The organism is Streptomyces sp. NPDC052396, from assembly GCF_044593195.1.
Classification (GTDB): Bacteria; Actinomycetota; Actinomycetes; order Streptomycetales; family Streptomycetaceae; genus Streptomyces.
Genome location: NZ_JBIUAW010000026.1, coordinates 1 through 47,944 on the forward strand (window position 1 = coordinate 1; position 47,944 = coordinate 47,944).

Below are 47,944 nucleotides of genomic sequence, written 5' to 3' on the forward strand. Positions count from 1 at the left end.
CGACACCCTCCCCGTACGACAACGTCGGCCTTCAAGACCACAACCAGGTCTTGAAGGCCGACGTCACGCCGGAGCCGGATTAACCAACAGCGTCCGGCGGAACGCACCCGGCCCTTCCGTATTCCTGTAACGCGTTCTACCGTGTGCGCCGTTGTCGCCGGGACGAACCCTGGAGGGCCAAGTGCACCTCGACCACACCCCCGAGCAACAGCGGCTGCGCACCGAGCTGCGGGCGTACTTCGCCGGCCTGGTGCCCGACAACGCCTATGCCCGGCACACCGACCCCGCCGAGCAGAAGCGCTTCTACCGCCGCACCATCCGCCGCATGGGCGCGGACGGCCGGCTGGGCATGGGCTGGCCCCGGGAGTACGGGGGCGGCGGGTTGACCCCGATGGAACAGTTCATCTTCTTCGACGAGGCCGCCCAGGCCGGGGTGCCGCTGCCGCTGATGGCGCTGAACACGGTCGGCCCCACCCTGATGCGCTTCGGCACCGAGGAACAGAAGGCGTACTTCCTGCCCAGGATCCTCAGCGGGGAGATCGATGTCGCCATCGGCTACAGCGAGCCGGGCGCGGGCACCGACCTGGCCTCGCTGACCACCCGCGCGGAACGCCAGGGCGACCACTACCTGGTCAACGGGCAGAAGATCTGGACCACCAACGGGGACACCGCCGACTGGATCTGGCTGGCCGTGCGCACCGATCCCGCGGCGCCCCCGCACAGGGGCATCAGCATCCTGCTGGTGCCCACCACCGCCCCCGGCTACTCCTGCACCCCGATCCGCACCCTCGCCTCGCATGACACCACGGCCGGCTACTACCAGGACGTCCGGGTCCCGGTGACCCATCGGGTCGGCGCCGAGAACGAGGGCTGGCGGCTGATCACCACCCAGCTCAACCATGAACGGGTCACCCTGGCCGCGCATGGCGCCGGGGCGATCCGGGCGCTGCGCGAGGTACGGGCCTGGGCGGCGGCCACCAAGACCGCCGACGGCCGCCGGGTGATCGACCTGGGCTGGGTACGTGGCCTGCTGGCCCGTACCCATCTGCGGCTGGAGGCCATGAAGCTGCTCAACTGGCGCATGGTGGACGCCCTGCAGCGCGGCGCGCTCACCCCGCAGGACGCCTCGGCCGTCAAGGTCTACGGCTCCGAGGCCCGGCGCGACGCCTACGGCCGGCTGCTGGAGGTGCTGGCCGCGGCCGGCCCGCTGAAGGAGGGCTCGGCCGGGGCGGTGCTGCACGGTGAACTGGAGCGCGGCTACCGCAGCGCGGTGATCTTCACCTTCGGGGGCGGCAACAACGAGATCCAGCGGGAGATCGTCTCCTGGATCGGGCTGGGGATGCCCCGGGTGCGGCGCTGAGTTCGCGGGGCCGTCGGAGCGGGGACGTGCGACGCTGGTAGATACCCGGCACAGGTGCGACGCGGGTGAGGTGAGCCGTGATGGACACGCTGACCGGACGGTGGAGATGGCGTAGCAGTCCGCTCCTGCGGCCCTCGGACATCGCCGAGCGGTGGATCCGGGTGGCCACCGTGCTGCTGATGGCCGTGCTCGCGCCGGTCGCGGGCACCATGGCCGCCCATGGTGTCGAGACCGGGATGAGCCGCGAGGGACGCGACTGGCACCCCGCCACCGCGACCCTGGTGACGGACGCGGCCCCCGTGGTCGCCGACCGGACCCCCGGCGCGGAGACCGTGACCACCCAGGCCCCGGTGCGCTGGGACGCCCCCGGTCACACCACCCGCTCGGCGGTGGTCCAGGTACCCCAGGGCGCCAAGGCCGGCTCCACGGTCCGGGTCTGGGTCGATGCCCGCGGCCTGCCGCACCACCGGCCGCCCAGTGCCTCCCAGACGGACACCGAGGGCGGCGTGACCGGGGCCGGGGTGGCCGGCGGGATCTGCCTGCTGCTGCTCGGCGCCCGGCTGGTGACCGTCAGAGTGACCCTCGACCGGTGGCGGGACCGCGCCTGGGAGCGTGAGTGGTCCCAGGTGGAGCCGCTGTGGAGCCACCGCATCGCCTGATCCGCCGGCCCGCGCCGGACGCCGTCAGACGGCCCAGGCGTACTGGGGCGGTATGGTCGCCCGGTCGCCCAGTTCGGCGGCGGCGCGCCGCGCCCAGAAGGGGTCGCGCAGCAGCTCGCGGCCCAGCAGTACCGCGTCCGCCTGGCCATTGGCCACGATCTTCTCGGCCTGCCGGGCCTCGGTGATCAGGCCGACCGCGGCGGTCGGCAGGCCCGTCTCCTCTCTGACCCGCTGGGCGAAGGTCACCTGGTAGCCGGGGCCGACGGGGATGGCCGCCCGGGGAGCGTTGCCCCCGGTGGAGACGTCCAGCAGGTCCACCCCATGGGCGCGCAGCTCGCGGGCCAGGCGCACGGTGTCGTCAGCGGTCCAGCCCTGGCGTCCGTCCTCGGGGTTCTCGGTCAGCCAGTCGGTGGCCGAGAGACGGAAGAACACCGGCAGCTCCTCGGGCCACTCGGCGCGCACCGCGTCCACCACCTCCAGGGCGAGGCGGATACGGCCCTCGAAGGAACCGCCATAGGCGTCGGTCCGGTGGTTGCTGTGCGGAGAGAGGAACTCGTTGATCAGGTAGCCATGGGCGCCGTGCACCTCGATCACTTCAAAGCCCGCCGCCCGGGCCCGCCGCGCCGCGGCCGCGAACTGCCCTACCACGTCCTGGATTTGAGCCGTGCTCAGCTGGTGGGGGAGGGGGTGGCCGTCGTCGAAGGGCAGCGGGCTGGGCGCGAGGGTCTGCCAGCTCTCCGCGGGCGCCAGCGGCTGCCCGCCCTGCCAGGGCCGCTCGGTGGAGGCCTTGCGGCCGGCGTGGGCTATCTGGATGCCGGGCACGGTGCCCTGCTCCTTGAGGAACGCGGCGATACGGCCCAGGGCCGCGGCCTGGTCGTCGTTCCAGATCCCCAGGTCCCCCGGGCTGATCCGGCCCTCGGGGCTGACCGCGGTGGCCTCCAGGAGGATCAGGCCGGTGCCGCCGGTGGCCCGCGCGGCATAGTGCGCGAAGTGCCAGTCGGTGGCCACACCGGTGGCCGGGCCGGCGGTCCCCGCCGAGTACTGGCACATCGGCGCCATCCAGACGCGGTTGGGGATGGTCAGCGAGCGCAGGGTGTACGGCTCGAACAAGGTGCTCACGGCAGGCTCCGTTCGGAACGAGTTCCCGTTGGTTCGTCAGGCAGCGTACTACGACGATTGGCGAACTACGACAGCCTTCGTAGAATGAAGGGGATGTTCCGTACGTCACCCATCACTCACCGCCCATCGCGCACCGAGGAGCAGTCGTGAAGACGCAGCCGTCGACGCCGGGTCGGCCCCTGGAGCACCCCTCCCGTGGCGAGATCCGCCTGGAGGAGGTGCTGCACGCCCTCGCTGATCCGCAGCGGCTGAGGATCGTGCACACCCTGGCCGAGCCCCCCGCCGAGCGGTCCTGTTCCGACTTCGGCCTCCCGGTCAGCAAGTCCACCACCACCCACCACTTCCGGGTGCTGCGGGAGAGCGGAGTGATCAGCCAGGTGTACCGGGGGACCGCCAAGATGAGCTCACTGCGCCGGGACGATCTGGACGCACTCTTCCCGGGGCTGCTGGACAGCGTGCTGTCGGCTTGTGATCGTCACCTTCTCCCCTAGGGAGTCAGGGAGGCTGGGTGGAACCTCAGTGGATCCGCCGCTCCTGGCCCGCCCAGTAGGGCTCTCTGAGCACACTCTTGCGGACCTTGCCGTTGCTGGTGCGCGGCAGGGGCGAGTCCAGGAAGGCCACCGAGGTGGGCGCCTTGTAACGGGCCAAGTGTGCCTTGCAGTGGGCGATGACCTCCTCCTCGGAGACGGCGGCTCCGGCGGCCGGCACCACCAAGGCCTTGACGGTCTCGCCCCACCGTTCGTCCGGCACCCCGATGACGGCCACCTCCTCGATCGCCGGGTGGCTCAGCAGGCAGTCCTCCACCTCCAGTGAGGACACGCTCTCCCCGCCGGTGACGATGACGTCCTTGACCCGGTCGAACAGGGTCAGCCTCCCCTCCCCGTCAAAGGCGCCCACATCGCCGGTGTGGAACCAACCATCCTCCAGGGCCGAGGAGTTGGCCTGTTCGTCCCGCCAGTAGCCGTCCAGCACCATATTGGAGCGGGCCAGCACCTCGCCCTGCCGGCCGGTGCGCAGCCGCACCCCCAGGGCGGGGGCGCCCGCCCGGGTCAGCCCGCTCCGGGGGGTGCCGGGCAGCCGGCGGTTGAAGGTCAGCAGGGTGGTCTCGGTCAGGCCGTAGACCTGGAGGAACTCCCAGCCCAGTTCGTCCTCCAGCCGCTCCACCAGCTCCTCGCGCACCGGCGCCCCCGCGCAGACCACACGCATCCGCCCGCGCCCGGGGATCTCGCCCGGCCACCGCCGGGCCGCCTGAAGCACCGAGTCCCATACGGCGGGCGCGCCAAAGGCCAGGGTCACCCCGTGCTCCCGCACCCGGTGCAGGATCTCGGTGCCGTCGATCCGGCGCTGCACCACCTGCTTGGCGCCCAGCCCGGCGAGGAGGAAGGGCGCCCCCCAGCCATTGCAGTGGAAGGCGGGCAGCGTGTGCAGATACACGTCGCCCTCCCAGATCCGGGCGTGCACACCGAAGGTCATCGCGTTGAGCCAGATGGCACGGTGGGTCAGGGCGACGCCCTTGGGGCGGGCCGAGGTGCCGGAGGTGTAGTTGAGGGTGGCCACCGCGTTCTCGTCCGGCCGCGACCAGGGGCGGGGGGCGGTGTCAAAGCTCATCACCTGGGTCTCGGTCTGCTCGCCGAGCACAAACCGCTTGGGGCCGTCCAACGAGCCCAGTGCCGCCTCCACTTCGGGATCGGTGAACACCACCGAGGCATCGCACTGGCGCAGGATGTGGCCGATCTCCTCCGGGGTGAGCCGGTAGTTCACCGGTACACAGATCCGGCCGGCGGCCGGGACCGCGTACAGCAGTTCCAGCAGCCGGGCCGAGTTGGGGCTGACCACGGCGACCCGTTCGCCCTCACCTATCCCCAGCGCGTCCAGTCCGGCCTGCCAGGCCCGTATGCGCCGGAGCAACTCCCCGTAGGTGGTGGTGGCCAGCCCGCCCGGCTCGTCGACAATCGCCGTACGGTCGGCGGCGGTTGCCTCGGCGCGGTCGAGGAAGTCGGCCATGGTGAGCGGAACGAGCATGCTGAGCCCTCCGACTGGAGTACCGGGAGAGGGGGCGAACCGACCGGCGTGCCGCCGTGGCCCCGGCCCATCCTGTCACCCCCGATCGGCATCCAGAAGCCTCGTCCTCCCGCCGCCAAGTCGCGTCCAAGAAACCGCCAAGAGCGGCCAGCGACGATGCGACCGCACGTGCACGGGCCCATGGACGACGGGCCGGGACGAGGCGAGGGACGAGGTCGGGAGAGACGATGCGAGACACGGAGGCGGGCGGGGTGACCACCTGGGCCGCCCGGGGATGGGCCCAGGAGGACGGCACCGGCGCCGAGGAGACCGGCATCGGCGGCGCCACCCTGCGCCGGCTGGTGGACGCCTGGCCACGCCGGGCGGCGGTCACCTCCAGGGCCGAAATGGTGCAGGACCGGGCCGAGTTCGACCCCGCGGTGCCGGACTACCCCCTGGAGATCGTGCCCTTCGCCGAGCACCCCCGCTTCCTCGCGGCCGCCCCCGAGCAGCGGCAGCGAGTGCTGACGGGCCTGTGGATCGGTTACAACGAGCGCGTCATCGCCACCGAACAGCTCATCGCCGAGCCCGCCTTCGACCTGGTGATGCGCGGGGTGTTCCCGGGCAGCGACGACCTGCTGGTGCGACAGAGCGTCCAACAGGCCGTGGTCGACGAGGGGTTCCACACCTATATGCATATGCTGGCCATCGACCGGGCCCGCGAACTGCGCCAGGTACACAGCCGCCCCGCACAGCCCGAACTGGTCACCTACCGCCGGCTGCGCCGGACCCTGGCGGAGATGCCCGAGCGGTGGGAACGGGACGTCGCCGTGCTGGTCTGGGGAGCGGTGGCCGAGACCTGTATCAACGCCCTGCTGGCCCTGCTGGCCCGGGACACCACCATCCAGCCCATGCACTCCCTGATCACCACCCTGCACCTGAGGGATGAGACGGCACATGGCTCGGTGGTGGTCGAGGTGGTCCGGCAGCTGTATGCCCGGATGAACGACGCACAGCGCCGGACCGTGATCCGCTGCCTGCCGCCGGCCCTGGAGGCATTCGCCGAACAGGACCTGTCCACGCTGCACTTGGAGCTGGTCACCGCGGGCGTCGAGGGCGCGGACGAGATCGTGGACGACCTGCGGGCCACGTCCTCGGGGCGACGGCTGGTACGTGACTTCTCCGGCGCCCAGCGGATGCTCCAGCAACTGGGACTGACCCATGAGGTCGACTTCGACTTTCCCGAGCGGCCCGAGTGGTCGCCCGCGGCCGGAGCACTCCGATGAGCCGGAACACCGGATGAGCCGGAACACCAGATGAGCCGGAACGCCGGATGAGCCGGAACACCAGATGAGCCGGAACGCCGGATGAGCCAGCACACCCGATGAGCCGCAACACCCATTGAGAACGGCGGCCGTGGTGCCCGACGGGCCCAAGCCGACCTGACTCCAAGCCGATCAGCCGCAGAAAGGTGCCTGATGATCGTCGCCCGCTTCCGCCCCGATGTGCTGATCGATGAGCAGAGCCGGCTGGCCGCCGGCTGGCGGCACCGGGGGCACCGGTCGTTCCGCTGCCGGGTCGGCCACCGCACCCTGGTCACCTTCCCCGACCTCGCCGCGGCCTCGCCGGAGGGCGAGCGGTTCCTCACCGTGCTGCGCGCCACCCGGGCCGTCGAGTCGGTCGTCGACAGCGCCGAGTCACCGCCACTGGGCAGCCTGGCGGCCGTCGGCGAGCCCACCGCCGTCCAGGTGTCCGAGGACTGGACCGTGGGCGGTGGACGCTTCACCTGGATCGCCGGCCCCTGTGCCGTGGAGAGCCAGGCCCAACTGACGGCCGTGGCCGGGGAGGTACGCGCCCACGGCGCCCAGCTGCTGCGGGGCGGCGCCTTCAAACCCCGCACCTCGCCCTATGCCTTCCAGGGGCTGGGGCAGGAGGGGCTGCGGCTGCTGGCGGAGGCATCCGCCGCCACCGGGCTGCCGGTGGTCACCGAGGTCGTGGACTCGGCCCAGGTGGAGGCGGTGGCCGAAGTGGCCCAGGTGCTGCAGATCGGCGCCCGTAACGCACAGAACTTCGCCCTGCTGCGCGAGGTGGCGCTGACCGGCCGTCCGGTCCTGCTCAAGCGGGGCTTCGGCTGCACCGTCCAGGAGTGGCTGCACAGCGCCGAGTATCTGCTGGCGGCCGGCAACTCCCAGGTGCTGCTCTGCGAGCGCGGCGTGCGGACCTTTGAGAGCGCCACCCGGTTCACCCTGGACATCAGCGCGGTGTCCCTGGTGAAACGGCTCAGCCACCTGCCGGTGCTGGTCGACCCCAGCCATGCCTGCGGGCGCGCCGACCTGGTGGCCCCGCTGGCCGCGGCCGCCGCGGTGGCCGGAGCCGACGGGGTGATGGTCGACGTCCACCAGGACGCGCACGGCGCGCTGTGCGACGGCCAACAGGCCATCACCCCCGAGGAGTTCGGCGCACTGGTGACCCGGACCAGCCGGATCCTGCACAGCATCGACCCCACCGAGCCGGTCGCGGACCATGCGATGGCCGGCCGATGAAGGACACCGCGAAAGACGCCGGGAAAGACACCGAGAAGGACACCGAGATGGAGCTCAACCAGGCACGCGACCGGGCGCTGCGAGGGCGGCTGGCGGCCGCCACGGAGACCGAACGGCACCGTCTGCTGCTGGATCTGATCCGCACCGAGGCCGCCGCCCTGGACCCGTCCGGCCGGCCGCCGCTCGACCCCGGCCGGGCCTTCGGCGAGCAGGGCGTGCGCGGGCGGGCCGCCGGACGGCTGCGGGAGCGGCTGGGCGAGGCCACCGGCATCACCCTGCCCACCACCGTGGTCTTCGACTACCCCACGCCCCAGGCCCTGGCCGGGCACCTGAGCGCACTGCTGCTGGGCGGGCCGGGGGAGCGGGCGGCGGAACCGGCGGAACCGGCCGAGGAACCCATCGCCATCGTGGGCATGGGCTGCCGGCTGCCCGGAGATGTCCGTTCCCCGGACGACCTGTGGCAACTGGTGCACACCGAGACGGACGCCATCTCCGAGTTCCCCCGGGACCGCGGCTGGACGGTCGAACACCATCCGGACCCCGACCATGTGGGCACCACCGTCACCCGGCACGCCGGCTTCCTCTATGACGCCGCCGACTTCGACGCCGACTTCTTCGCCATCAGCCCCGGCGAGGCGGTGACCATCGACCCCCAGCACCGGCTGCTGCTGGAGACCACCTGGGAGACGGTCGAGGGAGCCAGGATCGACCCGGCCTCGCTGCGCGGCAGCCGCACCGGAGTGTTCGTCGGCCTGATGTACAGCGAGTACGGCGCCCGCATCCGGCAGGTGCCGCCCAGCGCCGAGGGCTACCGGGTGGTGGGCAGCATGCCCAGCGTGGCCTCCGGCCGCCTGGCCTACGCCTTCGGCTTCGAGGGCCCCGCCGTCACCGTGGACACCGCCTGCTCCTCCTCCCTGGTGGCCATGCACCTGGCCGCCCAGTCGCTGCGCAAGGGCGAGTGCACCCTGGCCGTGGCCGGCGGCGCCACCGTGATGGCCACCCCCTGGGGCTATATCGAGTTCAGCCGGCAGCGTGGACTCGCCCCGGACGGGCGGTGCCGGTCCTTCTCCGCGGACGCGGCCGGCAGCAGCTGGTCGGAGGGGGTGGGCGTGCTGCTGCTGGAGCGGCTGTCCGACGCGCGGCGCCACGGCCACCGGGTACTGGCCGTGCTCCGGGGCTCGGCGGTCAACCAGGACGGGGCCTCCAACGGCCTGACCGCGCCCAATGGACCGGCCCAGCAGCGGGTGATCCGGCAGGCCCTCCGGCACGCCGGACTGACCACGGCGGATGTGGACTGTGTGGACGCCCATGGCGCCGGGACCCGGCTGGGCGACCCCATCGAGGCCCAGGCCCTGCTGGCCACCTACGGCCAGGACCGGCCCGCCGGACGACCGCTGTGGCTGGGCTCGCTGAAGTCCAACATCGGCCACACCCAGGCCGCGGCCGGCGCGGCCGGCGTGATCAAGATGGTGATGGCGATGCGGCACCGGACGCTGCCGCGCAGCCTGCACATCACCGAGCCCACCCCGCATGTGGACTGGTCCTCCGGCGCGGTGGAGCTGCTCACCGAGGCCAGGCCCTGGCCGGCGGACGGCCGGCCGCGCCGGGCGGCGGTCTCCTCCTTCGGCGTGGGCGGCACCAACGCCCACATCATCCTGGAGCAGGCCCCGCCGGAACCCGACCGTCCGCGCGCGGTACCGGCGGCGGGCGAAGACGGCGACCACCGTGAGGACCGGCCGCTGCCCTGGCTGGTGTCCGGCCACGGTGCGGCCGGCCTGCGGGCCCAGGCCCGACGGCTGGCCGACCACCTGCGCACCAACCCCGGCATCCCGGACGCCGACCTGGCCCACTCGCTGGCCGGAACCCGGGCCCGGCTGGCCGACCGGGCCGTGGTGGTGGCCGCCGACCGCACCGAGGCCATCGCCGGCCTTACGGCCCTCGCCGAGGGCGAACAGGGGCCGCGGACGGCCCGGGCGGTGGCCGCGGCCCGCGACCGCCTGGTCTTTGTCTTCCCCGGCCAGGGACCCCAATGGCCGGGCATGGCCGCCGAGTTGATGCGCACCTCCCCGGTGTTCCGGAAGTCCATCGAGGACTGCGCCCAGAGCCTGGCCCCGCATATGGACTGGTCGCTGACCAAGGTGCTGCGCGGCGAGTCCGGCGCCCCCACCCTGGACCGTGTCGATGTGGTGCAGCCCGCCCTGTTCGCGGTGATGGTCTCGCTGGCCGCCCTGTGGCGGTCCTTCGGCGTGGAGCCGTCCGCGGTCGTCGGACACTCCCAGGGCGAGATCGCGGCGGCCCAGGTGGCGGGCGCCCTCACCCTGGACGACGCGGCCCGGGTGGTGGCCCTGCGCAGCCGGGCCCTGCGGGCGCTGTCCGGGCGGGGCGGCATGGTCTCCGTCGCCGCGCCCGCCGAGCGAGTGCTGCGCACCCTGGAGCCCTGGGGCGGCGCGGTGTCCGTCGCGGCGGTCAACGGACCGCGCTCGGTGGTCATTTCCGGCGATCCCGGGGCGCTTGAGCAGGCCATGGCCGCCTTCGAGGCCGAAGGGGTGCGCGCCCGGCGCATACCGGTGGACTACGCCTCGCACTCGCCCCAGGTGGAGGAGATACGCGCGACCATAGCGGCGGAGCTGTCCGGCATCCGGCCCCGCCCGGCCACCGTGCCGTTCTACTCCACGGTCGGCGGCGAACCCCTGGACACCACGGCCCTGGACGCCGGGTACTGGGTGCGGAACCTGCGGGACACCGTCCAGTTCGACCGCACCGTCCGCCGGCTGCTGGCCGACGGCCACCCCACCTTCCTGGAGATGAGCCCGCACCCCGTGCTCACCGTCGGCATCCAGGAGACCGCCGAAGAGGCCGGCGCCGATGACGTACTGACCGTGGAGTCCCTGCGGCGCAACGAGGGCGGCCCCGCCCGGCTGCTGGCCGCACTCGCCGAGGCCCATGTGCACGGCGTCGCCGTCGACTGGTCGCCGGCCTTCGCCCACGCCGATCCCCGTCCGGCGGACCTGCCCACCTATGCCTTCCAACGGCGCCGCTTCTGGCTGGAGGACGCCGCCGAACCCGCCGCGGATGTCACCGCGGCCGGCCTGGACGGCCTGGACCACCCCCTGCTGGGCGCCGCCGTCCCGCTGGCGGACGGCACCGGCACCACGCTCTTCACCGGAACGCTCTCCGCACGGACCCACCCCTGGCTGGCCGACCACGCCGTCGCCGACGTCCTGGTCGTCCCCGGCACCGCGCTGGTGGAAATGGCCCTCCAGGCCGGCGAGCGGACGGGCTGCACCCTGCTGGAGGAACTCGTCCTGGAGGCCCCGCTGATCCTGCCCGAACAGGGCGGTGTCCGGCTCCAGTTGAGCCTGGGCGGACCGGACGGGACCGGGCGGCGCGCCCTCGCCCTGTACTCCCGCCCCGGTGACGCCGGCGCCGACGAGCCCTGGACCCGGCACGCCGGCGGCACCCTGGCACCCGGCGGCCACCCGCCCCAGGACGAGCCGGGGCCCTGGCCGCCCATCGGCGCCCAGGAGATGGAACTCCAGGACTGCTACCGGCAGTTGGCCAAGACCGGACTGCACTACGGCGCCGCCTTCCAGGGCCTGCGGCGCTGCTGGCGCCTGGCCGACCAACTCCACCTGGAGGCCGAACTCCCCGAAGACGCCGGCCGGTCCGCCGGCTACGGCCTGCACCCTGCCCTGTTCGACGCCGCCCTGCACGCCGCGGCCCTGGCCCAACTGCCCGGCCCGGACGCCGTGGAGCCCGCCACCCGGCTGCCGTTCTCCTTCAGCGGTGTCCAGCTGCACACCACCGGCGCCACCCGGCTCAGGGCCACCCTGACCCTCACCGGACCACGGTCGCTCTCGCTCACCGCCACCGACCCCCAGGGCCGCCCGGTCGTCTCCATCGGCACCCTGGGCATGCGCCCGGTCACCGCCGAGGCCCTGCACCGGGCCGCCGCCTCGGCCGGCACCACGCTGCTCCGTCTGGAATGGCGGCCGGCCCGGCACGACCCGGCAGCCGGGCCCGCCCTGGAGCGCTGGGCCTGGATCGGCGCCGAGGCGCCGTCGGACGGCGTGCGTTACCCCGATCCGGCAGCCCTGTGCGCCGAGTTGGACGCCGGTGGTGCCGCCCCCGACATCATCGTGCTGGCCCAGCCGGCCATGGACGGCGACGCCGACCCGCTCACCGCCGCCCACCGGGCCGTGCACCGGACCCTGGCCGCCGTCCAGAGCTGGGCCACCGACGAACGGCTGGCCGGATCCCGCCTGGTGGTGCTCACCCGGGGCGCGGTTGCCGCCACCCCCGGCGCCCTGCCCGATCCCGCCCTGGCGGCGGTATGGGGCCTGGTGCGGTCGGCCCAGTCGGAATACCCGGACCGCATCACCCTGGTGGACACCGACGACGCCGACCGGTCCCGGTCCGCCCTGGCCGCCGCGGTGGCCGACGGCCGGGCCCAGCTCGCGGTGCGCGACGGCGCCCTGCTGGAACCCCGCCTCACCCGGGTGGCCGGCCCGGCCGCGTCCGGCGAAACGGCCTGGCGCACCGACGGCACGGTCCTGGTCACCGGTGGCCTGGGCACCCTGGGCCGGCTGGTGGTGCGGCACCTGGTGGCCGCACAGGGGATCCGGCGGCTGGTGATCCTGTCCCGGTCCGGCGAGCAGGGTCCCGAAGCAGCCGCGTTCCTCGGGGAGTTGCGCGCCCAGGGCGCCGAGATCCAGGTAACGCAGGCCGATGCCGCGGACCGCGACGCGCTGGAACGGACCCTGGCGGCCATCCCCGGGGAGCATCCGCTGACGGCCGTGGTCCACCTGGCCGGCGTGCTGGAGGACGGAGTGCTGACCTCTCAGACTCCCCAGCGCCTGGACCGGGTGCTGCGCCCCAAGGCGGACGCCGCCTGGCACCTGCACCGGCTGACGGCCGGCACCCGGGTCCCGCTGGTGGTCTTCTCCTCGGCGGCCGGCGTCCTGGGGACGGCCGGGCAGGCCGGTTACGCGGCGGCCAACGCCTTTGTGGACGCGCTGCTGGAACAGCGCCGGGGCGCCGGCCTGCCGGGAGTGTCCCTGGGCTGGGGGCTGTGGGCCACCCGGTCCGCCCTGACCGGCGGCCTCAACGAGACCGACACCCGGCGGATCGCCCGCTCCGGCATCCGGCCGCTCGCCGACGAACAGGGACTCGCCCTGTTCGACCTCGCCCTGGCCGGCGACCACCCGGTGGTCTATCCGCTGAGCCTGGACACCGCCGTACTCGGCGGCGCCGGCAGCGAGGACGTCCCGGCCCTGCTGCGCGGACTGGTGGCCCGTACCCCCGTCCGCCGCGCCACCCCCACCACCACCGAGGCCGAGCCCGGCGGTGACTCGCTGGCCGCCCGCCTGGCCGGGGTGCCGGAGGCCGAACGCGAGGACCTGCTGCTCGGCGTGGTCCGCACCCATGTGGCGGCCGTGCTGGGCTATGACGACCCGCGGACCGTGGGCGAGCGGCGCCCCTTCGCCGACATCGGATTCGACTCACTGCGCGCCCTGCAACTGCGCAACCGGCTCAACGGCGCCACCGGCCTGCGCCTGCCCGCCACCCTGGTCTTCGACCACCCCAACCCCGCCGCGCTCGGCCGGCACCTGCGCACCCTGCTCTTGCCGGACCCGGCCCCCGGCGCACCGGCCCGGCCGGACACCGCCGCGGGAGACCAGGTCATCGAACAGCTCCACTCGGCCTCCCTGGAGGAAGTCCTGGACTTCATCGACCACCAGCTCGGCGAGTCAGACGAGTAAGGGACAGCGGGTAAGGGCCGGCGAGTAAACGGATAAGGACGCCCCGATGAGCGTGCTGCTGATCGACAACTACGACTCCTACACCTACAACCTGTTCCAGCTGCTGGCCCAGGTGTACGGCAAGGAACCCACGGTGCTGGTCAATGACGACCCGTCCTGGCCGGACCTGGACCCGGCGCTGTTCGACGGCGTGGTGATCTCACCCGGCCCGGGCCGCCCCCAGCGCCCGGCCGACCTCGGCTGGTGCCGGCAGGTCCTGGAAGGCTGGCAGGAAGTCCCCATCCTCGGGGTGTGCCTGGGCCACCAGGCCATCGCCCACCACCACGGCGCGCGGGTGGAACGCGGAACGCCCCGGCACGGCCACCTCACCCGGGTCCGCCACAACGGCCAGGACCTCTTCGACGGCCTGCCACGGAACTTCACCGCGGTGCGCTACCACTCGCTGCGGGTCAGCGAACCCTTGCCGGAGGAGCTCCAGGCCACCGCCTGGGCCGAGGACGGCACCGTGATGGCCCTGCGGCACCGCCGACTGCCGCGCTGGGGACTGCAGTTCCACCCGGAGTCCATCGCCAGCGAATGGGGCGCCCAGCTGATCCGCAACTTCGCGGAACTCACCGGACGCCACTACGCCGCCGCGCCCCCGGAACCCGCCCGCTGGGCGCCGCGCGAGCACACCCCCGGCACCGGCCCCGAACTCCGGCCGGTGGTCGAGGTCATCGACCGCGCGGTGGACACCACGGCCCTGTTCACCACCCTGTTCGGCGACCGCGACCACGCCTTCTGGCTGGACAGCGGCACCGCGGCCACCGGCCGGGGCAGGTTCTCCTTCCTCGGCGACGACTCCGGCCCCTTCGCCGAAACCCTCACCTACCGCACCGGGGAACACACCGTGGCGGTCCGCGACCGGGCCGGCGAACACCGCGAGGACGGCACCGTGTTCGAGGTGCTTCAGGAGCGGCTGCGCGGCCGCCGGCTCACCTCCCCGGAGCTGCCCTTCGACCTCAACGGCGGCTATGTCGGCTACTTCGGCTATGAGCTCAAGGCCGAATGCGGCAGCCCCAATGTCCACCGGGCCCAAACCCCGGACGCGGTATGGATGTTCGCCGACCGCCTGGTGGTGGTGGACCACCAGGAGGCCCGGACCTATGTGCTGGCCCTGAGCACCACCGGAGCAGCCGAGACCGAACAGGCCCGCGCCTGGGTGGCGGAGACCGCCCGGCGCGCCCGCGCCCTGCCCGGCCCCGCCCCGGCCCGCCCGCCCGCCCAGGCCGCCCAGGCGCTTGCCCGGCAGGAGACCCTGGACCGGGCCCGCGCCGAGTACGGCCGGGACATCGAGGACTGCCTGGAGGAACTGCGCAACGGCGAGAGCTATGAGATCTGCCTGACCAACCGAATACGCCTGCCCGCCCTGCACGACCCGCTCGCCTTCCACCTGCTGCTGCGCGAGCTCAACCCCGCGCCCTACGCCGCCTTTCTGCGCCTGGGCGAGACGGCCGTGGTGTGCTCCTCCCCGGAACGCTTTCTGCGCATCGACCAGGACGGCACCGTGGAGAGCAAACCCATCAAGGGCACCGCGCCCCGGGGCGAGGACCCGGCCACCGACCGGGCCCTGCGCGACTCCCTGACCGCCTCGGCCAAGACCCGGGCCGAGAACCTGATGATCGTCGACCTGCTCCGCAATGACCTCGGCCGGGTCTGCGAGGTGGGATCCGTCGAGGTGCCCGCCTATATGGTCACCGAGTCCTATGCCACCGTGCACCAGCTGGTCACCACCGTCCGGGGCCGGCTGCGCCGCGATGTGGACCCGGTCGCCTGTGTACGGGCCTGCTTTCCCGGCGGCTCCATGACCGGCGCCCCCAAGCTGCGGACCATGGCCATCATCGACCGCCTGGAGCAGGACGCCCGCGGCATCTACTCGGGCACCATCGGCTACTTCGGACTCTGCGGCGGCACCGACCTCAACATCGTCATCCGCACCGCGGTGACCACCCCCGCCGGCACCGTCATCGGCGCCGGCGGCGCCATCGTCCTGGACTCCGACCCGGACGACGAATTCGACGAAGTGGTCCTCAAGGGACGGGCGTTGCTGCGGGCCCACACCCTGCTGGCCACCGCCGGCGAATCCGCCGGTCCCAGTCGGGTCCAAGAAGGCGCCAAGTCCCACTGATCACAATGCGGTGCGGCAGCACGGCACACCGCACCCAGGAAGCGAAGGACCGCGAATGTCTACCGCCATACAGAGCCAGTCCCCTTGGCAGGACCTGCCGTTTCTGGACATCATCTCGCCCGGGTTCGCCTGGGACGCACCCGAGGTGGCCGAGGCCAGGGAGAAGTCCTGGATCGCCCAAACCCCCATGGGACTCCTGGTGCTGAGGTACGCCGAGGCCCACAGCCTCTCCCGGGACCCCCGGCTGGTCTCCGGCTTCCGCGATGTGGTGGACCTGGTCGGGCCGCCCAGCGGAATCGTCCGCGAGTTCATGCGCGACTTTATGCAGAGCCTGGAGGGCCCCGACCACCGCCGGCTGCGCGGGCTGGTCACCCATGCGTTCACCTCCCGCCGGATCACCGCGCTGCGCCCGTTCATCCGGGCCACCGCCGAGCAACTGGCCGACCGGCTGGCCGCCGCCGGCGACTGCGACTTCGTGGCCGCCTTCGCCGACCCGCTGCCCGCGGCCGTGGTGTGCGAACTGCTGGGCTTCCCACAGCAGGACCAGGACACCGTCGGCCACTGGTGCAAGGAGACCAACCTGGTGGCGGCGCTGGGCGACCTCAGCCTGGTTTCCCGGGTGGAAGAGGCGCTGTCCGGGATGTACGCCTACTTCGAGACCGTCTTCCCCAAGCTGCGCGCCAACCCCGGTGACGACCTGCTCTCCGACATCCTGCGCGCCCAGGAACGGGACGACGCCCTGGACGAGGAGGAACTGCGCACCCTGGTCGCCACCCTGCTGGTCGCCGGATTCCAGACCACCAGCCACCAACTCGGCCACGCCATGGTGGCGTTCGCCGCCCACCCCGAGCAGTGGACCCTGCTGAGGGAACAACCCGAGCTGGCCCCGCAGGCGGTGGAGGAGGTACTGCGCTGGGCCCCCACCACCACCGTGGTGGCCACCAAGTCCGCCGCCGAGGACTTCGAGATGAACGGCCTGCACATCCCGGCCGGCACCCCGGTGTGGCTGTGCGCGCACTCCGCGCAGCGCGACCCCAGGGTGTTCGCCGACGGTGACGCCTTTGACATCACCGTCAAACGCGAGGCCGGCACCCTGGCCTTCGGCGGCGGCGCCCACTTCTGCCTGGGCGCGGCACTGGCCCGGGTGGAGATCGCCGAAGCCCTGCAGGTGCTGACCGCCCGGCTGGACCCGCCGCGGATCACCGGTCCGATCAGCTGGCGCCCCGAGACCGGCGTCTCCGGCCCGGACATCCTGCCGCTGCGCTTCGGCGGCGCGGCCACCGCCTGACCCGCCGGCTCCCGACGGTGCACCGCTGAGGATCCCGACCTAGCCGGCGGCAGCTCGACCAGTCCCTCGATCTCCGTGTGAAGGGCAGCACGTTCGACATGAGCAAGGACGACAAGACGCTCGACTACCTCAAGCGGCTCACCGCCGAGCTGGTCCAGACCCGTGAGCGCCTGCGGACCGCCGAGACGGCGAGCCGGGAGCCGGTCGCGCTGGTGTCGATGGCCTGTCGCTTCCCCGGCGGAGTGTCCTCGCCGGAGGAACTGTGGCGGCTGGTCGCCGCCGGCTCGGACGGGATCACCCCGATCCCCGAGGACCGGGGCTGGGACGCGGAGGGACTCTACGACCCGGACCCCGACCGGGTGGGCAAGTCCTATGCCCGGGAAGGCGGGTTCCTCGACGACATCGCCTCCTTCGACGCCGAGCTGTTCGGCATCAGCCCTCGGGAAGCCCTGGTGATGGACCCCCAGCAGCGGCTGCTGCTGGAGGTCTCCCGGGAGGCCCTGGAAGGGGCCGGCCTGGCCCCGTCCGCACTGGCCGGCAGCCGCACCGGGGTCTTCACCGGGCTGATGGGCAGCGACTACACCCCCCGACTGCCCGGCATCCTCACGGAGTTCGAGGGACAGCTGGAGATCGGACGGGCCGCCGGTGTCGCCTCCGGCCGGGTGGCCTACACCTTCGGCCTTCAGGGCCCGGCGGTCACCCTGGACACCGCCTGCTCCTCCTCCCTGGTGGCCCTGCACCTCGCCGTGCAGGCGCTGCGCAACCGGGAGTGCGACCTCGCCCTGGCCGGCGGGGCCACCCTGATGTCCAGCCCGGCCGCGCTGCTGGAGTTCAGCCGGCAGCGCGCGCTGTCCCCCGACGGCCGGTGCAAGGCATTCGCCGGGCAGGCGGACGGCACCGGGCTCGCCGAGGGCGTGGGCGTGGTCCTGCTGGAGCGCCTCTCCGACGCCCGCCGGCTGGGCCACCCGGTGCTCGCGGTGGTCACCGGCAGCGCCGTCAACCAGGACGGCGCCTCCAATGGGCTCACCGCCCCCAATGGCCCCGCCCAACAGCGGGTCATCCGGGCCGCGTTGGCCAACGCCGGACTCACCGGGGCCGAGGTGGACACCGTGGAGGCCCATGGCACCGGCACCACCCTGGGCGACCCCATCGAGGCCCAGGCCCTGCTGGCCACCTACGGCCAGGACCGGCCCGCCGAACACCCGCTGTGGCTGGGCTCGTTGAAGTCCAACATCGGCCACACCCAGGCCGCCGCCGGCATCGCGGGCGTGATCAAGACGGTGCTGGCGCTGCGCCATGGCACCCTGCCCCCGACCCTGCATGTGGACACCCCCACCCCGCATGTCGACTGGTCCGCCGGCACCGTACGGCTGCTGACCGAACCCCGGCCCTGGCCGGAGACCGGCCGCCCCCGGCGGGCCGGCGTGTCCTCCTTCGGGATCAGCGGCACCAACGCCCATGTGATCCTGGAGCAGGCCGAGGACCTTCCGGAAACCGGAGACCGGGAGCCGGACGCGGCACCCGGCCCGGTCCCCTGGGTACTCTCCGCCCAGACCCCCGGGGCCCTGCGGGCCCAGGCGGCCCGGCTGTGCGAACACCTGGCGGCCCACCCCGGCGAGCACCCGGCCGATGTCGCCCTCTCGCTGGCCACCACCCGGGACGCGCTGCGGCACCGGGCCGTGGTGGTGGGCAGCCGGTCCGCGGAACTGCTGCGCGGGGTGGCCGCGCTGGCCGCCGGGGAGCCCGCCGCCGGCCTGGCCGAGGGCACCGCCCGGGAAGCGGGCCGCACGGTCTTCGTCTTCCCCGGCCAGGGCTCCCAATGGGCCGGCATGGCCGCGGAGTTGTGGCAGTCCTCCGCCGTCTTCCGGGAGCGGATGGAAGCCTGTGCCGACGCCCTCGCCCCGTATGCCGACTGGTCACTGCGGGAGATGGTGTCCGCCCCCGCCGAGGACACCCGCTGGGAGCGGGTGGAGGTGGTCCAGCCGGTGCTGTGGGCGGTGATGGTGTCCCTGGCCGCCCTGTGGCGCTCGCACGGGGTGGAACCCGCAGCCGTGGTGGGCCACTCCCAGGGCGAGATCGCCGCGGCCTGTGTGGCCGGGGCGCTGTCCCTGGAGGACGGCGCCCGGGTCGTGGCCCTGCGCTCCCGTCTGGTCGCCGAACGGCTGGCCGGAGCGGGCGGCATGGTCTCGGTGGCGGCCCCCGTCGCCGAGGTCCGCGACCGTCTGGCCCGCCGGCCCGGCCGGCTGGCCGTGGCCGCCGTCAACGGCCCGTCGTCCGTGGTGGTTTCGGGCGACCCGGCGGCACTGGACGAACTGCTGGCCGACTGCGCCCGGGACGAGGTGCGCGCCCGGCGCGTGGCGGTGGACTACGCCTCCCACTCCCCGCAGGTGGAGGCCCTCCACCAGGACCTGCTGGCCGCCCTGGCCGGCATCCGCCCCCGCGCCGGGGACATCCCGCTGTACTCGACGGTCACCGGCGACGTCCTGCCGGGCGGCGAGCTGACCGGCGAGTACTGGTACCGCAACCTGCGGCAGACCGTCCGGCTCGCGGAGACCGTCGAGTGCCTGGCCATAGCCGGGCACGGCACCTTTGTGGAGTGCAGCCCGCACCCGGTGCTGACCCCCGGCCTCACCGAGACCCTCACCGCACTGGGCGAGGACGCGCTGGTGACCGGCACCCTGCGCAGGGACGACGGCGGCCCGGACCGCTTTCTGCGCTCCCTGGGCGAGCTCTACGCCCAGGGACGGTCCCCCGACTGGGAACGGGTCTTCGCCGGCACCGGCGCCCGCCGCATCCCGCTGCCCACCTATGCCTTCGACCGGCGCCGCCACTGGCTGGACGCCCCACGGCCGACGAGCGACGTCGGGGCGGCCGGGCTCACCCCGCTCACCCACCCCTGGTGGGCCGCCACCGCCGAACTCCCCGACTCGGGCGGCCTGTTGCTCACCGGGCGGCTGTCCCTGGAGACCCATCCCTGGCTGGCCGGCCACGCCGTGGACGGGACCGTCCTGCTGCCCGGCACCGCCTTCCTGGAGCTGGCGCTCCGGGCGGCCGAGCGGGCGGGCTGCGAGGGCGTGGCCGAACTGACCCTGGAGGCACCGCTGGTGCTGCCCGCCCGGGGCGCAATCCAGCTGTGCGCCATGATCGGCGCCGCCGATGACACCGGAGCCCGTCACCTCACCCTCCACACCCGGCCCGAGGACACCCCGGACGCGCCCTGGACCCGGCAGTCCGGCGGAACCCTCACCCGTATCGCCCGCCCCGCCGGCACCCCGCTGGAGGAATGGCCCCCGCCCGGCGCCGACCCCCTGCCGGTGGACCGGGTCTACCAGGACCTGGCGGAGCGTGCACTGGAGTACGGCCCCGCCTTCCGCGGCCTGCGGGCCGCCTGGCGCCGGGGCGAGGAGATCTTCGCCGAGGTCGCCCTCGACGAGGAGTACGACGGCGAGCACCACGGTGATGGCTTCGCCGTCCATCCGGCGCTGCTGGACGCCGCCTTGCACGCGGTGGCCGCCGATGACACCCGGACCGCCGGCCCCCGGCTGCCGTTCTCCTGGTCGGGCGTGGCCGTGCACGCCACCGGTGCCACCCGGCTGCGGGTACGCCTCACCCCGGCGGGCCCCGACGCGGTGACCCTGGAGGCGGCCGACGCCACCGGCGCCCCCGTCGCCTCGGTGGACTCGCTGGCCGTCCGCCCGGTGACGCCCGGCATGCTGAAGTCCGCCGAACCCGGGCCGGGCGCCCCCCTGTTCGCCGTGGACTGGATCCCGGCCCCCGCCCCGGCCTCCGGCCGGTCACGGACCTGGGCCGTGCTGGACGGCGCCGGGGAACTGGCCCCGGCCCTGGAGGCCGCCGGCCTGCGGGTGCGGCGACAGCCGGACCTCGCGGCGGTGGCCGCCGCACCCGAGACACCGGATGTGGTGCTGGCGACACTGGAGCCCTGCCCGGGCGAACTGCCCATGGCCACCCGCGAGATCACCGGCCGCGCGCTGGCCCTGGCCCAGCGGTGGACCGGCGACGACCGGCTGTCCGCCGCCCGCCTGGTCCTGCTGACCCGGGGCGCCGTCGCGACAGACGAGCGGGAGACGGCCGACCCCGCCCTGGCCGCCGCCTGGGGCCTGCTGCGCTCGGCCCAGGCGGAGCACCCGGACCGGCTGGTCCTGGTGGACTGGGACGGACAGCAGCCCTCGGCCGCCCTGCTGCCCACCGCGGCCGACGGCGAGGAGCCCCAACTCGCCCTGCGCGACGGGCAGCCGCTCGCCCCCAGGCTGCGCCGCCTGCCGCCGCCCGGCCCCGCACCGAGGGTGTTCGACGGCGAGGGCACCGTCCTGGTGGCCGGGGCGTCGGGCGTACTCGGCCGGGTCGTGACCCGCCACCTGGCCGCCACCCATGGCGCGCGCCGGCTGCTGCTGCTGGGACGGCGCGGCGCCGACGCACCCGGGGCCGCCGAACTCACCGGCGAGCTCACCGAGTTGGGCGCCTCGGTGCACTGGGCGGCCTGCGATGTGGCGGACCGCGCCGCACTGGCGGAGGTCCTGGCCCGCATCCCGGCGGAACACCCGCTGCGCGCCGTGGTGTACGCCGGCGGCCTGCTGGACGACGGCATGCTGTCCGCGCTGTCCCCGGACCGGCTGGATACCGTGTTCCGGCCGAAGACCGACGCGGTGGTGAACCTCCATGAGCTCACCCGCACCGCCGAGTTGACGGCCTTTGTGATGTTCTCCTCCGCCGCCGGCACCTTCGGCAGCGCGGGTCAGGCCGGCTATGCCGCGGCCAATGCCTTCCTGGACGCCTTCGCCGGTCTCCGGCGCTCGCTGGGGCTGCCCGCGCTCTCCCTGGCCTGGGGGCTATGGGCCCGGACCAGCGCGCTGACCGCCGGCATGTCGGACACCGACCGGGACCGGATGCGCCGCTCGGGAGTCACCGGCCTGTCCGGCGCGGAAGGCGTCGCCCTCTTCGACGCCGCCCTGGCCGCCGGACCGCCCGTGGCGGTGCCCACCCGCCTGGACCTGACGGCCGTCCGGGCCCGGGCCGCCACCGAGGGCGTACCCGCCCTGCTGCGCGCCCTGGTCCGGCCCCCGGCCCGGCGCGCCGGGGCCGGCACCGAGGGCACCTCCGCCCTGGGCCGCGAACTCGCCGCCCGCTCGCCCCAGGACCGTGCCGCGGCCGTCCTGGAGGCCGTCCGCTCCCAGGTCGCCGCGGTGCTCGGCCACGCGGGGGCGGCGGAGGTGGAACCCGGGCGCGCCTTCAAGGAGCTGGGCTTCGACTCGCTCACCGCCGTCGAACTGCGCAACCGCCTGGCCCGGGTCACCGGCCTGCGGCTGCCCGCCACCCTGGTCTTCGACCAGCCGACGCCACAGGCGCTCGCCGAGCACCTGCACGGCCGGCTCACCGGCGAGCGGCGGGAACGGCGGCCGGCGCTCCGTGGCCCGGTGCGCACCGATGAGCCGATCGCCATCGTGGGCATGGCCTGCCGCTTCCCCGGCGGTGTCGGCTCACCGGAGGACCTCTGGCGGCTGGTGGACGGGGGCGCCGACGCCATCTCCGCCTTCCCCACCGACCGCGGCTGGGACCTCGACCCCGGCACGTACACGGCGGAAGGCGGATTCCTGCGGGACGCCGCCCACTTCGACCCCGAGTTCTTCGGCATCAGCCCACGCGAGGCGGTGGCCATGGACCCCCAGCAGCGCCTGCTGCTGGAGATCTCCTGGGAGGCACTGGAACGGGCCGGCCTCGACCCCACGGCCCTGCGCGGCAGCCGCACCGGGGTGTTCGCCGGCCTGATGTACCACGACTACACCATGCGGCACGCCGCCGCCCCGGGCGAGGCGGCCGGCTATCTGGGCACCGGCGGCTCCGGCAGCGTCGCCTCCGGCCGGATCTCCTACACCTTCGGCTTCGAGGGCCCGGCCGTCACGGTGGACACCGCCTGCTCCTCCTCGCTGGTGGCCCTGCACCTGGCCGCCCAGGCGCTGCGCGGCGGGGACTGCGACCTGGCACTGGCCGGCGGGGTCACCGTGATGTGCACCCCCAGCGCCTTCACCGAGTTCAGCCGGCAGGGCGCCCTGGCCGCCGACGCGCGCTGCAAGCCCTTCGCCGCGGCCGCCGACGGCACCGTGTGGGGCGAGGGCGCCGGAGTGCTCCTGGTCGAACGCCTCGGTGACGCACGGCGCAACGGGCACCGGGTGCTGGCCGTGCTGCGCGGCTCCGCCGTCAACCAGGACGGCGCCAGCAACGGTCTGACCGCCCCCAACGGCCCCGCCCAGGAACGGGTGATCCGCCAGGCCCTGGCCGGCGCCCGGCTCCGGGCCTCGGATGTGGACGCGGTGGAGGCCCATGGCACCGGCACCACCCTGGGCGACCCCATCGAGGCCCAGGCCCTGCTGGCCACCTATGGCCAGGACCGGCCCGCCGAACGGCCGTTGTGGCTGGGCTCCGTCAAGTCCAACCTGGGGCACCCCCAGGCGGCGGCGGGTGTCGCCGGGGTCATCAAGATGGTGCTGGCCATGCGGCAGGGCATGCTGCCCCGCACCCTGCATGTGGACGCGCCCACCCCGCATGTCGACTGGTCCCAGGGCGCGGTGGAGTTGCTCACCGAGGCCCGTCCCTGGCCGGAGACCGGGCGGCCGCGCCGGGGCGCCGTCTCCTCCTTCGGCATCAGCGGCACCAATGCGCACATCATCCTGGAACAGGCACCGCCGGCGCCCGATGACGGCCCGCGCGCGCCCGTCCCCGACGGCCCGCTGCCCCTGGTCCTGTCGGCCAGGAGCGAACCGGCCCTGCGCGCCCAGGCCGCCCGGCTGCACGAGCACCTCACCGCCCGTCCGGAGCAGCAACTCCCCGAGGTGGCCGGCTCGTTGCTGACCACCCGGGCCGTGCTGGACCACCGTGCGGTGGTCCTGGCCGGCGGCCGGGAGGAGTCGCTGGCCGCCCTGGCCGCGCTGGCGGCGGGGCACGAGGACCCCGCCGTCGTCCGGGGGACGGCCGGCGACCCCGGAAAGACCGTGTTCGTCTTCCCCGGCCAGGGCGCCCAATGGGCGGGCATGGCAGCCGAGTTGTGGGATGCCGCACCGGCCTTCCGGGAACGCCTGACCGAGTGCGCCGAGGCCCTGGCCCCCCATGTGGACTGGGACCTGCTGGAGGTGGTCCGGGGCACCGCCGCCGAAACCTGCCTGGACCGGGTGGACGTGGTCCAGCCGGCCCTGTGGGCGGTGATGGTCTCCCTGGCCCACCTGTGGCGCTCCCATGGGGTGGAACCCGCCGCCGTGGTGGGCCACTCCCAGGGCGAGATCGCCGCGGCCTGTGTCGCGGGCGGACTCTCCCTGGCCGACGGCGCCCGGGTGGTCGCCCTGCGCAGCCGTGCCCTGACCGCCATCGCCGGACGCGGCGGCATGCTCTCGCTGGCCATCACCCCGGCGGAGGCCGAGAAGCTGGTGGCGGACCAGGACGGGCGGCTGTCCCTGGCGGCGGTCAACGGACCGGCGTCGGTGGTGGTTTCGGGCGATGCGGCCGCACTGGACGAGGTGCTGGCCCACTGCGAGCGGACCGGGGTCTGGGCCCGCCGGATCCCGGTGGACTACGCCTCGCACTCACCCCATGTCGAGGAGGTGCGGGAGCGTATCTCCCGCGACCTGGCGGAGATACGGCCGCGCACCGGCCAAGTCGCCTTCTTCTCCACGGTGACCGGCGCCTTCCAGGACACCGCCGGGCTCAACGCCGGCTACTGGTACCGCAATCTGCGCGAGCCGGTCCGCTTTGAGCCTGCCGTCCGGGAACTGGCCGGCCTGGGCTATGGCGCCTTTGTGGAGGCCAGCCCGCATCCGGTGCTCACCACCGCCGTCGGCGAGGTCCTGGCGGACCACCCCGGACGGCCCGGGGTGACGGTGGGGTCCCTGCGGCGTGGCGAGGGCGGCCCGCACCGCTTCCTGGCCTCGCTCGCCGAGGCCCACACCCGGGGCGTCGCGGTGGACTGGACGGCGCTCTGGGCCGGCCGCCCGCCCCATGCGGTGGAGCTGCCCACCTACCCGTTCCAGCGGCGCAGGTTCTGGCTGCCGGCCCCCGCCGCGTCCGGAGAGGTGACCGCGGCGGGACTCGGCCGCGCGGACCATCCGCTGCTGGGCGCCCGGCTGGAACTCGCCGACTCACCCGAGACCGTCCTCACCGCCCGCTGGTCCCTGGACAGCCACCCCTGGCTGGCCGACCACACCGTGGCCGGGACCGTGATTGTGCCCGGCACCGCCTTCCTGGAACTGGCCGCGCTGGCCGGGACCGAGACCGGCTGCCCCCAGATCCGGGAACTGATCCAGCAGGCCCCGCTGGTCCTCACCGAACGGGGCGCGGTCCGCCTCCAGGTCCGGGTCGCCCCGCCCGAGGAGGACGGCACCCGGCCGCTGGCCGTGTACTCCCGCCGCGAGGACGCGCCACCGGAAGACCCCTGGCTGTGCCACGCCCGGGGCGTCCTCACCACGGATACCCCGGCCCCGCCGCCCGCCCTGGACGGCGCCTGGCCGCCCCCGGGAGCCACGCCTCTCGAACTCTCCGACTTCTACCAGCGGATGGATGAGACCGGCCTCGGCTACGGCCCCGCCTTCCGGGGCCTGCACACCGCCTGGCGCCTGGGCGAGGAGATCTTCGCCGAGGCGGCGCTGCCGGAGGAGCGGCACACCGGGACGGACGGCTATCGCGCCCACCCCGCGCTGCTCGACGCCGCCCTGCACTCCTGTCTGCTGCGCGGCCGGCCGGACGGGACCGGGGAGGCGGCCATGCCCTTCGCCTGGAACGAGGTGGCCTTCCACCGCGACTGCGGCCCGGCGGTACGCGTCCGGGTCTCCCCGGGCGCCGCCCAGGATGTGTCGGTGGTGGTGGCGGACGCCGAGGGTGCCCCCGCGGTGACCGTACGGTCGCTGACGGCCCGGCCGGTCGCGGCCGGGCAACTGCGCGGCCACCGGGACGCGTTGTTCCAGCTCGCCTGGACGGCCGCCCCGTCCACCGCCACCGGCACCGCCGCCGGAACCTGGGCCGTACTCGGGGACGACGCCCCGGAGCTGCCCGGCCGCCGCTACCCGGACCTGCCCGCGCTGCGGGCGGCGGCCGAGACCGGAGCTCCGGCACCCGAGCTGGTCCTCGCGCCGCTTGACACCTCAGCCGGCGACCTTGCCGAACGCGCCCGCGAACTCACCTGCCGTGCCCTGGAGTTGCTGCAATCCTGGTTGGCCGGGGAGCACGAGGACACCCGGCGGCTGGTCATCCTCACCCGGAGCGCACCGGCCGCCCCGGACGGTGATCCCCCCGGGGACCCGGCGGCCGCCGCGGTCTGGGGCCTGGTGCGCTCGGCCCAGTCGGAGAACCCCGGCCGCTTTGTCCTGGCCGACCTGGACGGCCACCCCGAGTCCCTCCGGAACCTCGCCACCGCCCTGACCCTGGACGAACCCCAACTCGCCCTGCGCGCGGGCCGGATCCTGGTGCCCAGGCTGGAACGCGCCCCGGCGGCCGAGGAGGACACCGCCACCCGGTGGGACGCCCAGGGCACGGTGCTGGTGACCGGAGCCTCCGGAACCCTGGGCCGCGCCGTGGCCCGGCACCTGGCCGGCACCAGGGGAGTGCGCCATCTGCTGCTGGTGAGCCGGCGCGGCGGCACCACCGAGGAGGCCGCCCAACTGACCGCCGAGCTGGCCGCGTTGGACGCCAACGTGACCTGGGCGGCCTGTGACACGGCCGACCGCGAGGCCATCGCCGCCGTGCTGGCCTCGGTCCCCGGCCGGCACCCGCTGACCGCCGTGATCCACGCGGCCGGAGTGCTGGACGACGGCGTGATCCCGGCCCTGACCCCTGAGCGCGTCGACCGGGTGTTCCGGCCCAAGGTGGACGCGGTGCACCACCTCGACGAGCTGACCAGGACATCCGGTCCGGTGGCGCTGGTGGTGTTCTCCTCGGCCGCGGCCACCCTGGGCAGCGCCGGGCAGGGCAACTACGCGGCGGCCAACGCCTTCCTGGACGCGCTGCTGGCCGGCCGGCGCCGGGCCGGGTTCCCCGGGCTGTCGCTGGGCTGGGGGCTGTGGTCCGAGACCAGCGAGCTGACCGCCGGCCTGGGCCGGGCCGACCGGGCCCGGCTGACCCGCTCCGGCCTGCGGGGCATCTCCACCGAGGAGGGACTGGCGCTGCTGGACACCGCCCTGGCCATGGACCGGCCGCTGCTGCTCCCCATGCGACTGGACCTGTCCGCGCTGCGAGCCCGCACCGACACCCTGCCCCCGGTGCTGCGCGGGCTGGTGCGCACCCCCGCGCGGCGCGGCCCCGGCACGGCGGAGGGCGGTGCGGCACTGCGCCGCCGGCTGGCCGCCCTGACCCCGCCCGAGCGAGCACGCCAACTCCTCGGCCTGGTAAGGGCGGAGGCCGCCACCGTGCTCGGCTACCCGGCCGCCGAGGCGGTGGGCCAGGACCGGGCCTTCAAGGAACTGGGCTTTGACTCACTGACCGCCGTGGAACTGCGCAACCGGCTGTCCGCCGCGACCGGGCTGCGACTGCCCCCGACGCTGGTCTTCGACCATCCCACCCCGGGCGCGCTGGCCGGGCACCTGGACGGCCAACTGGCCCCCGGGGACGCGGAATCCGACGCCCAGCGCGACACCGAGCACCAAGTGCGCCAAGCCCTGGCCGGCATTCCGCTGGCCCGGCTGCGCGACGCCGGACTGCTCGACGCCCTGCTGGACCTCGCGGGCCGTCCGGCCGCCGCGGCGGCACGGCCCAAGGACGCCGAAACCGGCTCCATCGACCGACTGGACGCCGAGGGGCTGCTGGCCATGGCCCTGAACAACCAAGCACACCCCGAGACGGAGGACCACGATGCCGGCTGGTGACGAGAAGCTCGTCGAGGCACTGCGGGCCTCACTCAAGGAGATTGAGACCCTGCGCGCCCGCAACCGGGAGCTGATGGCCGCCTCCCGTGAGCCGGTGGCGGTGGTGGCGATGGGCTGCCGCTTCCCGGGCGGCGTCCGGTCCCCGGAGGACCTGTGGCGCCTGGTGGCCGGCGGAACCGACGCCATCGCGGCCTTTCCCACCGACCGGGGCTGGGACACCGAGGCGCTCTTCGACCCGGACCCCGGCCGGCCGGGCACGACCTACGCCCTGGAAGGCGGCTTCCTGGACGACGCCGCCGAGTTCGACGCGGACCTCTTCGGCATCAGCCCACGCGAGGCCGCCGCGATGGACCCCCAGCAGCGGCTGCTGCTGGAAACCGCCTGGGAGACCTTTGAACGGGCCGGGGTCAGCCCCGGTGCGCTGCGCGGCCGTCCCATTGGCACGTTCGTGGGATCCGTACTCACCACCAATGGCGCCGGTGCCGAACCGGCCGAGGGCAGCGAGGGACACCAGCTCACCGGCAGCGCCGCCAGTGTGCTCTCCGGCCGCCTCGCCTACACCTTCGGCCTGGAGGGACCGGCGGTCACCGTGGACACCGCCTGCTCGGCCTCCCTGGCCTCGGTGCACCTGGCCGTCCAGGCCCTGCGGCAGCGCGAGTGCACCATGGCCCTGGCCGGCGGCTCCCAGGTGATGACCACCCCGGGCATCTTCACGGAGTTCAGCCGGCAGCGCGGGCTGGCGGCCGACGGCCGGTGCAAGGCGTTCGCCGCCGCCGCGGACGGCACCGGGTGGGGCGAGGGCGTCGGCCTGGTGCTGCTGGAGCGGCTGTCCGACGCCCGGCGCAACGGGCGCCCGGTGCTGGCCGTGGTGCGCGGCTCCGCCGTCAACCAGGACGGTGCCTCCAATGGACTGACCGCCCCCAATGGACCGTCCCAGCAACGCGTGATCCGGCAGGCCCTGGCCGCCGCCCGTCTGTCGGCGGACCTGGTGGACGCGGTGGAGGCCCATGGCACCGGCACCACCCTGGGCGACCCCATCGAGGCCCAGGCCCTGCTGGCCACCTATGGCCAGGACCGGCCCGCCGAACGGCCGTTGTGGCTGGGCTCCATCAAGTCCAACCTGGGGCACACCCAGGGCGCGGCCGGCATCGCCGGCCTGATCAAGATGGTGCTGGCGATGCGGCACGGGGTGCTGCCCAAGACCCTGCACATCGACCAGCCCTCTCCGCATGTGGACTGGTCCTCGGGCGCGGTCCGCCTGCTTACCGAGACCCGGGACTGGCCGGACACCGGCCGCCCCCGCCGCGCGGCCGTCTCCTCCTTCGGCATCAGCGGCACCAACGCCCATGTGATCCTGGAGCAGGCCGCCGAGGACGAGCCGGGGGTACCGGACGCCGACGCCGACCGCCCGTCCGGCAAGACGCCACTGGTGCTCTCGGCCCGCGGCGACCAGGCCCTGCGACAGCAGGCGAGGCGCCTGGCCGGCCACCTGGCCGCCCGCCCCGCACTCCGGCCGGTGGACGTCGGCTGGTCCCTGGTGACCTCCCGGGCGACCCTCGACCGGCGCGCCGTGCTGTGGTCCGCCGACCGGGACGGCCTGCTGGACGGGCTCTCCGCCCTGGCCGAGGGCCGCCCCGCCGCCGGACTGACCCTGGGCCCGGCCGCCGAGGGCGCAACGGCCTTCCTCTTCTCCGGCCAGGGCAGCCAACGCCCGGGCATGGGACGCCAACTGGCCGCCGCCTTCCCGGTGTTCGCTGAGTCCCTGGACACGGTGGCCGGTCACCTCGATCCGCACCTGGACCGGCCGCTGCGCGAGGTCCTGTCTGCCGAGGAGGGGACGCCGGCGGCCGCGCTGCTGGAGCAGACCGCCTACACCCAGGCCGCGCTGTTCGCCTATGAAGTGGCCATGTTCCGCCTGCTCACCCACTGGGGGCTCACCCCCGGCCTGCTGCTCGGCCACTCGGTCGGGGAACTGGCCGCCGCCCAGGCCGCCGGAGTGCTGTCCCTGGAAGACGCCTGCGCCCTGGTGGCCGCCCGGGGCCGGCTGATGCAGAGCATGCCCGGCACCGGCGCGATGGTCGCCGTCCAGGCCACCGAGGCGGAGGTGCTGCCCCTGGTGGCGGCACACGCGGAGGAGATCTCCCTCGCCGCCGTCAACGGACCGGCGTCCGTGGTGGTTTCGGGGGCCGAAGGCCCGGTGCTGGAGGTCGCCGGGCACTTCAGGGAACAGGGGCGGCGGACCAGCCGGCTGCGGGTCAGCCATGCCTTCCACTCCCCGCAGATGAGCGGCATGCTCCAGGAGTTCGGCCGCGTCGCCGAACGGCTCACCTTCCACCCGCCCCGCATCCCGGTGGTCTCCAACCTCACCGGAGAGATCGCCACCGAAGAGCAGTTGTGCTCCCCGGAGTACTGGGTGCGCCATGCCCAGGCACCGGTGCGCTTCCACGACGGAATGCGCCGCCTCCTCGCCTCCGGGGTGCGCACCTTCCTGGAGGTCGGGCCGTCCGGGACACTGACCGCGATGGCCCAGGACTGCCTCGCCGGGGACCCGGCGGCCGCCGGCACCGTGGTGATCCCGGCGGCCCGGTCCGGCCGGCCCGAGGCCGACACCACCCTCGGCGCGGTGTCCCAGGCGTTCGTCCATGGCGCCCCGGTCGACTGGACCCGGTTCTTCGCCGACACCGGGGCCCGCACGGTGGAGTTGCCCACCTACCCCTTCCAGCGCCGGAGCTTCCCCTGGAGCCGGCCGGCCGCCACCGCCGAGGTGAGCGCCGCGGGCCTCGCCGGGCTCCGGCACCCGCTGCTGGGCGCCGCCCTGGAACTGGCCGACGCCCAGGAGGCCGTCCTGACCGGCCGACTGTCCCGCCGGACCGAGTCCTGGCCGGCCGACCACAAGGTCCTCGGCACCACACTGCTCCCGGGCACCGCCGTGGTCGAGATGGCCCTGAGCGCCGGCGCCCGGGCCGGCTGCCCGCGCCTGAGCGAGCTGACCCAGGAGGCGCCGCTGATCCTGCCCGACCGGGGCGCCGTCCACCTCCAGATCCGGGTGGGAGTGGCGGGCGAGCAGGGCCACCGCACGCTGGGGGTGTACTCCCGGCCCGAGGACGCCGCCCCGGGCGAACCCTGGACCTGCCACGCCCGCGGCGCGCTCGCCCCGGGTTCCGCCACCGCACCCGCCCCCGCCGGTGCGGCCTGGCCGCCCGCCGGCGCCCAGCCCGTCCCGCTGGACGGCTTCTATGAGCGCCTGGCCGGCCAGGGCTTCGAATACGGCCCCGCCTTCCGCGGCCTCAACCGGGCCTGGCGACTGGGCGAGGAACTGTTCGCCGAGCTGGCGCTGCCACCCGGCATCCGGGCCGGGGCCGGCGCCTATGCCGTCCACCCGGCACTGCTGGACTCCGCACTGCACCTGGCCCTGCTGGACGGGGAACCGGCCGACCGCTCCCGGCTGCGGGTGCCCTTCGCCTGGCAGGACGTCTCCTGCCACGGCGGCGGTGCCCCGGCGCTACGCGCCCGGCTGGCCCCGGCCGGGGCGGACACGGTGTCCCTCACCCTGTGGGACGAGCAGGGCGCCCCAGTGGCCTCGGTCGGCTCGCTGGTCACCCGCCCCGTCTCCGCCCAGCAACTGCGTGCCACCCGCACCCAGGACACGCTCTTCCATGTCAACTGGGTGGCGGACAAGGCCACTTCGGACCCCGACCCCACCGCGGCCCGCGTGGTTCTCGGGGACGAGGCGCTGGCCGGCGCCCTCGCCGTCCCGGCGTTCGCCGACCTGGACGCCCTGACCGCCGCGCTCGACTCCGGCGAGGTCATACCCGAGGTGGTGATACTGCCCTGCCGCCCGGGGGACCACACGGACCCGACCGGTGCCGCACGGTCTCTGGCCGGCCAGGTGCTTCGCGTGATGCGTCAATGGCTGAAGGACGACCGGCTGCGGGCCGCCCGGCTGGCCGTGGTGACCCATGGCGCCCTGCCCGTCACCGCCGCCGGAGAACCCGGAGAAGCCGGAGAACCCGCGGCAGCGGTCACCGACCTGGCCGCCGCCGCGCTCTGGGGCCTGGTGCGCTCCGCACAGTCCGAGCACCCGGGCCGGTTCATCCTGGCAGATCTGGATGACCACCCCGGATCCACGGCGGCCCTGCCCGGAGCACTGTCCGGCGACGAGCCCCAACTCGCCATACGAGCCGGGGCGTTGCTGGTGCCCCGGCTGGCCCGTGGCATCCCCGAGGGCAGTCTGGTGCCCCCGCCGGGCCCGGGGGAGTGGCGGGTGGAACTGGCCGGCGGCGGCACGGTGGAGGACCTGGTCCTCGCCCCGTGCCCGGCGGCCGCCGCGCCCCTGGCGCCCGGGCAGGTCCGGGTGGCGGTGCGTGCGGCCGGGCTGAACTTCCGGGATGTGGTGATGGCCCTGGGCATGGTGTCCGACCAGCGGGCGCTGGGCGGTGAGATCGCCGGAGTGGTCACCGAGGTGGGGCCGGAGGTGACCGGACTCGCCCCCGGCGACCGGGTCTTGGGGCTGGCGGCCGGCTGCCTGGGCCCGGTCGCGGTGGCCGACCACCGTCTGCTCGCCCGGATGCCCCGGGACTGGTCCTTCCCCCAGGCCGCCGCCGTCCCCGTCACCTTCCTCACCGCCTACCACGGCCTGGTGGATCTGGCGGGGCTGCGGCCGGGGGACAGGGTGCTCATCCACGCGGCGGCGGGCGGCGTCGGCATGGCCGCCGTCCAGCTCGCCCGGCACCTGGGCGCCGAGGTGTTCGCCACGGCCGGCCCGGCCAAATGGGAGACCGTACGCGGGCTGGGTGTGGACGAGGCGCATCTCGCCTCCTCCCGTACCGGAGAGTTCGAGACCCGGTTCGCCGCGGCCGGCGGTGTCGATGTGGTGCTCAACTCCCTGGCGCGGGAACTGGTGGACGCCTCCCTGCGGCTGGTGCGGCCGGGCGGCCGGTTCATCGAGATGGGCAAGACCGATATCCGCGACGCCGGCCGGATCGCCGACGACCACCCGGGGGTCGCCTATCGCGCCTTCGACCTGATGGACGCCGGACCCGAGCGCATCGCACAGATGCTGGCGGAGATCCTGGCGCTGTTCGAGCAGGGCCGGCTGGCGCCGCTGCCGGTACGGACCTGGGACGTCCGGCAGGCGCCCGCCGCCTTCCGCCACTTCGCCCAGGCCCGGCACATCGGCAAGATCGTGCTGACCATGCCGCCGGTCCGGGACCCCGAGGGCACCGTCCTGATCACCGGCGGCTCCGGGGCGCTGGGCACCGAGGTGGCCCGCCACCTGGTCCGTACCCACCAGGCCAGGCACCTGCTGCTGGCGAGCCGCCGTGGGCCGGACGCCCCGGGCACGGCGGAACTCACCGCAGAACTGGCCGCGTTGGGCGCGTCTTCGGCCCGGGCCGTGGCCTGTGACCTGGCCGACCGGGCCGCGGTGGCGGAACTGCTGGCCGCCATACCGGACGGGCACCCGCTGACCGCCGTGGTGCACACCGCCGGAGTGGTGGACGACGGAGTCCTGGAGTCCATGACACCGGAGCGGATCGACACCGTCTTCCGGCCCAAGGCGGACGGCGCCTGGCACCTTCATGAGCTGACCCGGGACCGGGACTTGGCCGACTTTGTCCTCTTCTCCTCCGCCGCCGGCACCCTGGGCGCCGCCGGGCAGGCCAACTACGCGGCCGCCAACGCCTTCCTGGACGCCCTGGCCGCCCACCGCCGCGACACCGGCCTGCCCGCCGCCTCGCTGGCCTGGGGCCTGTGGTCCGCGACCGGGGGCATGGGCGGCGGACTGGCCGGGGCCGACCTGGAACGGGTGTCCCGCTCCGGTGTGGCCGGCCTGTCCACCGAGGACGGCCTGGCACTGTTCGACGCGGCCCTGGCCACCGAACGGCCGGTATGGCTGCCGGTGCGGTTCGACACCCGGGCGCTGCGCACGGCCGCCGAGCAGGGGGCCGTACCGCCGCTGCTGCGCGGCCTGGTCGAGGCCCCGGCGGTGCGGGCGCAGGAGGCGCCGGCCGGGGCGGCGGACGCCCTGCGCCAACGCCTGACCGCCCTGGCACCCGAGGAACGGCACCCGGCCGTACTGGAGTTGGTGCGCGGCCAGATCGCCATCGTCCTCGGCCACCCGAACCCGGACGGCGTGGATGCCCAACGCCCCTTCAAGGACCTGGGGCTGGACTCGCTCACCGCCGTGGAACTGCGCAACCGCCTGGGCGCCGCGACCGGTCTGACCCTGCCCAGCACCCTGGTGTTCGACCACCCCACACCGGCCGCGCTGACCGACACCATCGAGGCCGAGCTGCTGGCCGGCCTGGGCTCGCCGGCCGACCCCTTCCTGGCCCGCCTAGACGACTGGGCGGCCGGGCTGGCCGCCGCACCGCTGGACGAGGAGGAACGGGGGCAGGTGGCGGCCCGGCTGCGGGCGCTGGCCCAGCGGTGGGAGGAGACAGCGCCCGCCCAGGCCGCCGGGACGAGCGTCGCCGACGAACTCGACCTGGCGACCGACGAGGAAGTCATCGACTTCATCAGCAATGAACTCGGCATCTCCTGACCGCCCGGCGCCCCGGCACGAGCGGACCGCGATGGCCTCTGAGGCTTCTGTGACTTCTGTGACTTCTGGACGAGGTGTTTTCGGATGGTGACGGACGACAAGCTGCGCTACTTCCTCAAGCGGGTGACCGCCGACCTGCATGAGACGCGCGGCCGCCTGCGGGAGCTGGAGGAGGCGGCCGGAGAACCGATCGCGGTGGTGGCGATGGGCTGCCGCTTCCCGGGCGGCGTCCGGTCGCCGGAGGACCTGTGGCGCCTGGTGGTCTCCGGACAGGACGCCATCACGCCCTTCCCCGCGGACCGAGGCTGGGACGCCGAGGACCTCTATGACCCGGACCCCGACCGGTTCGGCAAGAGCTGCGCCCGGGAAGGCGGCTTCCTCGACGATGTGGCCTCCTTCGACGCGGCCCTGTTCGGGATCAGCCCGCGCGAGGCCCTGGCACTGGACCCCCAGCAGCGCCTGCTGCTGGAGGTGACCTGGGAGACCTTCGAACACGCCGGCCTCGCCCCGGCCGCCCTGCGCGGCAGCCGGACCGGGGTCTTCGTCGGCACCAGCAGCCAGGAGTACGCGCTGCTGGTGCAGAACGCCCGGGAGAACTTCGAGGGTTACTCGACCGGCTTCCTGGCCAGTGTGATGTCCGGCCGCCTGGCCTACACCTTCGGCCTGGAAGGCCCGGCGGTCACCGTGGACACCGCCTGTTCCTCCTCCCTGGTGGCCCTGCACCAGGCCGCCCAGGCGCTGCGCGCCGGCGACTGCTCCCTGGCGCTGGCCGGCGGGGTGGCGGTGATGGCCACGCCCAGCATGTTTGTGGAGTTCAGCCGGCAGCGCGGGCTGGCGCCGGACGGCCGGTGCAAGGCGTTCGCCGCGTCGGCGGACGGCACCGGCTGGGGCGAGGGCGTGGGGCTGCTGCTGCTGGAGCGGCTGTCCGACGCCCGGCGCAACGGGCATCCGGTGCTGGCCGTGGTGCGGGGCTCGGCGGTGAACCAGGACGGTGCCTCCAACGGCCTGACCGCGCCCAACGGCCCCGCCCAACAGCGGGTGATCCGGCAGGCGTTGGCGGCCGCCCGGCTGGCGCCGGACCAGGTGGACGCGGTGGAGGCGCATGGCACCGGGACCCGGCTGGGCGATCCCATCGAGGCCCAGGCCCTGCTGGCCACCTACGGCCGCGACCGGCCCGCCGAACGCCCGCTGTGGCTGGGCTCGTTGAAGTCCAACATCGGCCACACCCAGGCCGCGGCCGGTGCCGCCGGTGTGATCAAGATGGTGCTGGCGATGCGCAAGGGCGTCCTGCCGCCCACCCTGCACATCGATGCGCCCACCCCGCATGTGGACTGGTCCTCGGACGCGGTGCGCCTGCTGACCGAGGTCCGTGACTGGCCGGACACCGGCCGGGCGCGCCGCGCGGCGGTGTCCTCCTTCGGCATCAGCGGCACCAACGCCCATGTGGTGCTGGAACAGGCGGAACCGGATGGCTTCCCGGCCCCCGCCGAGCCGCCGGTGCCGCCCGCCGGGACGATGCTGCCCTGGGTGGTCTCCGCGCGCAATGACCGGGGGCTGCGGGAACAGGCCGCCCGGCTGCGCGACCATGTCCGTGCCCGCCCGGAACTCTCCCCGGCCGGCATCGGCCACTCCCTGCTGGTCTCGCGCACCCTCTTCGACCACCGGGCCGTGATCCTGGCCGGGGAACGGGAGGAGTTCCTCGCCGGCCTGGACGCGCTGGCCGAGGGGCAGGGCGCGCCCGGCGTGGTGACCGGCATCGCCGCCGAGGGGCGCAGGCCGGTGTTTGTCTTCCCCGGGCAGGGGGCCCAATGGGCGGGCATGGCCGCCGAGTTGTACCGCGACTCGGCCGTCTTCCGGGACCGCCTGCGTCAGTGCGCCGAGGCCGTGGCACCCCATACCGGCTTCTCGCTGGTCGATGTGGTGTGCGGCGCGGAGGGCGCCGCCTCGCTGGACCGCGTCGATGTGGTCCAGCCGGCGCTCTGGGCCATGCTGGTCTCGCTGGCCGAGCTGTGGCGCTCCCACGGGGTGGAACCCGGAGCCGTGGTCGGCCACTCCCAGGGCGAGATCGCCGCCGCCTGTGTGGCGGGCGCGCTGTCGCTGGAGGACGGGGCGCGGATCGTGGCCCTGCGCTCACGGCTGATCGCCGAACACCTCTCCGGCCGGGGCGGAATGGCCTTCCTGGGCCTGCCCGCCGACCGGGCCCGGCCGTGGCTGACCCCATGGGAGCCGCGGTTGGGTATCGCGGCGGTCAACGGCCCGTCCTCGGTGGTGGTTTCCGGGGACGCCGAGGCGCTGGACGAACTGCTGGCCGCCGCCGAACAGCAAGCCATCCGGGCGATCCGGGTCGCGGTGGACTACGCCTCCCACTCGGCCCATGTGGAGTCACTGGAGACCGAACTGCTGTCGGTGCTCGCCGGAATCACCCCCCGGGCGGCCAGGATCCCGTTCTTCTCCACGGTCACCGGCGCCCTGGCCGACACCTCCGGCCTGGACGCCGCCTACTGGTACCGCAACCTGCGGCAGACCGTCCGCTTCGACCCCACCGTGCGCGGGCTGCTGGCCGCCGGACACCGCGGCTTTATCGAGGTGAGCCCGCACCCGGTGCTGGCGGTTTCGGTACAGGAGATCCTGGACGCCGCCGCCACCGAGGGCGTGGTGCTCTCCTCGCTGCGGCGCGGAGAGGGACACCTGAGGCGGTTCCTCACCTCCGTCGCGGAAGCACAGGTGCGCGGCATACCGGTGGACTGGTCATCCCAACTCGGGCCGTGCGGAGGGCTGGTGGACCTGCCCACCCATGCCTTCCAGCGCCGCCGCTACTGGCTGGACGCCCAGCCCACCGCCCCGGCCCCGGAAGCCGAGGAGAGCGCCGCCACCCTGTTCCGGCAGCGCCTGGTGGAACTCCCGGACAGCGAACGGGAACGCGCGGTGCTGCGGACGGTCTGCGAGAATGCCGCCGTGGTGCTCAACCTGTCCTCGGCGGCGGAACTCGACACCACCCGGGCCTTCACCGACCTCGGCTTTGTCTCCATGACCGCCATGGAACTGCGCAACCGGCTGGCGACCGCCACCGGGGTCCGCCTCAGCCCGGCGGCGGCCTTCGACCACCCCACCCCGGAACGGCTCTCCGCCCACCTGCTGGCCCGACTCACCGGGGGCCAACTCACCGGGGAGCGTGCACAGTCGGGCGATCCGGCGCCCATGGTGCCCGTCGCCGGTGAGCCGATCGCCATTGTGGCCATGGGCTGCCGCTACCCGGGCGAGGCGACCTCCCCCGAGAAGCTGTGGGACCTGCTCGCCTCGGGACGGGACGCCACCTCCTCCTTCCCGGCCAACCGGGGCTGGAACACCGAGGACCTCTACGACCCCAACCCGGGCCGGCCGGGGCGGACCTATGTCCGCCGGGGCGGATTCCTGCATGACGCCGACCGGTTCGACCCCGGACTGTTCGGGATCAGCCCGCGCGAGGCCCTGGCCATGGACCCCCAGCAGCGCCAACTGCTGGAGGTGGCCTGGGAGGTGTTCGAGCGGGCCCGGCTGGCACCCGCCGCGGTGCGGGGCAGCCGCACCGGGGTGTTCATGGGCATCAGCGGCCAGGACTACCTGCCGGTGCTCACCGCCACCGAGGACGGCGGCGCGGGCCATCTGATGACCGGCACCTCCACCAGCGTCGCCTCCGGCCGGATCGCCTACACCTTCGGCCTGGAAGGCCCGGCCATCACCGTGGACACCGCCTGCTCCTCCTCCCTGGTCGCCCTCCACCTGGCCGTCCAGGCCCTGCGGCAGGGCGACTGCACGGCGGCCCTGGTGGGCGGGGCCACGGTGCTGTCCACCCCGGGGGCGTTTGTGGAGTTCAGCCAGCAGCGGGCCCTGGCGCCGGACGGGCGGTGCAAGGCATTCGCCGCCGGCGCCGACGGCACCGGCTGGGGCGAAGGCGCCGGAATGCTGCTGCTGGAACCGCTGTCCGCGGCCCGCCGCGCCGGCCACCCGGTCCTGGCCCTGATCCGGGGCAGCGCCACCAACCAGGACGGCGCCAGCAACGGCCTCTCCGCGCCCAACGGCCCCGCCCAACAGCGCGTCATCCGCCAGGCGTTGGCCAACGCCGGTCTGGCCGCCCGGGATGTGGACGCCGTGGAGGCCCATGGCACCGGCACCGCCCTGGGCGACCCCATCGAGGCGGAGGCCCTGCTGGCCACCTACGGCCAGGACCGGCCGGCCCAACGCCCGCTATGGCTCGGGTCATTGAAGTCCAATATCGGGCACACCGCCGCCGCGGCCGGCGTGGGCGGCGTGATCAAAATGGTGCTGGCGATGGACCGGGGCGTGCTGCCGCCCACCCTGCACGCGGACGACCCCACCCCGCATGTGGACTGGTCGGCGGGCGCGGTGGAGCTGCTGACCGAGTCACGGCCCTGGCCGGACACCGGCCGGCCGCGCCGGGCCGGCGTCTCGGCCTTCGGCATCAGCGGGACCAACGCCCATGTGGTCCTGGAACAGGCGCCGGCGGAAACCGCCGAGGGCGAGCGGCAGCCCGCGCATCCGCCGGCCGCCGTGCCGGTTGTGCCCTGGACGCTGTCCGGCCGGACCGCCGCCGCCCTGCGGGCCCAGGCCGGCCGGCTGCACCGGTTCCTGGCCGACCGCCCCGCCCTGGGGCCGGCCGATACCGGGCGCTCCCTGGCGGCCACCCGGGCCCCGCTGGAACACCGCGCGGTGCTGCTCGGGCAGGACCGGGACGAACTGCTGGCCGGGCTGGCGCTGCTGGCCGCCGACGACAAGGCCCCAAGCCTGGTCCGGGGCACCGCCCGCGCCCGGGGCAGGGCGGCCTTCCTGTTCCCCGGCGGAACCGGCCCCTCGGGCGGGCCGGCCGGGGAGCTCTACCTCCGGGTGCCGGCCTTCGCCTCGGCCGTGGACGAGGTGGGCGCCGCCTTCCGGGCCCGGCTGGACCGGCCGCTGGGGGAACTGGTCGCCAAGGGCGGGATACCGGCGGACCCGGTGCTCGTCCGGGTGGTGCGCTTCGCCGAGCAGGTGGCACTGTTCCGGTTGCTGGAGCACTGGGGAACCGTCCCCAGTCATCTGCTGGGCCACCGGCTGGGCGAACCGGCCGCCGCCCACTGCGCGGGCGCGCTCACCCTGGACGACGCGGCGGCACTGCTGCTCGCCCTCGGGTCACCGGAGGACGACATCCGCCGCACCGTCAAGGAACTGGCCTTCCGGGCGCCGCGCATCCCCCTGGTCTCCAGCCGCACCGGCCGCCCGCTGACCCCGGAGGAACTCCGCTCTCCCGACCACTGGACCGCCCTGGCCCGGGAAAGCGCCATCCCCGCCGAGGGGCTGCGGTGGCTGCTGGTCGACGGAGTGCACGACTGCCTCCGGCTCGGCCCGGACGACACCGCCGAGGCCCGGGACGAGGCCCTCGGCCAGGCCCTCGGCCAGGCCGCCGAGGACGGACTCGTCCTGCTGCCGGACCGCCGGCCGGACGAGTCCGGGGCGAGCGCCCTGCTGCACTCCCTGGCCCGGCTCCATGTCCGGGGCGTCCCGGTGGGCTGGGAGCGGATGCTCGCCGACTGCGGCGCCCGCCTGGTGGACCTGCCCACCTATCCCTTCCAGCACCAGCGCTACTGGCCCGGACAGGCCGCCCTGCCCGCCGCCGGGAGCCGCGCCAGGGAGCGGCAGGACACCGAAGGCGGACGGGAGTTCCGGCAGCGCCTGGCGGCCGCGTCCGACGAGGAGCGGGCACCGCTGGTCGCCCAGCTGGTGCGCACCCAGGTCGCGGCCGCCCTCCGGCTGGCCGGCCCGGACCCGGTGGAGGACGGAACTCCCCTTCCCGAGCTGGGCTTTGACTCACTGACTGCGGTGGACCTGCGCAACCGGCTGGGCGCGGCCACCGGCCTGCGCCTGCCCCCCGCCCTGGTCTTCCAGCACCCCACCGTCACCGCCCTGACCCGGCACCTGGTGGACCAGTGGACGGCCGCCGGCCCGGCCGGACCCGACGGGCAGAACGGGGCGGCCGGGACGGGCGGCGACGGAGCCCGGTCCACCCTGGGGCCCCTTCTCGCCCGGGCCGGCGAACAGGACCGTACCGAGGAGTTCCAGGAGCTGATGCGGCGCGTCGCCGCGTTCCGCCCCGCCTTCGACACCCCGTCGCCCGAGCACCGGATACCCCCCGTCCGCCTCAGCCGAGGACCCGCCGGCCCCGCGCTGGTCTGCTTCCCCACCTTCGCCGGCGGCTCCGGGGCCCAGCAGTACGCCCGGCTGGCCGCCGCCGCCCGCGGCGAACGGGACCTATGGGCCTGCCCGGCGCCCGGCTTCGACTGGCGGGAACCGCTGCCCGCCTCCGTGGACGCCCTGGCCCGTCTGCAGGCCGATGGCGTCGAGGAGTGCGCCGACGGCAAATCCGTGGTCCTGCTCGGTTATTCGGCGGGCGGCTGGATCGCCCACGCCACCGCCGCCGCTCTCGAAGAGCGTGGCACCGTCCCCAACGCCGTGGTGCTACTGGACAGTTACTGGCCCGGCAGTGCCATGCTCGCCCACCTGCACGCCCTTGTCGACCGGGACCGCAGGGCCGGTTCGCCGGACGCCCGCTGGACCGAGGACATCCGCGACGACGCCGCCCTGACCGCCATGGCGCACTACTCCCGGCTGTTCCAGGACTGGCGCCCGGCACCGGTCAGCGCGCCCACCCTGCTCCTGAGGGCCTCGCAGCCGGCCTTCGAGGAGCCGCCGGCCGACTGGCGGGCGCACTGGCGGCTGCCGCACACCGCCCTGGACACCCCCGGCACCCACTTCTCTCTCATCCGCGAACACAGCGAGTCCGCGCTGCGTTCCCTTCACCCCTGGCTCAGCGGCCTTCAGCAACAGGAGCATCGATGACGACCAGCGGCACCAACCACGACAAGCGCCTCGACCAAGCGGTCATCGACGGGCAGGCCGCTTACAGCAAGCAGGCGCTCAACCTCTATGACCTCGCGGTCTACCGGGGCACCGCGCCCTTCTTCTGGCGCTGCCCGCCGGCGGTCTCCCGGAAGCTGTACGACCAGAGCGTCGGCGCCCGCCACCTGGAGATCGGTGTGGGCAGTGGCTATCTGCTCGACCACGCCCGGTTCCCGGTGCCCGACCCCAGGATCACCCTTGCCGACCTCAACCCCAACTCCCTTGCCCACACGGCCGACCGCCTGCGGCGCTACCAGGTCACCACGGTCCGCGCCAATGTCCTGGAACCCCTTCCCGTGCCGGAGAAGTCCTTCGACTCGGTGGGGATGAGCTATCTGCTGCACTGTGTCCCCGGCAGCCTGCCGGAGAAGGGCATCGCCTTCTCCCACGCCGCGGCCGCCGTCCGCCCCGGAGGAATCGTCTTCGGCGCCACCGTGCTGTCGGCCGGCGTCCCGGTGACCTTCGCGGCCCGGCAGATGATGTGGTTCCTCAACCGGACAGGCGTCTTCCATAACGAGCGGGACAACCTCAATGACCTCCGCGACCAGCTCGACAAGCACTTCGAGCGCCATGAGCTGACCGTCAGCGGCTGCGTCGGCGTCTTCCGCGCCTGGACGGCCTCCTGAGACAGCACCCCGCCCCGGTGCGGCCCGGACAGAGCTCCCGGGCCGCACCGGCCACCGGCCCCGGCACCCCTGATTCCGTTGCGCGCCGCACTCCGGGGGCGCGTGGCAGCCTCCGCCCACGCCGCCCTGCCCCCATACGCCCACGAGTTGTACGGGCGCCCCGCGCCCCCGCCCGCCGAGACCAACCGCCGCCCGCGTACCACCGGCACCCTGCTGCGCCGCATCCCCAGCACCATCCGCGGGCAACTGCCGCCGAAACACATCCTTATGGCCGTGGCCGGACTGGGACCCGGCAGTCGGCCGTCGCCCTACAAGCCGCAACTACCGCCCGCCATACTTGAAGAGCCGGGGGAGGCTGGGCGAATCGACGGGGGCGGCGGCGCGGGATGGCGGAGACCAGGCTGATCCAGGGCCGTTATCAGCTGCTCGACCGGATCGGGCGGGGCGGCATGGGCGAGGTGTGGCGGGCCCGCGACGAGTCCCTGGGCCGCCAGGTGGCCGTCAAATGCCTCAAACCGCTGGGTCCCCGGCATGAGAACTCCTATCTGCGGGTGCTGCGCGAGCGCTTCCGCCGGGAGGCCCGGGTGGCGGCCTCGCTCCAGCACCGGGGCGTCACCGTGGTCCATGACTTCGGTGAGCACGAGGGCGTGCTGTTCCTGGTCATGGAACTGCTCGACGGCCGCAACCTCAGCCAGTTGCTGGAGGACAACAAACAACACCCGCTGCCGGTAACCGAAGTCACCGAGATCGCCGAACAGGTCGGCGCCGCACTCGCCTACACCCACCGGCAGGGCATCGTGCACCGCGACCTCAAACCGGCCAACATCATGCGGCTCACCGATGGCACCGTGAAGATATGCGACTTCGGCATAGCGCGCCTGGCCCATGACATCGGCTTCACCGCCCGGCTCACCGGCGGCGGCGTCGCCATGGGCACCCCGCACTACATGTCGCCCGAGCAGATCGGCGCGGGCAGCGTGGACCACCGCAGTGACCTGTACTCACTCGGCTGTGTGCTCTATGAAATGGCCACCGGAGTACCGCCGTTCGACATGGACGACGCCTGGTCGGTGCTGGTCGGCCACCGGGACACCCCGCCGCGCCCGCCACGCGAGCACCGCCCGGAACTGCCGGTTCCGCTGGAGCGGGTGATCCTCGGGCTGCTGGCCAAGGACCCCGACGACCGCCCGGAGGACGCCGCCGAACTGGTCCGCCGGGTCGCCGAGGCCCGCCGCACGGAAGAGGTCCCCGTGCCGCGCGTACCGCCGCCGCCCCCCGTCACCGAGCCCCGACTCCCCGCCTGGGCCAAGGAGATGACCACCGGCTCCAAGGCGGTGGGCACCGACCCGCAGGCCCCCGTACCGCCCGACCCGGCGGAGGCCCTCACCGGCTCCTGGACCGCCCCCGGCCCCCGGCGCCCGGCCGGCGGCGGAACCGAACGCCCCCCGCCGCCGGCCACCCCGCTCACCGAACTCACCACCCGGCAGGACGAGGCCCTGCGGCTGTGCCAGGAGGGCCGGTGGTCCGAGGCCGGCGAGGTCCAGCGGTCGGTGGTCGCCGAACGCGAACGGCTGCTGGGCGCCGGCCACCCGGACACCCTGGCCGCCCGCTATGACCTCGGCGCCACTCTCGCCCGCCTCGGTCACCTGGACGAGGCGCTGCGCGAGTACGCCCGGACCACCGACGGCCGCTCCCGCACCCTCGGCCCGGACCACCCCGACACCCTGGCCGCCCGCCAGGAGTCCGCCCATGTACTGGGCCTGCTGGGTCGCCACTTCGAGGCCCGGGAGGTGTACGCCGCCGTGCTCGCCGCCCGGGAACGCACCCAGGGCCCCGACCATCCCGCCACCCTGCGCTGCGGCCATAACCTCGCCTTCAGCCTGGGCCGGCTGGGACGGCCGGAGGACTCCTACCGCACCGCCCTGGAGGTCGCCGCCGCCCGCGCCCGGGTACTGGGCGCCGACCACCCCGACACCCTGGTCACCCGCTGCGAAGTCGCCCATGTGCTCAGCCTGTTGGAACGGCGCCGCGACGCCCTGCGCATCTACCGCGATGTGGCCGCCGCCCGCTCCCGGGTGCTCGGCGCCGACCATCCCGACACCCTGGCCGCCCGCTATGAGGCGGGCATCTGCCTGGGCCGGCTCGGCCGGGACACCGAAGCCCTGGATGTCTTCCGCACCCTGGTCGAGGACCGCTCCCGCCTCCTGGGACCGGTCCACCCGGAAACCCTGCGCGCCCGGCACGCGGTCGGCATCAACCTCGGCCGGCTGCACCGCTGGGAGGAAGCACTCACCGAGGCCCGCGACGTCGCCGCCATCCGCGCCCGGGTACTGGGCACCGACCACCCCGACACCCTGGTCAGCCGCCGGGAGGTGGCGGTCGGCCTGGGCTGGCTGGGCCGCTGGCCGGACGCCCTGGCCGTCTACCGCGATGTCGCCCAGGCCCGCCAGCGCGTGCTGGGCGCCGACCACCCCGACGCCCTGGCCAGCCGCAATGACGAGGCCCACTGCCTGGAACAACTCGGCCGCTCCGCGGAGGCGGTCGAACTGTACCGGCAGGTGGCGGCACTTCGGCACACCCGGTCGACCCGGGAGCGGTCGGTGTAGGACGGATGGTCACCGGCTCACGGGTTCCGTCAGCGCTCCCTCAGCCGGCGTGCAGAACCCGAAAGCGATCGAGTCGCGCCGGGTCCCGGTCAACGACCTGGACCGGTGCCCAAGCCCACTGCCACACGCTGATGCCCGGTACGCGGCCGAACCGGATCGGCCCACGGGTGCCCTCGACCGCCACGCACGGCCATGACCCGGCGATGGCCGCCCGGTCCGCGCCCTGGGAACGCAGCAACGCGGCGAGCACGGCGATGCTGTCCCAGCCCTCGAAGGCCACAAAGGAGGGCGCTTCGCCCAACTGCCCGAGGAGTTCCCTCCCGACGCGCTCGCCGAGCGGACCGAGACGCTCGGGCAGATAGCGCAGGAACGGGATCCCGGCGCCGTCCTCGCCCAGCGCCGTGGCCCACTCGGCGAACTCCGGTTGTCCGGCCGGAGCGCCGATCAGGATCTCCGCCAGCCGCCGGTCGCCCCGGACGGCCCGGACAAGCGGCACCGCCGGCTCCGGATGGCCGACCAGGAGCAGGAGCGCCGTCGCGCCGTGATCGACAAGCGCGTCGCACAGCGCCTCAGGGGTGAGAGCGGTTGTGTCGAATTCGACAACGGTGCCGCCGCGGGCAGCGAGTTGGTCCCGCAGGACGCGGGTCCCGGACGCCCAGTAGACGCTCGGCTGGGTCGCCAGGGCGATCCGGCGCCGGCCCGCGCCGAGGAGGAAGTCCGCGTAGATCCGCCAGCCATGGGACTGGGCCGGGGCCAGGCGCGCGACCCACTCCGTCGGCTCCGCGGTGAGCCCGTCGAGCACCGCGGACGAGCAGAGGAACGGCACACCGAGGGCGCCGGCCCGGGCGGCGGCGGCCCGGGCCACGAAGCTGTGGTACTCACCCACCACGGCCGCCACGCCCAGGCCGGCCAGTTCGTCCATGGCCGCCGCGGCCCGCTCCGGATCGGCCGCGGTGTCCCGGACCAGTAGCTCCAGTGGCCTGCCGGCGATCCCGCCAGCGTCATTGACCTCGCGAACGGCCAAGTCCAGCCCCGCGAGCAGATGCCGGCCCGCCTCGGTCCAGCCGGGCCGCGACAGCGGGACGAGAGCACCCAGGCGGACGGAGGACCCGGCTGTGTGCTCCGCTCCGGGCGGCGATGGTGGCATGTTGACCATGCCGGTCATTGGACCCACCACCATCCCCATGGGCAACCCATTATTCGTTCGCCGAGCAGCCAAGCCGCCTTGCCGAAACAGGTATTGGACCTCTTCCTTCCACTTCCGTCCACGTACACTGACCGGCCATGGCATGCCGCATCAGTGAACTGGTCATCGACTGCGCCGATCCCGACCGGCTCGCCGCATTCTGGAGCGAGGTCCTCGGCTACGTCGAACTCGGCCGGGAGGCCGACGGAAGCATCGAAATCGGGCCGCCCGGCGTGGGCTTCGGCGGCCCGCAGCCCACCCTTGTCTTCGGCCCCAGCAGCGACCCACGGGCCGGGAAGCTCCGGCTGCACATCGACGTCAACGCCACCGACCGCGACCAGGACGCCGAGTTGGCGCGGCTGCTCGCCCTCGGCGCCAGGCCGGTCGACGTCGGCCAGACCGGCACCGAGAGCTGGCGCGTGCTGGCCGACCCGGAGGGCAATGAATTCTGCCTCCTGAACGCCCGGCTTCAGCCCCTCTGACCCGATGCGCCCTGGCCCCGGGCGGTGGCTACGCTGCCCGCATGCCTACTGCTCTTGTCATCGGTATCGATCCCCACGCCATCCCCGCCCATGCCATGCCCGGCCTCGACGCGGACGCCCTCCGAGCCACCCTGGACCAGGAGTTGAGCCGCTTCGCCGAGCACGGCATCGAGTCAGCCATGACCCTGATCACACTGGACGAGTCCGCCGAGCCCGCCATTGTCACGGCCCTGACCGAACGGCCCTGGGATGTGGTGGTGATCGGCGGCGGCATCCGCAAGCCGGAGCCGCTGCTGCCGCTCTTTGAGCAGGTGGTGAACCTGGTGCGGCGCCATGCGCCACAGGCGGCGGTCGCCTTCAACACCAGTGGCGGCGACAGCGTGGAGGCGGCGCGACGCTGGGTCTAGGGCGGGTCAGTGACACAGGGCGTACACACCGCCGCACGACAGCGGTGTGCTGACGAGCCCTCCGGCGCGTTCAGTCGGCGGCCACCTCTTGGCCGGCGAAGCCGGGAAGTTGGCCCCAGGGGCCGGTGCGGCAACGGGCAATCGCTCAGGTGCGCCGCAGCGTCGCCGTGGCGATCTCCAGGAAGTCACGCAGCAGCTTTTCGCGCCGGTCCGCTACAACGGCCAGGCAGGTCTCGATTCCTGGGGCGTCGGTGACGGGGAGGTGGACCAGGTCGGGGCGGGAGTAGGACCGGGCGACACTCAGCGGGATAAGCCCGATGCCATGCCCGGAGGCGATGAGCTCGAACTTCTCCTCAAGCGACGACGTCCGCCGCTTTGGCATATCGATCATCCGCTCGCCGTCGAGATCCGTCGAGGTGAGCTCCTGACGACACGCCAGCGGGTGCCCCGCCGGCATACAGGCGACTCTGGGCTCATGGCCGATGGGAATGATGCGCAAGCCCGACTCGTCGAACGGCCGCCGCAGATACCCGACTTGGGCGCGGCCGTCCCGCAGCGGACGGTCCGGCTCCCACCAGCGTGCCGGGACCACATCGATCTCGACGTCCGGGTGGCGCGAGGCGAACGCCCGGATCGCTTCCGACACATACAGCCCGGGGGAGAAGGCGACCGTGAGCTGTTGGAGGCCCTGATCCGCGTCCTGCACACGCCGGACCGCCGCAGCGATCGACGGGAGGATCTGCTGTGCCTCCTCATAGAGCTGTTTGCCGGCGTCGGTCAGCTCCACACTGCGCGTGGTCCGTATGAGCAGTGTGCACCCCAACTCCTGCTCCAGCGACTGGATCTGACGGCTGAGAACCGGCTGGGTGATGTAGAGCCGCTCCGCCGCCCGGCCGAAGCGCCGGTGCTCGGCCACCGTGGCGAAGTAGCGGAGCTTGCGCAGATCGAGGTCCATGCCCTGAAGGTATCAATCGCCGGAAAGGGCATTGGACGCCGTTGGATGGCCGCCCCGAGACTCGATGCATGATCGTCATCACCACTCCCACCGGCCAGATCGGCAGCCGGCTCCTGGAGATCCTCCTCGACGAGACCGGCACCACCGGCGAAGAGCTGCGCGTCATCGTGCGTGACCCCGGGAAACTCCCCGAGGCCGTCCGCGCCCGCGTCGACGTCGTCACCGGCTCGCACGGCGACGCCGAGGTCATCGACCCGGGCCTTCGCCGGCGCGGACGCCGTCTTCTGGCTGGTTCCCTCAAACACACAGGCGTCGAGCCTGGACGCCATGTACTCCGGGTTCACCAGCGTTGCCGCGAAGGCGTTTACCGGGACTCTTGCAGAAAGCCACGGCGTTCACGCCGGGGATGAATGCATCTCAAGGCTGCTCTGACGTGCACGTTAGAGCGGACGTTTT

17 protein-coding genes and 3 pseudogenes are annotated in these 47,944 nt (G+C 74.0%); 16 read left to right on the top strand and 4 right to left on the bottom strand.

The window, feature by feature from the left end; genetic code table 11:
• The first annotated feature begins 181 nt into the window (after positions 1-181).
• The gene (locus tag ACIHFE_RS33560; RefSeq protein ID WP_400112742.1) at positions 182-1,360 is read left to right on the top strand and encodes an acyl-CoA dehydrogenase family protein; all 1,179 of its coding nucleotides are present in this window, start codon (positions 182-184) and stop codon (positions 1,358-1,360) included.
• An 80-nt stretch (positions 1,361-1,440) separates the two neighbouring features.
• Positions 1,441-2,019, top strand: a complete 579-nt coding sequence (locus tag ACIHFE_RS33565) for a hypothetical protein (RefSeq protein WP_400112718.1) — start codon at positions 1,441-1,443, stop codon at positions 2,017-2,019.
• Between the two features lie 24 nt (positions 2,020-2,043).
• Here ACIHFE_RS33565 and ACIHFE_RS33570 read toward each other — a convergent pair whose 3' ends face one another.
• The gene (locus ACIHFE_RS33570; RefSeq protein WP_400112719.1) at positions 2,044-3,138 is read right to left on the bottom strand and encodes an NADH:flavin oxidoreductase/NADH oxidase; all 1,095 of its coding nucleotides are present in this window, start codon (positions 3,136-3,138) and stop codon (positions 2,044-2,046) included.
• A 146-nt stretch (positions 3,139-3,284) separates the two neighbouring features.
• Between ACIHFE_RS33570 and ACIHFE_RS33575 the strand changes: the two genes are divergently transcribed.
• Positions 3,285-3,629 carry an ArsR/SmtB family transcription factor gene (locus tag ACIHFE_RS33575; RefSeq protein WP_400112721.1) on the top strand — a complete coding sequence of 115 codons (345 nt, stop codon included), beginning with the start codon at positions 3,285-3,287 and terminating at the stop codon, positions 3,627-3,629.
• Positions 3,630-3,654: 25 nt separating this feature from the next.
• Here ACIHFE_RS33575 and ACIHFE_RS33580 read toward each other — a convergent pair whose 3' ends face one another.
• Positions 3,655-5,160 (bottom strand): AMP-binding protein, encoded by a 1,506-nt coding sequence (locus ACIHFE_RS33580; protein WP_400112723.1) that lies wholly within the window; start codon positions 5,158-5,160, stop codon positions 3,655-3,657.
• A gap of 227 nt (positions 5,161-5,387) precedes the next feature.
• Between ACIHFE_RS33580 and ACIHFE_RS33585 the strand changes: the two genes are divergently transcribed.
• The 10 genes and pseudogenes from ACIHFE_RS33585 (at position 5,388) to ACIHFE_RS33630 (ending at position 44,458) form a co-directional block, all read left to right on the top strand.
• Positions 5,388-6,425 (top strand): 4-aminobenzoate N-oxygenase, encoded by a 1,038-nt coding sequence (locus ACIHFE_RS33585; RefSeq protein WP_400112725.1) that lies wholly within the window; start codon positions 5,388-5,390, stop codon positions 6,423-6,425.
• Positions 6,426-6,617: 192 nt separating this feature from the next.
• Positions 6,618-7,682 (top strand): 3-deoxy-7-phosphoheptulonate synthase, encoded by a 1,065-nt coding sequence (aroF, locus tag ACIHFE_RS33590; protein WP_400112727.1) that lies wholly within the window; start codon positions 6,618-6,620, stop codon positions 7,680-7,682.
• Positions 7,679-13,444: pseudogene (locus ACIHFE_RS33595) on the top strand (type I polyketide synthase); the annotation flags it as partial. The gene aroF and the pseudogene ACIHFE_RS33595, both read left to right, overlap by 4 nt.
• Before the next feature lie 46 nt (positions 13,445-13,490).
• On the top strand, positions 13,491-15,611 hold the full coding sequence (gene pabB / locus ACIHFE_RS33600) for an aminodeoxychorismate synthase component I (RefSeq protein WP_400112729.1): 2,121 nt from the start codon (positions 13,491-13,493) through the stop codon (positions 15,609-15,611).
• 55 nt (positions 15,612-15,666) lie between these two features.
• The gene (locus tag ACIHFE_RS33605; RefSeq protein ID WP_400112731.1) at positions 15,667-16,899 is read left to right on the top strand and encodes a cytochrome P450; all 1,233 of its coding nucleotides are present in this window, start codon (positions 15,667-15,669) and stop codon (positions 16,897-16,899) included.
• A 77-nt stretch (positions 16,900-16,976) separates the two neighbouring features.
• Positions 16,977-27,755, top strand: coding sequence for a type I polyketide synthase (locus ACIHFE_RS33610; protein WP_400112733.1), 10,779 nt, complete (start codon positions 16,977-16,979; stop codon positions 27,753-27,755).
• A 19-nt stretch (positions 27,756-27,774) separates the two neighbouring features.
• Positions 27,775-34,299 carry a type I polyketide synthase gene (locus ACIHFE_RS33615; protein WP_400112743.1) on the top strand — a complete coding sequence of 2,175 codons (6,525 nt, stop codon included), beginning with the start codon at positions 27,775-27,777 and terminating at the stop codon, positions 34,297-34,299.
• Between the two features lie 87 nt (positions 34,300-34,386).
• Positions 34,387-41,121: pseudogene (locus tag ACIHFE_RS33620) on the top strand (type I polyketide synthase); the annotation flags it as partial.
• Between the two features lie 41 nt (positions 41,122-41,162).
• Entirely contained in the window at positions 41,163-41,852 is a 690-nt protein-coding gene (locus ACIHFE_RS33625; protein ID WP_400112734.1) for a class I SAM-dependent methyltransferase, read from the top strand.
• 386 nt (positions 41,853-42,238) lie between these two features.
• Positions 42,239-44,458 (top strand): tetratricopeptide repeat protein, encoded by a 2,220-nt coding sequence (locus ACIHFE_RS33630; RefSeq protein WP_400112736.1) that lies wholly within the window; start codon positions 42,239-42,241, stop codon positions 44,456-44,458.
• A gap of 40 nt (positions 44,459-44,498) precedes the next feature.
• On the opposite strand, the gene ACIHFE_RS33635 is transcribed toward ACIHFE_RS33630, so the two are convergent.
• The gene (locus ACIHFE_RS33635; RefSeq protein ID WP_400112744.1) at positions 44,499-45,614 is read right to left on the bottom strand and encodes an ABC transporter substrate-binding protein; all 1,116 of its coding nucleotides are present in this window, start codon (positions 45,612-45,614) and stop codon (positions 44,499-44,501) included.
• A gap of 128 nt (positions 45,615-45,742) precedes the next feature.
• On the opposite strand from ACIHFE_RS33635, the gene ACIHFE_RS33640 reads away from it, so the two are divergent.
• Both ACIHFE_RS33640 and ACIHFE_RS33645 read left to right on the top strand, forming a co-directional pair.
• Positions 45,743-46,126: a VOC family protein gene (locus ACIHFE_RS33640; protein ID WP_400112737.1), complete on the top strand. Its 384-nt coding sequence runs from the start codon at positions 45,743-45,745 to the stop codon at positions 46,124-46,126.
• 41 nt (positions 46,127-46,167) lie between these two features.
• On the top strand, positions 46,168-46,533 hold the full coding sequence (locus ACIHFE_RS33645; protein ID WP_400112738.1) for a hypothetical protein: 366 nt from the start codon (positions 46,168-46,170) through the stop codon (positions 46,531-46,533).
• Positions 46,534-46,678: 145 nt separating this feature from the next.
• On the opposite strand, the gene ACIHFE_RS33650 is transcribed toward ACIHFE_RS33645, so the two are convergent.
• Complete coding sequence (locus ACIHFE_RS33650) at positions 46,679-47,488, bottom strand: LysR family transcriptional regulator (protein ID WP_400112740.1); 810 nt, start codon at positions 47,486-47,488, stop codon at positions 46,679-46,681.
• Between the two features lie 68 nt (positions 47,489-47,556).
• Between ACIHFE_RS33650 and ACIHFE_RS33655 the strand changes: the two are divergent.
• Positions 47,557-47,884, top strand: a pseudogene (locus ACIHFE_RS33655) (NAD(P)H-binding protein); the annotation flags it as partial.
• Between the last annotated feature and the right edge of the window lie 60 nt (positions 47,885-47,944).

Excerpts from the sequence above, each read along its gene's own strand:
- ACIHFE_RS33565 (WP_400112718.1), top strand. The coding sequence starts at position 1,441 with ATGGACACGCTGACCGGACGGTGGAGATGGCGTAGCAGTCCGCTCCTG.
- ACIHFE_RS33580 (WP_400112723.1), bottom strand. The coding sequence starts at position 5,160 with ATGCTCGTTCCGCTCACCATGGCCGACTTCCTCGACCGCGCCGAGGCA.
- ACIHFE_RS33585 (WP_400112725.1), top strand. The coding sequence starts at position 5,388 with ATGCGAGACACGGAGGCGGGCGGGGTGACCACCTGGGCCGCCCGGGGA.
- aroF (WP_400112727.1), top strand. The coding sequence starts at position 6,618 with ATGATCGTCGCCCGCTTCCGCCCCGATGTGCTGATCGATGAGCAGAGC.
- pabB (WP_400112729.1), top strand. The coding sequence starts at position 13,491 with ATGAGCGTGCTGCTGATCGACAACTACGACTCCTACACCTACAACCTG.
- ACIHFE_RS33605 (WP_400112731.1), top strand. The coding sequence starts at position 15,667 with ATGTCTACCGCCATACAGAGCCAGTCCCCTTGGCAGGACCTGCCGTTT.
- ACIHFE_RS33625 (WP_400112734.1), top strand. The coding sequence starts at position 41,163 with ATGACGACCAGCGGCACCAACCACGACAAGCGCCTCGACCAAGCGGTC.
- ACIHFE_RS33630 (WP_400112736.1), top strand. The coding sequence starts at position 42,239 with ATGGCGGAGACCAGGCTGATCCAGGGCCGTTATCAGCTGCTCGACCGG.
- ACIHFE_RS33635 (WP_400112744.1), bottom strand. The coding sequence starts at position 45,614 with ATGGTCAACATGCCACCATCGCCGCCCGGAGCGGAGCACACAGCCGGG.
- ACIHFE_RS33640 (WP_400112737.1), top strand. The coding sequence starts at position 45,743 with ATGGCATGCCGCATCAGTGAACTGGTCATCGACTGCGCCGATCCCGAC.
- ACIHFE_RS33645 (WP_400112738.1), top strand. The coding sequence starts at position 46,168 with ATGCCTACTGCTCTTGTCATCGGTATCGATCCCCACGCCATCCCCGCC.
- ACIHFE_RS33650 (WP_400112740.1), bottom strand. The coding sequence starts at position 47,488 with ATGGACCTCGATCTGCGCAAGCTCCGCTACTTCGCCACGGTGGCCGAG.